58 protein-coding genes and 1 pseudogene (2 of these 59 only partly in view) are annotated in these 55,532 nt (G+C 68.6%); 42 read left to right on the forward strand and 17 right to left on the reverse strand.

Features of this window, described 5'->3' with window-relative positions; genetic code table 11:
• Window positions 1-307: the 5' portion of an NUDIX hydrolase gene (locus AC5Y36_RS08505; RefSeq protein WP_500040431.1), read on the reverse strand. The gene continues 434 nt to the left of window position 1, outside the view; only the first 307 of its 741 coding nucleotides appear in the window; its start codon is at window positions 305-307; its stop codon lies beyond the left edge, outside the window.
• A gap of 46 nt (window positions 308-353) precedes the next feature.
• On the opposite strand from AC5Y36_RS08505, the gene nadA reads away from it, so the two are divergent.
• Genes nadA through nadC form a run of 3 tightly spaced genes read left to right on the forward strand, consistent with a single transcriptional unit; the run spans window position 354 to window position 3,813 of the window.
• Entirely contained in the window at window positions 354-1,391 is a 1,038-nt protein-coding gene (gene nadA, locus AC5Y36_RS08510; protein ID WP_500040432.1) for a quinolinate synthase NadA, read from the forward strand.
• A complete protein-coding gene (locus AC5Y36_RS08515; protein ID WP_500040433.1) occupies window positions 1,388-2,959 on the forward strand; it encodes an L-aspartate oxidase in 1,572 nt (523 codons plus the stop codon). Before nadA ends, AC5Y36_RS08515 begins: the two co-directional genes overlap by 4 nt.
• Entirely contained in the window at window positions 2,956-3,813 is an 858-nt protein-coding gene (nadC, locus tag AC5Y36_RS08520) for a carboxylating nicotinate-nucleotide diphosphorylase (protein WP_500040434.1), read from the forward strand. The genes AC5Y36_RS08515 and nadC overlap by 4 nt, the downstream gene beginning before the upstream one ends.
• Before the next feature lie 63 nt (window positions 3,814-3,876).
• Here nadC and AC5Y36_RS08525 read toward each other — a convergent pair whose 3' ends face one another.
• Window positions 3,877-4,272 (reverse strand): nitroreductase family deazaflavin-dependent oxidoreductase, encoded by a 396-nt coding sequence (locus AC5Y36_RS08525; protein WP_500040435.1) that lies wholly within the window; start codon window positions 4,270-4,272, stop codon window positions 3,877-3,879.
• Window positions 4,273-4,361: 89 nt separating this feature from the next.
• Between AC5Y36_RS08525 and hisD the strand changes: the two genes are divergently transcribed.
• The 8 genes from hisD to hisI all read left to right on the forward strand — a co-directional run bounded on the left by hisD (window position 4,362) and on the right by hisI (window position 10,904).
• Window positions 4,362-5,690 (forward strand): histidinol dehydrogenase, encoded by a 1,329-nt coding sequence (hisD, locus tag AC5Y36_RS08530; RefSeq protein ID WP_500040528.1) that lies wholly within the window; start codon window positions 4,362-4,364, stop codon window positions 5,688-5,690.
• Window positions 5,690-6,886: a histidinol-phosphate transaminase gene (locus AC5Y36_RS08535; protein ID WP_500040529.1), complete on the forward strand. Its 1,197-nt coding sequence runs from the start codon at window positions 5,690-5,692 to the stop codon at window positions 6,884-6,886. The genes hisD and AC5Y36_RS08535 overlap by 1 nt, the downstream gene beginning before the upstream one ends.
• Window positions 6,883-7,491, forward strand: coding sequence for an imidazoleglycerol-phosphate dehydratase HisB (gene hisB, locus AC5Y36_RS08540; RefSeq protein WP_500040436.1), 609 nt, complete (start codon window positions 6,883-6,885; stop codon window positions 7,489-7,491). Before AC5Y36_RS08535 ends, hisB begins: the two co-directional genes overlap by 4 nt.
• Window positions 7,488-8,105, forward strand: a complete 618-nt coding sequence (gene hisH / locus AC5Y36_RS08545) for an imidazole glycerol phosphate synthase subunit HisH (RefSeq protein WP_500040437.1) — start codon at window positions 7,488-7,490, stop codon at window positions 8,103-8,105. Before hisB ends, hisH begins: the two co-directional genes overlap by 4 nt.
• A gap of 16 nt (window positions 8,106-8,121) precedes the next feature.
• Window positions 8,122-8,856 (forward strand): bifunctional 1-(5-phosphoribosyl)-5-((5-phosphoribosylamino)methylideneamino)imidazole-4-carboxamide isomerase/phosphoribosylanthranilate isomerase PriA, encoded by a 735-nt coding sequence (gene priA / locus AC5Y36_RS08550; RefSeq protein WP_500040438.1) that lies wholly within the window; start codon window positions 8,122-8,124, stop codon window positions 8,854-8,856.
• A 9-nt stretch (window positions 8,857-8,865) separates the two neighbouring features.
• A complete protein-coding gene (locus tag AC5Y36_RS08555) occupies window positions 8,866-9,681 on the forward strand; it encodes an inositol monophosphatase family protein (RefSeq protein ID WP_500040439.1) in 816 nt (271 codons plus the stop codon).
• Window position 9,682: 1 nt separating this feature from the next.
• A complete protein-coding gene (gene hisF / locus AC5Y36_RS08560; RefSeq protein ID WP_500040440.1) occupies window positions 9,683-10,468 on the forward strand; it encodes an imidazole glycerol phosphate synthase subunit HisF in 786 nt (261 codons plus the stop codon).
• A gap of 88 nt (window positions 10,469-10,556) precedes the next feature.
• Window positions 10,557-10,904 (forward strand): phosphoribosyl-AMP cyclohydrolase, encoded by a 348-nt coding sequence (hisI, locus tag AC5Y36_RS08565; RefSeq protein WP_500040441.1) that lies wholly within the window; start codon window positions 10,557-10,559, stop codon window positions 10,902-10,904.
• Between the two features lie 11 nt (window positions 10,905-10,915).
• Here hisI and AC5Y36_RS08570 read toward each other — a convergent pair whose 3' ends face one another.
• The gene (locus AC5Y36_RS08570; protein ID WP_500040442.1) at window positions 10,916-13,039 is read right to left on the reverse strand and encodes a protein kinase domain-containing protein; all 2,124 of its coding nucleotides are present in this window, start codon (window positions 13,037-13,039) and stop codon (window positions 10,916-10,918) included.
• Window positions 13,040-13,198: 159 nt separating this feature from the next.
• Here AC5Y36_RS08570 and pafA point away from each other — a divergent pair, with 159 nt between their 5' ends.
• The 7 genes from pafA to AC5Y36_RS08605 all read left to right on the forward strand — a co-directional run bounded on the left by pafA (window position 13,199) and on the right by AC5Y36_RS08605 (window position 21,447).
• A complete protein-coding gene (pafA, locus tag AC5Y36_RS08575; protein WP_500040443.1) occupies window positions 13,199-14,557 on the forward strand; it encodes a Pup--protein ligase in 1,359 nt (452 codons plus the stop codon).
• A gap of 17 nt (window positions 14,558-14,574) precedes the next feature.
• The gene (locus tag AC5Y36_RS08580) at window positions 14,575-15,570 is read left to right on the forward strand and encodes a helix-turn-helix transcriptional regulator (protein ID WP_500040444.1); all 996 of its coding nucleotides are present in this window, start codon (window positions 14,575-14,577) and stop codon (window positions 15,568-15,570) included.
• The gene (locus AC5Y36_RS08585) at window positions 15,567-16,508 is read left to right on the forward strand and encodes a helix-turn-helix transcriptional regulator (RefSeq protein WP_500040445.1); all 942 of its coding nucleotides are present in this window, start codon (window positions 15,567-15,569) and stop codon (window positions 16,506-16,508) included. The genes AC5Y36_RS08580 and AC5Y36_RS08585 overlap by 4 nt, the downstream gene beginning before the upstream one ends.
• 94 nt (window positions 16,509-16,602) lie before the next feature.
• Window positions 16,603-16,830 carry a Sec-independent protein translocase subunit TatA gene (gene tatA, locus AC5Y36_RS08590; protein ID WP_500040446.1) on the forward strand — a complete coding sequence of 76 codons (228 nt, stop codon included), beginning with the start codon at window positions 16,603-16,605 and terminating at the stop codon, window positions 16,828-16,830.
• Window positions 16,831-16,866: 36 nt separating this feature from the next.
• Window positions 16,867-17,775 (forward strand): twin-arginine translocase subunit TatC, encoded by a 909-nt coding sequence (gene tatC / locus AC5Y36_RS08595; RefSeq protein ID WP_500040447.1) that lies wholly within the window; start codon window positions 16,867-16,869, stop codon window positions 17,773-17,775.
• Window positions 17,776-17,862: 87 nt separating this feature from the next.
• Complete coding sequence (locus tag AC5Y36_RS08600) at window positions 17,863-20,640, forward strand: DEAD/DEAH box helicase (protein ID WP_500040448.1); 2,778 nt, start codon at window positions 17,863-17,865, stop codon at window positions 20,638-20,640.
• A 75-nt stretch (window positions 20,641-20,715) separates the two neighbouring features.
• On the forward strand, window positions 20,716-21,447 hold the full coding sequence (locus AC5Y36_RS08605; RefSeq protein WP_500040449.1) for a DUF4333 domain-containing protein: 732 nt from the start codon (window positions 20,716-20,718) through the stop codon (window positions 21,445-21,447).
• On the opposite strand, the gene AC5Y36_RS08610 is transcribed toward AC5Y36_RS08605, so the two are convergent.
• The gene (locus AC5Y36_RS08610; protein ID WP_500040450.1) at window positions 21,440-22,390 is read right to left on the reverse strand and encodes a 5'-3' exonuclease; all 951 of its coding nucleotides are present in this window, start codon (window positions 22,388-22,390) and stop codon (window positions 21,440-21,442) included. The two genes, AC5Y36_RS08605 and AC5Y36_RS08610, sit on opposite strands and share 8 nt — an antisense overlap.
• Before the next feature lie 108 nt (window positions 22,391-22,498).
• Here AC5Y36_RS08610 and AC5Y36_RS08615 point away from each other — a divergent pair, with 108 nt between their 5' ends.
• From AC5Y36_RS08615 to AC5Y36_RS08625, 3 genes are all read left to right on the forward strand, one after another.
• Window positions 22,499-23,623 carry a M24 family metallopeptidase gene (locus AC5Y36_RS08615; protein ID WP_500040451.1) on the forward strand — a complete coding sequence of 375 codons (1,125 nt, stop codon included), beginning with the start codon at window positions 22,499-22,501 and terminating at the stop codon, window positions 23,621-23,623.
• A gap of 88 nt (window positions 23,624-23,711) precedes the next feature.
• Window positions 23,712-24,005, forward strand: a complete 294-nt coding sequence (locus tag AC5Y36_RS08620) for a hypothetical protein (protein WP_500040452.1) — start codon at window positions 23,712-23,714, stop codon at window positions 24,003-24,005.
• A 3-nt stretch (window positions 24,006-24,008) separates the two neighbouring features.
• Window positions 24,009-25,829 carry an alpha/beta hydrolase gene (locus tag AC5Y36_RS08625; RefSeq protein WP_500040453.1) on the forward strand — a complete coding sequence of 607 codons (1,821 nt, stop codon included), beginning with the start codon at window positions 24,009-24,011 and terminating at the stop codon, window positions 25,827-25,829.
• 8 nt (window positions 25,830-25,837) lie between these two features.
• On the opposite strand, the gene AC5Y36_RS08630 is transcribed toward AC5Y36_RS08625, so the two are convergent.
• On the reverse strand, window positions 25,838-26,251 hold the full coding sequence (locus AC5Y36_RS08630) for a F420-dependent biliverdin reductase (protein ID WP_500040454.1): 414 nt from the start codon (window positions 26,249-26,251) through the stop codon (window positions 25,838-25,840).
• A 35-nt stretch (window positions 26,252-26,286) separates the two neighbouring features.
• On the opposite strand from AC5Y36_RS08630, the gene AC5Y36_RS08635 reads away from it, so the two are divergent.
• Entirely contained in the window at window positions 26,287-27,036 is a 750-nt protein-coding gene (locus AC5Y36_RS08635; protein WP_500040455.1) for an SDR family NAD(P)-dependent oxidoreductase, read from the forward strand.
• Window positions 27,037-27,344: 308 nt separating this feature from the next.
• Window positions 27,345-30,005 carry a LuxR C-terminal-related transcriptional regulator gene (locus tag AC5Y36_RS08640; RefSeq protein WP_500040456.1) on the forward strand — a complete coding sequence of 887 codons (2,661 nt, stop codon included), beginning with the start codon at window positions 27,345-27,347 and terminating at the stop codon, window positions 30,003-30,005.
• A gap of 163 nt (window positions 30,006-30,168) precedes the next feature.
• Here AC5Y36_RS08640 and AC5Y36_RS08645 read toward each other — a convergent pair whose 3' ends face one another.
• On the reverse strand, window positions 30,169-30,405 hold the full coding sequence (locus AC5Y36_RS08645; protein ID WP_500040457.1) for a hypothetical protein: 237 nt from the start codon (window positions 30,403-30,405) through the stop codon (window positions 30,169-30,171).
• 226 nt (window positions 30,406-30,631) lie between these two features.
• Here AC5Y36_RS08645 and AC5Y36_RS08650 point away from each other — a divergent pair, with 226 nt between their 5' ends.
• From AC5Y36_RS08650 to ric, 4 genes are all read left to right on the forward strand, one after another.
• Window positions 30,632-31,018, forward strand: coding sequence for a nuclear transport factor 2 family protein (locus AC5Y36_RS08650; protein ID WP_500040458.1), 387 nt, complete (start codon window positions 30,632-30,634; stop codon window positions 31,016-31,018).
• Between the two features lie 152 nt (window positions 31,019-31,170).
• A complete protein-coding gene (locus AC5Y36_RS08655) occupies window positions 31,171-32,622 on the forward strand; it encodes a flavin-containing monooxygenase (protein WP_500040459.1) in 1,452 nt (483 codons plus the stop codon).
• 47 nt (window positions 32,623-32,669) lie between these two features.
• Window positions 32,670-33,053 (forward strand): PPOX class F420-dependent oxidoreductase, encoded by a 384-nt coding sequence (locus AC5Y36_RS08660; RefSeq protein WP_500040460.1) that lies wholly within the window; start codon window positions 32,670-32,672, stop codon window positions 33,051-33,053.
• An 86-nt stretch (window positions 33,054-33,139) separates the two neighbouring features.
• The gene (ric, locus tag AC5Y36_RS08665) at window positions 33,140-33,823 is read left to right on the forward strand and encodes an iron-sulfur cluster repair di-iron protein (protein WP_500040461.1); all 684 of its coding nucleotides are present in this window, start codon (window positions 33,140-33,142) and stop codon (window positions 33,821-33,823) included.
• A 17-nt stretch (window positions 33,824-33,840) separates the two neighbouring features.
• On the opposite strand, the gene AC5Y36_RS08670 is transcribed toward ric, so the two are convergent.
• Entirely contained in the window at window positions 33,841-34,533 is a 693-nt protein-coding gene (locus AC5Y36_RS08670; RefSeq protein ID WP_500040462.1) for a dienelactone hydrolase family protein, read from the reverse strand.
• Between the two features lie 69 nt (window positions 34,534-34,602).
• On the opposite strand from AC5Y36_RS08670, the gene AC5Y36_RS08675 reads away from it, so the two are divergent.
• The 5 genes from AC5Y36_RS08675 (at window position 34,603) to AC5Y36_RS08695 (ending at window position 40,505) form a co-directional block, all read left to right on the forward strand.
• Window positions 34,603-35,082 (forward strand): FxsA family protein, encoded by a 480-nt coding sequence (locus AC5Y36_RS08675; protein WP_500040463.1) that lies wholly within the window; start codon window positions 34,603-34,605, stop codon window positions 35,080-35,082.
• A gap of 9 nt (window positions 35,083-35,091) precedes the next feature.
• The gene (locus tag AC5Y36_RS08680; RefSeq protein ID WP_500040464.1) at window positions 35,092-36,666 is read left to right on the forward strand and encodes an amidohydrolase; all 1,575 of its coding nucleotides are present in this window, start codon (window positions 35,092-35,094) and stop codon (window positions 36,664-36,666) included.
• Window positions 36,659-38,434, forward strand: coding sequence for an apolipoprotein N-acyltransferase (gene lnt, locus AC5Y36_RS08685; RefSeq protein ID WP_500040465.1), 1,776 nt, complete (start codon window positions 36,659-36,661; stop codon window positions 38,432-38,434). The genes AC5Y36_RS08680 and lnt overlap by 8 nt, the downstream gene beginning before the upstream one ends.
• The gene (locus AC5Y36_RS08690) at window positions 38,431-39,216 is read left to right on the forward strand and encodes a polyprenol monophosphomannose synthase (protein ID WP_500040466.1); all 786 of its coding nucleotides are present in this window, start codon (window positions 38,431-38,433) and stop codon (window positions 39,214-39,216) included. The genes lnt and AC5Y36_RS08690 overlap by 4 nt, the downstream gene beginning before the upstream one ends.
• Window positions 39,217-39,308: 92 nt before the next feature.
• Window positions 39,309-40,505, forward strand: a complete 1,197-nt coding sequence (locus AC5Y36_RS08695; RefSeq protein WP_500040467.1) for a hypothetical protein — start codon at window positions 39,309-39,311, stop codon at window positions 40,503-40,505.
• A 30-nt stretch (window positions 40,506-40,535) separates the two neighbouring features.
• Here AC5Y36_RS08695 and AC5Y36_RS08700 read toward each other — a convergent pair whose 3' ends face one another.
• Window positions 40,536-40,871, reverse strand: coding sequence for an RNA polymerase-binding protein RbpA (locus tag AC5Y36_RS08700; protein WP_500040468.1), 336 nt, complete (start codon window positions 40,869-40,871; stop codon window positions 40,536-40,538).
• A 139-nt stretch (window positions 40,872-41,010) separates the two neighbouring features.
• Here AC5Y36_RS08700 and AC5Y36_RS08705 point away from each other — a divergent pair, with 139 nt between their 5' ends.
• Window positions 41,011-41,349, forward strand: a complete 339-nt coding sequence (locus AC5Y36_RS08705; RefSeq protein WP_500040469.1) for a hypothetical protein — start codon at window positions 41,011-41,013, stop codon at window positions 41,347-41,349.
• Between the two features lie 5 nt (window positions 41,350-41,354).
• Here AC5Y36_RS08705 and AC5Y36_RS08710 read toward each other — a convergent pair whose 3' ends face one another.
• A complete protein-coding gene (locus AC5Y36_RS08710; RefSeq protein ID WP_500040470.1) occupies window positions 41,355-42,008 on the reverse strand; it encodes a hypothetical protein in 654 nt (217 codons plus the stop codon).
• Window positions 42,009-42,040: 32 nt separating this feature from the next.
• Here AC5Y36_RS08710 and AC5Y36_RS08715 point away from each other — a divergent pair, with 32 nt between their 5' ends.
• From AC5Y36_RS08715 to AC5Y36_RS08725, 3 genes are all read left to right on the forward strand, one after another.
• Window positions 42,041-43,546 (forward strand): carboxylesterase/lipase family protein, encoded by a 1,506-nt coding sequence (locus AC5Y36_RS08715; RefSeq protein WP_500040471.1) that lies wholly within the window; start codon window positions 42,041-42,043, stop codon window positions 43,544-43,546.
• Window positions 43,547-43,639: 93 nt separating this feature from the next.
• On the forward strand, window positions 43,640-45,622 hold the full coding sequence (locus tag AC5Y36_RS08720; protein ID WP_500040472.1) for a DUF7064 domain-containing protein: 1,983 nt from the start codon (window positions 43,640-43,642) through the stop codon (window positions 45,620-45,622).
• A 46-nt stretch (window positions 45,623-45,668) separates the two neighbouring features.
• Window positions 45,669-46,136 carry a gluconokinase gene (locus AC5Y36_RS08725; protein ID WP_500040530.1) on the forward strand — a complete coding sequence of 156 codons (468 nt, stop codon included), beginning with the start codon at window positions 45,669-45,671 and terminating at the stop codon, window positions 46,134-46,136.
• A 5-nt stretch (window positions 46,137-46,141) separates the two neighbouring features.
• Here AC5Y36_RS08725 and AC5Y36_RS08730 read toward each other — a convergent pair whose 3' ends face one another.
• Entirely contained in the window at window positions 46,142-46,612 is a 471-nt protein-coding gene (locus AC5Y36_RS08730) for an RDD family protein (RefSeq protein ID WP_500040473.1), read from the reverse strand.
• Window positions 46,613-46,720: 108 nt separating this feature from the next.
• Here AC5Y36_RS08730 and AC5Y36_RS08735 point away from each other — a divergent pair, with 108 nt between their 5' ends.
• Complete coding sequence (locus AC5Y36_RS08735; protein ID WP_500040474.1) at window positions 46,721-47,092, forward strand: DUF2784 domain-containing protein; 372 nt, start codon at window positions 46,721-46,723, stop codon at window positions 47,090-47,092.
• A 6-nt stretch (window positions 47,093-47,098) separates the two neighbouring features.
• On the opposite strand, the pseudogene AC5Y36_RS08740 reads toward AC5Y36_RS08735, so the two are convergent.
• The 3 genes and pseudogenes from AC5Y36_RS08740 to AC5Y36_RS08750 form a co-directional block, all read right to left on the reverse strand.
• Window positions 47,099-47,770 (reverse strand): annotated as a pseudogene (locus tag AC5Y36_RS08740) (DoxX family protein); the annotation flags it as partial.
• A gap of 43 nt (window positions 47,771-47,813) precedes the next feature.
• Window positions 47,814-48,329 carry a DUF6328 family protein gene (locus AC5Y36_RS08745; RefSeq protein ID WP_500040475.1) on the reverse strand — a complete coding sequence of 172 codons (516 nt, stop codon included), beginning with the start codon at window positions 48,327-48,329 and terminating at the stop codon, window positions 47,814-47,816.
• 41 nt (window positions 48,330-48,370) lie between these two features.
• The gene (locus AC5Y36_RS08750) at window positions 48,371-48,949 is read right to left on the reverse strand and encodes a TetR/AcrR family transcriptional regulator (RefSeq protein WP_500040476.1); all 579 of its coding nucleotides are present in this window, start codon (window positions 48,947-48,949) and stop codon (window positions 48,371-48,373) included.
• A 27-nt stretch (window positions 48,950-48,976) separates the two neighbouring features.
• On the opposite strand from AC5Y36_RS08750, the gene AC5Y36_RS08755 reads away from it, so the two are divergent.
• Window positions 48,977-49,630: a class I SAM-dependent methyltransferase gene (locus AC5Y36_RS08755; RefSeq protein ID WP_500040477.1), complete on the forward strand. Its 654-nt coding sequence runs from the start codon at window positions 48,977-48,979 to the stop codon at window positions 49,628-49,630.
• Between the two features lie 22 nt (window positions 49,631-49,652).
• Here the strand turns inward: AC5Y36_RS08755 and mmpH are convergent, their stop codons facing one another.
• Genes mmpH through manT form a run of 3 tightly spaced genes read right to left on the reverse strand, consistent with a single transcriptional unit; the run spans window position 49,653 to window position 52,697 of the window.
• Entirely contained in the window at window positions 49,653-50,702 is a 1,050-nt protein-coding gene (mmpH, locus tag AC5Y36_RS08760) for an MMP endo-(1,4)-3-O-methyl-alpha-D-mannosidase (RefSeq protein WP_500040478.1), read from the reverse strand.
• Window positions 50,703-50,709: 7 nt separating this feature from the next.
• Window positions 50,710-51,459: a class I SAM-dependent methyltransferase gene (locus AC5Y36_RS08765; protein ID WP_500040479.1), complete on the reverse strand. Its 750-nt coding sequence runs from the start codon at window positions 51,457-51,459 to the stop codon at window positions 50,710-50,712.
• Window positions 51,453-52,697 carry an MMP alpha-(1->4)-mannosyltransferase gene (gene manT / locus AC5Y36_RS08770; protein WP_500040531.1) on the reverse strand — a complete coding sequence of 415 codons (1,245 nt, stop codon included), beginning with the start codon at window positions 52,695-52,697 and terminating at the stop codon, window positions 51,453-51,455. The genes AC5Y36_RS08765 and manT overlap by 7 nt, the downstream gene beginning before the upstream one ends.
• 79 nt (window positions 52,698-52,776) lie before the next feature.
• Here manT and AC5Y36_RS08775 point away from each other — a divergent pair, with 79 nt between their 5' ends.
• The 3 genes from AC5Y36_RS08775 to AC5Y36_RS08785 are packed head-to-tail and all read left to right on the forward strand — an operon-like array spanning window position 52,777 to window position 54,601.
• Complete coding sequence (locus tag AC5Y36_RS08775; protein ID WP_500040480.1) at window positions 52,777-53,337, forward strand: nicotinamidase; 561 nt, start codon at window positions 52,777-52,779, stop codon at window positions 53,335-53,337.
• Entirely contained in the window at window positions 53,334-54,131 is a 798-nt protein-coding gene (locus AC5Y36_RS08780) for a ketosteroid isomerase family protein (RefSeq protein WP_500040532.1), read from the forward strand. The genes AC5Y36_RS08775 and AC5Y36_RS08780 overlap by 4 nt, the downstream gene beginning before the upstream one ends.
• A 26-nt stretch (window positions 54,132-54,157) precedes the next feature.
• The gene (locus AC5Y36_RS08785; RefSeq protein WP_500040481.1) at window positions 54,158-54,601 is read left to right on the forward strand and encodes a TOBE domain-containing protein; all 444 of its coding nucleotides are present in this window, start codon (window positions 54,158-54,160) and stop codon (window positions 54,599-54,601) included.
• 5 nt (window positions 54,602-54,606) lie between these two features.
• Here the strand turns inward: AC5Y36_RS08785 and AC5Y36_RS08790 are convergent, their stop codons facing one another.
• Window positions 54,607-54,963, reverse strand: a complete 357-nt coding sequence (locus AC5Y36_RS08790; protein WP_500040482.1) for a DoxX family protein — start codon at window positions 54,961-54,963, stop codon at window positions 54,607-54,609.
• Between the two features lie 71 nt (window positions 54,964-55,034).
• Between AC5Y36_RS08790 and AC5Y36_RS08795 the strand changes: the two genes are divergently transcribed.
• Window positions 55,035-55,532: the 5' portion of a sigma-70 family RNA polymerase sigma factor gene (locus AC5Y36_RS08795; protein WP_500040483.1), read on the forward strand. It continues 396 nt past the right edge of the window; the window shows 498 of its 894 coding nt (coding positions 1-498); the start codon lies at window positions 55,035-55,037; its stop codon lies beyond the right edge, outside the window.

Consider the following 55,532-nt stretch of genomic DNA (forward strand, 5'->3'; position numbering starts at 1 on the left):
GATCGGGATCGGAGAACACCGCGAGCTGCTCGAGGTGGGCGATTTCGCGCAGGTCGACCTTCTCGGCCAGCTGCCGGCGAACCGAGCTCGTCATGTCCTCGTCGTCGCGTAGACGCCCACCCGGTAACGACCACGCGCCGCGCTGCGGATCTCGTGCCCGCTCCCACAACAGCACGCTGAGCTGCGGTTTCGCGGCATCGGCGGGGGTCGCGCGGCTGGTTTCCGAACCGCCTTCGGGGCTGGACTCCATACCCCGAACCTGGAACACGACGGCGAGCACTTCGTGGCCGGTGCTACCATATGGCATGTTTTCGATTATAAGTCGAAAACCTGTCCGGCGAGAGGAAACCGCCATGACCGGAGTTTTGTCGGCGGCGGGCCTGGCGGCCCGCATTGTGGACACGCCCACCGGCTATGGCGGCGTGGACGCCGATGAGCACTGGGCGGCCGAGATCCGTCGGCTGGCCAAGGCGCGCAACGCCACGATCCTGGCGCACAACTACCAGCTGCCCGCCATTCAGGACATCGCGGATCACGTGGGGGATTCGCTGGCGTTGTCCCGGATCGCCGCGGAAGCACCCGAGGGCACCATCGTGTTCTGCGGGGTGCACTTCATGGCCGAGACCGCCAAGATCCTCAGCCCCGAGAAGACCGTGCTGATCCCCGACCAGCGAGCCGGCTGCTCACTGGCCGACTCGATCACCGCCGAGGACCTGCAGGCGTGGAAGGACGACCACCCCGGGGCCGCCGTCGTCTCCTACGTCAACACCACCGCCGCGGTCAAAGCCCTCACCGACGTCTGCTGCACCTCGTCCAACGCCGTCGACGTCGTCGCCTCCATCGACCCCGACCGCGAGGTGCTGTTCTGCCCCGACCAGTTCCTCGGGGCCTATGTGCGCCGGGTGACCGGTCGCCAGAACATGCACGTGTGGGCGGGTGAATGCCACGTGCATGCCGGGATCAACGGCGACGAACTCGCCGATCAGGCCCGCGCCCACCCCGACGCCGAGCTGTTCGTGCACCCTGAGTGCGGCTGTGCCACCTCGGCGCTGTACCTGGCCGGCGAGGGGGCCGTCCCGCCGGAGCGGGTGAAGATCCTGTCCACCGGCGGCATGCTGGACGCGGCCCGCGACACCGCGGCACGCCAGGTGCTGGTGGCCACCGAGGTAGGCATGCTCTACCAGCTGCGTCGGGCCGCGCCCGAGGTGGATTTCCAGGCCGTCAATGACCGTGCGGCCTGCAAGTTCATGAAGATGATCACCCCGGCGGCGTTGCTGCGCAGCCTGGTCGAAGGCGCCGACGAGGTGCACGTCGACCCCGATACCGCGGCAGCGGCACGGCGCAGCGTGCAGGAGATGATCAAGATCGGGCAGCCCGGCGGCGGCGAATGACTCGCGCCGCCGCCTGGGAACGCCGAGCCGATGTCGTCGTCATCGGCACCGGCGTCGCCGGGCTGGCGGCCGGGTTGGCCGCCCACCGTGCCGGGCGTGAGGTCGTGGTGCTGAGCAAGGCCGACCGGCCGGGGGCGACCGCCACGCATTACGCGCAGGGCGGCATCGCTGTCGTGCTGCCCGACACCGACGACTCCGTCGATGCTCACGTCTCGGACACCCTGGCCGCCGGCGCCGGGCTCTGCGACCCCGAGGCGGTCGCCTCGATCGTGGCCGACGGGTACCGCGCTGTGACCGAATTGGTCGGCTACGGCGCACAATTCGACGAAGCCGCGGCCGGCGGATGGGCGCTGACCCGGGAGGGCGGACACACCCGGCGGCGCATCATCCACGCCGGCGGCGACGCCACCGGGGCTGAGGTGCAGCGGGCTCTGGACCGGGCGGCCGACACCCTGGACGTCCGGGCGCGGCACACCGCGCTGCAGGTGCTGCACGATGACGCGGCGGTGACCGGGGTGCTGGTGGCCGGCCCGGACGGGCTCGGCATCCTGCACAGCCCGGCGGTGATCCTGGCGACCGGCGGCCTGGGACACCTGTACCGGGCGACCACCAATCCGAACGGCTCCACCGGCGACGGCATCGCGCTGGCCCTGTGGGCCGGGGTGCCGGTCAGCGATCTGGAATTCATCCAGTTCCACCCCACCATGCTGTTCGACGGGCGCGCGGGGGGCCGGCGGCCGCTGGTCACCGAAGCCATCCGCGGCGAAGGGGCGGTACTTGTTGATGCCCAAGGGAATTCGGTGATGGCAGGGCTGCATCCGATGGGTGATCTGGCGCCGCGGGATGTGGTCGCCGCGGCGATCGACGCGCGGCTGAGGGCAACCGGCGACGACTGCGCGTACCTGGACGCCCGCGGCATCGACGACTTCGAGCGCCGGTTCCCGACGGTGACCGCCGCCTGCCGCGACGCTGGCGTCGACCCGGTCCGGCAACCCATCCCGGTGGTTCCGGGGGCGCACTACAGCTGCGGTGGCGTGGTCACCGATGTCGACGGCCGCACCGAGTTGCCGGGGCTGTTCGCGGCCGGGGAGGTGGCCCGTACCGGGATGCACGGTGCCAACCGGTTGGCGTCCAACAGTCTGCTGGAGGGTCTGGTGGTCGGTGGCCGTGCCGGCCGCGGTGCGGCCGCGCACGCCGCATCCAACGGGGCGTCGCGGGCGGTGCTGCCGGAGCCGGCGCATCGAGGCGCACTACGCCGTCGCACGCTGCAACAGGCGATGACCCGCGACGCCTCGGTGGTGCGTGATGCGACCGGGCTGACCCGGCTCGCCACCACCCTGGCCACCGCACCGACCCGCGCGGTGTCCAGCGCAGCCGCCTTCGAAGACTCCGCACTGACGGTGACCGCCCGCGCGGTGGCGGCGGCGGCGAGCGTGCGAACCGAAAGCCGCGGCTGTCACCACCGGGGCGATTACACCGGCCCCGATCCGGCCCGGGCCGTCGGCATCCTGGTCCGCGTGAACGGCGACGCGGTCGATGTCGATGCGCCGGTGGCGGTGTGCGGATGAAGCCCGCCGACAGCGACCTGGCCGATGCCCGCGCGGTCATCACCCGGGCGCTCAACGAGGATCTGCGCTACGGCCCGGACATCACCACCCTGGCGACCGTGCCGGGCGGGGCGCTGACCACCGCCGCGCTGGTGACCCGGGAGCCGGGGGTGATCGCCGGCGTCGACGTCGCGCTGCTGGTGCTCGACGAGGTGCTCGGCGCCGACGGCTATCGGGTGCTCGAGCGCGTCGAGGACAGTACCGAACTGGCCGCCGGTGCGACCCTGCTGGCGGTCGAGGCCGTGACGCTGGGCCTGCTGACCGCCGAGCGGACCATGCTGAATCTGATCTGCCACCTGTCCGGAATCGCCACCGCCACCGCCGAGTGGGTGCACGCCGTGCGGGACACCTCGGCGCAGATCCGCGATACCCGCAAGACGTTGCCCGGGATGCGGGCGCTGCAGAAATACGCGGTCCGCGTCGGGGGCGGGGTCAACCACCGGATGGGGCTCGGCGATGCCGCGTTGATCAAGGACAACCACGTCGCGGCGGCCGGCTCGGTGGTGGGCGCGCTGCGGGCGGTGCGGGCCGCGGCACCCGACCTGCCGTGCGAAGTGGAGGTCGACTCGCTCGAGCAACTCGACGAGGTGCTCGGCGACCACCCCGAACTGGTGCTATTGGACAACTTCCCGGTCTGGCAGACCCAGATCGCGGTGCAGCGCCGCGACGCGCAGGCGCCGGAGACCAAACTCGAATCCTCCGGCGGGCTGTCGCTGGAGACCGCGGCAGCCTACGCCGGCACCGGGGTCGATTACCTGGCCGTTGGTGCGCTCACCCATTCGGTGCGGGTGCTCGACATCGGCCTGGACATGTGAGCAGGTCGACGCCGAGCAGTCCCCGCAAGCGGGCACGTTTGCGTCTGCTCGCCGGGCTTGCGCTCAGGCGATGTCGGCGACCAGCACCGCCACCTGACGTCCCTGCATGCGCGCCAGCCAGGGCAGACCCTCCGCCGCACCCTTGGGCGGGACGATCCGCGGGTTGGTGATGTGGATCTCGCGCCGGAACAGTCGCACGTCGGCCTCGCCCGCCGCCAGGACATTCTTGACCCAATCCGTCTTGCCGTGGCCCAGCGCGATCGCCAACACCGGGCCCTTGCGGTAGGTGGTGACGACGGTCTCGTACGGCTTACCGGACTTGCGACCTTGGTGTTTGATGATCGAGGCGCCCGGCATGTAGCGGGACAGCGACTTCATCACCGGATTCATGTATTTGATCTGCAACTGGTCGGTCCAGTGCGGAAATACTCGCGGCAGCTCTTGTTCCTGTGCGGCCATGGCGGCTCCATTCGACGAGGTGTGACCCCACTGTAACGACGCGCCGCGAAATCCGGTTGAGCTGCTCTGGGAGAATGGTCGATGTGAACGTGATGGCCCGCATCGATCTGCGCGGCAGCGCCCTGTCCGCCGCCGGGCTGCGGGCGGCTCTGCCGCGCGGCGGTGTCGACGTCGAGGCGGTGCTGCCCAGGGTCCGCCCGATCGTGGAGGCGGTGGCCGAACGCGGTGCGCAGGCCGCACTGGACTACGGGGAATCGTTCGACGGGGTGCGGCCGGCGGCCGTGCGGGTGCCCGCCGACGAGCTGGTCAGAGCCCTTGATGAGCTTGACGCGGCGGTGCGGACGGCGCTGCAGGTCGCCATCGAGCGGGCCCGCGCCGTGCACGCCGATCAGCGGCGCACCGACACCACCACCCTGCTGGGGCCCGGCGCGACCGTCACCGAGCGCTGGGTCCCCGTCGAGCGTGTCGGGCTGTACGTGCCCGGCGGCAATGCGGTGTACCCGTCGAGCGTGGTGATGAACGTCGTTCCGGCTCAAACCGCGGGCGTGGACTCTCTGGTGGTGGCCAGCCCGCCGCAGGCCGACGTGCAGGGCCGGTTTCACGGCTTGCCGCACCCGACGATCCTGGCGGCCGCCGCGCTGCTGGGCGTCGACGAGGTGTGGGCGGTCGGCGGTGCGCAGGCGGTGGCGCTGCTGGCCTACGGCGGCGTCGACACCGATCAGGCCGAGCTGGTGCCCGTCGACATGATCACCGGGCCCGGCAACATCTACGTCACCGCCGCCAAGCGGCTGTGCCGTTCGCAGGTCGGCATCGACGCCGAGGCCGGGCCCACCGAGATCGCTATCCTCGCCGACCACACCGCCGACCCGGCGCACCTGGCCGCCGACCTGATCAGCCAGGCCGAGCACGACGAAATGGCCGCCAGCGTGCTGGTCACCGCCAGCGCCGAGCTGGCCGATGCCACCGACCGCGAGGTGGCGGCCCAGCTGCAGACCACGGTGCACCGCCAGCGGGTGACCGCCGCGCTGAGCGGACGGCAATCGGCGATCGTGCTCGTCGACGACCTCGACGCCGGCATCCGCGCGGTCAACGCCTACGCCGCCGAACATTTGGAGATCCAGACCACCGATGCGGCCGCGGTGGCGGCCCGCATCCGTTCGGCCGGGGCGATCTTCGTCGGCCCGTATGCGCCGGTCAGCCTCGGCGACTACTGCGCGGGCTCCAACCACGTACTGCCCACCGCGGGCAGCGCACGGCACTCCAGCGGGTTGTCGGTGCAGACGTTCCTGCGTGGCATCCACGTCGTGGACTACACCGAGGCCGCCCTGAAAGACGTTGCCGGGCACGCGATCACCCTCGCCAAGGCCGAAGACCTGCCCGCACACGGAGAAGCGGTACGTCGGAGGTTCGAACCGTGATCGCCAGCGAGCAGGCGCCGGGTCAGGAGATCACCCTGGCGGATCTGCCGTTGCGCGAGGACCTGCGCGGCAAATCGCCCTACGGCGCCCCGCAGTTGGTGGTTCCGGTGCGGCTGAACACCAATGAGAACCCGCACCCGCCCACGCCGGCCCTCATCGAGGACGTCGCACGCTCGGTGCGTGACGCCGCTACCGAGCTGCACCGCTACCCCGACCGGGACGCGGTGGCGCTGCGCAGCGATCTGGCCCGCTACCTCAGCGTGCAAACCGGTGTCACGGTCACCGTCGACAACGTATGGGCGGCCAACGGATCCAACGAGATCCTGCAGCAGCTCCTGCAGGCGTTCGGCGGTCCCGGCCGCTCGGCGATCGGATTCGTTCCGTCGTATTCGATGCACCCGATCATCGCCGACGGCACTCAGACCCAATGGCTGGAGGCGAGCCGCGCCGACGACTTCGGATTGGACACCGCGGTCGCGGTCGCCGCCGTCGCCGACCGGAAACCCGACGTGGTGTTCGTCGCAAGCCCGAACAATCCGTCTGGGCAGAGCATTTCACTCGACGATCTGCGCAGTCTGCTCGATGTCGCTCCCGGGATCGTGATCGTCGACGAAGCCTACGGCGAATTCTCCTCACAGCCCAGCGCGATCGCACTGATCGCCGACTACCCGAGGAAACTGATCGTCACCCGCACGATGAGCAAGGCTTTCGCGTTCGCCGGCGGCCGGCTCGGGTACTTGATCGCCGCGCCGGCGGTGATCGACGCGATGCTGCTGGTGCGGCTGCCCTATCACCTGTCGGCGGTCACCCAGGCAGCGGCGTGCGCCGCGCTGCGGCACGCCGATGACACCCTGGGCAGCGTCGCAAAGCTCATCGCCGAGCGCGACAGGGTCTCAACGACGCTGACCGACATGGGATTTCGGGTGATCCCCAGCGACGCTAATTTCGTGCTGTTCGGCCGGTTCACCGATGCGCCCGCAACCTGGCAGCGCTACCTGGATGCCGGCATCCTGATCCGCGATGTGGGCATCCCCGGGTACCTGCGGGCCACCACCGGATTGCCCGAGGAGAACGACGCGCTGCTCGCCGCGAGTGAACGGCTCGCGGCCACCGAACTCGACCAATCACCCGTGGGGATCGCACGCGCGGCGCAGCCGGGCCCAGCAGGTCCCCACCAACAACGAGGAGCCCCATGACCCGCCGCGCCCGGGTGGAACGCACCACCCGTGAATCCGAGATCGTGGTCGAACTCGACCTCGACGGCACCGGTGTCGTCGACATCGAAACCGGGGTCCCGTTCTACGACCACATGCTCACCGCGCTGGGGAGCCACGCCAGCTTCGACCTGACCGTGCGGGCCCGCGGCGACGTCGAGATCGAGGCGCACCACACCATCGAGGACACCGCGATCGTGCTCGGCCAGGCGCTGGGCGAGGCGCTCGGCGACAAAAAGGGCATCCGCCGGTTCGGCGACGCCTTCATTCCGATGGACGAGACGCTGGCGCACGCCGTCGTGGACGTCTCCGGACGTGCCTATTGTGTGCACACCGGGGAGCCGGACCACTTGCAGCACACCACGATCGCCGGTTCCCAGGTGCCGTACCACACCGTCATCAACCGGCACGTGTTCGAGACACTGGCCGCCAACGCCCGTATCGCGTTGCACGTGCGGGTGCTCTACGGTCGCGACCCGCACCACATCACCGAGGCCCAGTACAAGGCGGTGGCACGGGCGCTGCGGCACGCCGTCGAGCCCGATCCGCGGGTGTCCGGGGTGCCGTCCACCAAAGGCGCCTTGTGACGGCGAAAGTCGTTGTGCTCGACTATGGTTCGGGAAACCTGAGGTCGGCGCAACGTGCGCTCGAGCGGGTCGGTGCGGATACCGAGGTAACCTCCGACGCCCACGCGGCCATGCACGCCGACGGGCTGATGGTACCGGGCGTCGGCGCCTTTGCGGCCTGCATGGCCGGTCTGCGGGCCATCGGCGGTGAGCAGATCATCGCCGAGCGGATCGCGCACCGGCGGCCTGTGCTCGGCGTGTGTGTCGGCATGCAGATCCTGTTCGCGCACGGCATCGAATTCGGCGTCGACGCCGCCGGATGTGGGCAGTGGCCGGGCGCGGTGACCCGGCTGGACGCCCCGGTGATCCCGCACATGGGCTGGAATGTCGTGGCCGCCGCGCCGGGCAGCGCCCTGTTCGACGGCCTGGACCCGGCCACCCGGTTCTATTTCGTGCACTCCTACGCCGCGCAACGATGGGACGGCGTCTCCGACGCACAGCTGACCTGGGCGACGCACCACGTGCCGTTTCTGGCCGCGGTCGAGGACGGGCCGCTGGCCGCCACCCAATTCCATCCCGAGAAAAGCGGGGATGCCGGAGCAACACTGCTGGACAACTGGGTCCGCGGTCTGTGAGTTAGGGTCTGTCTACGTGTCATTGATACTTCTTCCCGCCGTCGACGTGGTCGACGGCCGTGCGGTCCGCCTGGTCCAGGGCAAGGCGGGCAGCGAGACCGAATACGGCTCCGCGCTGGAAGCCGCCCTGGGCTGGCAGCGCGACGGTGCCGAATGGATCCATCTGGTCGACCTGGACGCCGCCTTCGGCCGCGGGTCGAACCGGGATTTGCTGGCCGAGGTGGTCGGACAGCTCGACGTGCAGGTCGAACTGTCCGGAGGGATCCGCGACGACGACTCGCTGGCCGCAGCGCTGGGGACCGGGTGCCGGCGAGTGAACCTGGGCACCGCGGCCTTGGAGAACCCGCAGTGGTGTGCCCGCGCGATCGCCGAGCACGGCGACAAGGTTGCGGTCGGTCTGGACGTGCAGATCATCGACGGCGAGCACCGGTTGCGCGGCCGCGGCTGGGAAACCGACGGCGGCGACCTGTGGCCTGTGTTGGAACGCCTTGATGCAGAAGGGTGTTCGCGGTTCGTGGTGACCGACGTGACCAAGGACGGCACCCTGGGCGGCCCCAACCTGGATCTGCTGGGCCAGGTGGCCGAGTGCACCGACGCCCCGGTGATCGCCTCGGGCGGGGTGTCCAGTCTCGATGATCTGCGCGCCATCGCCACCCTGCTGGACGCCGGGGTGGAGGGCGCCATCGTCGGCAAGGCGCTCTACGCCGGGCGCTTCACGCTGCCGCAGGCCCTGGCCGCGGTGCGGGAGTAAGGGACGGCCGTGGCGCTGGACTCGGCGGACCTGGCGGGACTGGTCGCAGAAGCATCGGTGATCCTGGACACCGCCGCCGCGCCGTTCCTGGCCGGGCACCGCGCCGAGTCTGCGGTCGCCAAGTTGGGCAACGACTTCGCTACCGCGGTCGACCTGGCCATCGAGCGACAGGTCGTCGACGCCCTGGTGGCCGCGACCGGGATCGGTGTGCACGGCGAGGAATTCGGCGGCCCTCCGGTGGATTCGCCGCTGGTGTGGGTGCTCGACCCGATCGACGGAACGGTCAACTACGCGGCGGGATCGCGGGTCGCGGCGATCCTGTTGGGTCTGCTGCGCGACGGTGAACCGGTGGCCGGCCTGACCTGGATGCCGTTCACCGGCCAGCGCTACACCGCGGTCGCGGGCGGGCCGCTGATGTGCAACGGGGTGCCGCGCTCCGCGCTGGAGCCCACCGTGCTGGGCGAATCCATCGTCGGCTTCGGCACATTCAACGTGGAGTGGCGGGGACGTTTTCCCGGTCGCTGGCGGTTGGCGGTGCTGGAGAACCTGAGCCGGGTGTCGTCGCGAATCCGGATGCACGGCGCTATCGGCGTCGACCTGGCCTACGTCGCCGACGGAATCCTGGGTGGGGCGATCAGTTTCGGCGACCATATCTGGGACCACGCGGCCGGGGTGGCACTGGTGCAAGCCGCCGGAGGCGTCGTCACCGACCTGTCCGGCGCGCCATGGACCACCGCGTCGCGTTCCGCGTTGGCCGCCGCACCCGGCGTCCACACCCAGCTGCTCGAGATCCTGCACAGCACCGGTGAACCGGAGGACTACTGAGATGAAAACCGCGAGCGACGTTGCGGTCCGGGTGATCCCATGCCTGGATGTGGACGCCGGCCGGGTGGTCAAGGGCGTCAACTTCGAGAACCTGCGCGACGCCGGCGACCCGGTCGAGTTGGCCGCCGCCTACGACGCCGAAGGCGCCGACGAGCTGACGTTCCTCGACGTGACCGCGTCCTCGTCGGGACGCGACACCATGCTCGAAGTGGTCCGCCAGACCGCCGAGCAGGTGTTCATCCCGCTCACCGTCGGCGGCGGGGTGCGCGCGGTCGAGGACGTCGACGTGCTGCTGCGCGCCGGGGCGGACAAGGTCTCGGTGAACACCGCCGCGATCGCCCGGCCCGAGCTGCTGGAGGAGATGGCCCGCCAATTCGGCTCGCAGTGCATCGTCTTATCGGTGGACGCCCGCACGGTGCCGGCCGGGTCATCACCCACCCCGTCCGGCTGGGAGGTCACCACCCACGGGGGGCGCCGCGGCACCGGCATCGACGCGGTGGAATGGGCGGTGCGCGGCGCCGAGCTCGGGGTGGGCGAGATCCTGCTGAACTCGATGGACGCCGACGGCACCAAGGCCGGCTTCGACCTGCCGATGCTGCGCGCGGTCCGGGCCGCCGTCAGCGTGCCGGTGATCGCGAGCGGCGGTGCGGGGGCCACCGATCATTTCGCCCCGGCGGTGCACGCCGGCGCCGACGCGGTGTTGGCGGCCAGCGTGTTCCACTTCCGGGAACTGACCATCGGGCAGGTCAAAGCGGCGATGGCCGCCGAGGGGATCGTGGTCCGATGAGCACCCTTGGCTCACCCAACGTGCACTCAGTGCGAAATATCAGGGGATATCTCGACCTGAATGCACGTTCGGCGCGGAGTGTGGTCCGATGACACTGGATCCCGATATCGCGGCACGGCTCAAGCGCAACACCGACGGACTGTTCACCGCGGTGGTGCAGGAGCGGGGCAGCGGCGACGTGCTGATGGTTGCCTGGATGGACGATGCGGCCCTGGCCCGCACGCTGGAAACCCGTGAGGCAACCTATTTTTCGCGATCCCGCGGCGAGCAGTGGGTCAAGGGCGCGACCTCGGGGCACACCCAGTACGTGCATTCGGTGCGACTGGACTGCGACGGTGACGCGGTATTGCTGGAGGTCGACCAGGTCGGGGGAGCCTGCCACACCGGCGATCACAGCTGCTTCGATGCCGACGTGCTGTTGGGGCCGGTGGACTGACCCGCCGCGGGCTAGGACGGCCAGGGGACCCGGGTCGGGGCCAAGTGCGGTTCGCCGCGGGGACCGGGCAGGCGGCCCCAGCAGTCGGTCTGCGCAGCACTGACCGCGCAGGCGAATGGGCCACCCACCGCGATCTGCGACACCCCGGTCAAACCCGGGACGGTAACCGCCGCGGGATGCGGAGTGGTGGTGCCATCCCCGAGCTGCCCCGAACTGTTGTCGCCGACGCAGACCGCGCTGCCGGCCGTGATGCCACAGACCACCGCCTTGCTCAGCATGCGCTGGCCGTCGACGTGCGTCGCGTTGCCGCCCAGTGCCATCGCGTCAACCCGGCCGAAGCCGGGAACCGCGACCGGCGCCGGATGCGGCACGGGAGGATCGGGGTTCTCGCCGAGCAGGCCGGACGAGTTTCCCCAGCAGTACAAGGTGTCGTCACTGATCGCACAGGTGCTCGTGGAGGTGGTCTGCACCGCGGTCACCCGGCCGAGCCCGGGCACCGCGGCCGGGGTGCCGCGACGTTCCGTCGTGCCGTCGCCGAGCTGACCGTAGCGGTTGTTGCCCCAGCACCACGCAGAGCCATCGGCGACCGCGCACACCGTTCCGAGACCAACCGAGACCGCGGTCGCTGCCGGCACCCCGGGAACCTTCACCGGTCGGCTGCTGGCGTCGGTGCTGCCGTTGCCCAGCTGCCCTACCTGGTTATTGCCCCAGCAGTAGATCTCGCCGGAGCTGACCGCACAGACCGTGCCCCAATCGACGGCGGCGGCCGTGACGCTGACCAGCCCTTCGACCTTCTGCGGATCTTGGACGCTGGATGTGCCGGTGCTGCCGTTGCCCAGCGCACCGTCGTCGTTGCCGCCCCAGCAGTACAGCTCCCCGCGGCTGACCGCGCAGCTGGTCAGGCCATCGGTGGCGACGGAGTCGACGCTGGTCAGCCCCGGGATCGCGGTCGGCTGCTCGCTGCCCGCGGTGCCCCAGCAGTAGGCGGTGCCGCTGTCACCGGCGGCGCACACCGCACCGGTTCCGGCGCTGAGACCACGGACCTGCACTTTTGCCGGCTGCGCGGCCGACGAAACCGCGCCGGGCGGGTGGACCGGCGGGTCGCGATGAACAAGGCGGTATCCGACGACGGCCGCCAGTGCCAGCGCCACCACCGCCACGGCTGCGATGAGTGCGACAGGCACCCGTCGGGCTCGGGCATCGACCGGAGGCGCGAAGTTCTGTGACACCGGCACCTCGGGGGAGGCAGGATACCCGTGGTCTTGTCGAGCCACGGTCTGCGCGAGGTGGATGTCGCCCGGGGCGGGCCGGGATCCCGACACCGCGCTGCGCAGGGCCGCTGCGAAGTCGCGGGTGGTGGCAAACCGCTGCTCGGGTGCCTTCGCCAGCGCGCGCGACAAGGCTGTGTCCAGGGGTGCGAGCACGGTAGAGACGTCCCGCAGCAACGGGATTGGGCCGTTGATGTGCTGCATCATCACCGCGCCGGGGCTGTCGGCGGAAAACGGTGGTCGCCCGGTGAGCAGCTGATAGGCGGTGCACGCCAGTGCGTACTGGTCGGATTGCGGGACCGCCCCGTTCCCGGTCAGGGTCTCCGGCGGGGCGTAGGACAGGGTGCCGATGAAGGCGTTGGTTGCGGTCAGTTGGGTGCCGTCCAACAGGCGGGCAATCCCGAAATCGAGCACCGTGACCCGCCCGAGAGCGCCGTCGGGGGTGCGGGCGGCCACCACGTTGGCCGGCTTGATATCCCGGTGGATCACCCCGCGGCTGTGTGCGTAGTCGAGGGCGTCGGCGACCTGCTCCACGATGACGGCCACTTCATCAGCGGGCAGCGCACCGCATTTGGTGAGATCCTGACCTTCGAGGTAGTTCATGGTGAACCACGGTGTGCCGTCGGTGATGCCGTAGCCGTACACCGTGACGATGCCGGGATGGTCCAGCGCCGCGGCGGTCCGTGCCTCGTTGGTGAACCGTCGGGCGAATTCGCTGTCGGCCGCGTGGATCGACACCATCTTGAGCGCTTCCAGGCGCCCGAGCAGGAGGTGTTCGGCGAGCCACACCTGGCCCATACCGCCTTCGCCGAGCTTCCTGAGGATGCGATAGCCCGCGAACTCATCCCCGGCGCTGAGCGTGGCCACCGCTGCCCTCCCGTTGCGCCGGCACCGCCGGCCGGATCAGGTCGAGTGTATTTGTCCGGGTGCGCGGTTCGGCGCGCCTTTCACACCGGTTGCCGATCACGCGCATCAACCGGTGCGTCTCCGCCCCCGAGACGGCCTCGTAACCAGTACGCTCGAATCGTGCAGCGTCGAATCATGGGGATCGAGACAGAGTTCGGTGTCACCTGCACCTTCCATGGGCACCGCCGGCTGTCCCCGGACGAGGTGGCCCGCTATCTGTTCCGCCGGGTGGTGTCGTGGGGTCGCAGTTCCAACGTCTTCCTGCGTAATGGCGCTCGGTTGTACCTCGACGTGGGTTCCCACCCCGAGTACGCCACCGCCGAATGCGACAGCCTGGTCCAGCTGGTCACCCACGACCGGGCCGGGGAGCGGGTGCTGGAGGACCTGCTGGTCGACGCCGAGCAGCGGCTCACCGATGAGGGCATCGGCGGCGACATCTACCTGTTCAAGAACAACACCGACTCGGCGGGCAACTCCTACGGCTGCCACGAGAATTACCTGATCGTGCGGGCCGGGGAGTTCTCCCGCATCTCCGACGTGCTGCTGCCGTTCCTGGTCACCCGCCAGCTGATCTGCGGTGCCGGCAAGGTGCTGCAGACCCCCAAGGCCGCGACGTTCTGCCTGAGCCAGCGCGCCGAGCACATTTGGGAAGGGGTCTCGTCGGCCACCACCCGATCCCGCCCGATCATCAACACCCGCGACGAACCGCACGCAGACGCCGAGAAGTATCGCCGTCTGCACGTGATCGTCGGCGACTCCAACATGTCCGAGACCACCACCATGCTCAAGGTGGGGACCGCGGCCCTGGTGTTGGAGATGATCGAATCCGGTGTGGCGTTCCGCGACTTCTCGCTGGACAACCCGATCCGCGCGATTCGTGAGGTCAGCCACGATCTGACCGGCCGCCGCCCGGTCCGGCTGGCCGGCGGCCGGCAGGCCAGCGCCCTGGACATCCAGCGCGAGTACTACAGCCGCGCCGTCGAACACCTGCAGACCCGGGAATCCAACCCGCAGCTCGAAGCGGTCGTCGACCTGTGGGGCCGCCAGCTCGACGCGGTGGAAAGCCAGGACTTCGCCAAGGTGGACACCGAGATCGACTGGGTGATCAAACGCAAGCTGTTCCAGCGCTACCAGGACCGCTACAACATGGAGCTGTCCGACCCCAAGATCGCCCAGCTCGACCTGGCGTACCACGACATCAAACGCGGCCGCGGGGTGTTCGACCTGTTGCAGCGCAAGGGCCTGGCGGCCCGTGTCACCACCGACGAGGACGTCGACGCCGCCGTGGACACCCCGCCGCAGACCACCCGGGCCAAGCTGCGCGGCGAGTTCATCAGCGCCGCGCAGGACGCCGGCCGCGACTTCACCGTCGACTGGGTGCATCTCAAGCTCAACGATCAGGCGCAGCGCACGGTGCTGTGCAAAGACCCGTTCCGGTCGGTGGATGAGCGGGTCAAACGGCTGATCGCCAGCATGTAGCGCCTATCCTGCTTCCCGTGGCGACGTCGAAGATCGAACGGCTGATGAACCTGGTCATCGCCTTGCTGTCCACCCGCAGCTACCTCAGCGCCGAGAAGATCCGGGCCACCGTGGTCGGATACGGCGACAAATCCTCCGACGATGCCTTCTCGCGGATGTTCGAACGGGATAAGAGCGAACTGCGCGACCTCGGCGTACCGCTGGAGACCGGGAAGGTATCGGCGTTCGACACCCTCGAGGGTTACCGCATCAATCCGGAGGCCTACGCGCTGCCTCCGGTTGACCTCAGCCGCGACGAGGCGGCCGCGGTGGCTGTCGCCGTGCAGCTGTGGCAGTCGCCGGAGCTGCGCGCCAACACCCAGGGTGCGGTGGCCAAACTGCAGGCCGCCGGCGTCGATGTGGATCCCGACCGTGCCGAGGTGCTGGTGGCCCCACCGGCGGCGCTACCCGGCTTCCATCAGGCCGAGCCGGCGCTGGGTGCGCTCATGGATGCCATCCAGACAGGGCAGGCCGTGCAATTCGGCCACCGCCCGTCGCCGGTCCAGCCCTACCTCACCCGCACCGTCGAGCCGTGGGGAGTCGTCACCCACGGCGGCCGGTGGTATCTGGTCGGCCATGACCGCGACCGCGACGCGGTACGCACCTTCCGGCTGCTGCGCATCGCCGACGACGTCACGCCGATCGGGCCGCCGGGAGTGGTCAGCCGCCCCGAGACCGCGGACCTGCGGCAGATCGTCGCCGATGCGGTCGGTGAGTCCCCGAGCGGGGCCCAGGCTCGGATCTGGGTCGCCGATGGCCGTGCGGTGGCGCTGCGCCGGACCGGCACCGTGGTGTCGCGCGACATCGTCGCCGGCCGTGACGGGGACGTCCTCGCCGTCGACATCGGCACGGTGGACCGGTTGGCGCGCGAAATCGCCGGTTACGCGGCCGATGCCGTCGTTCTGGACCCGCCGTCGCTGCGCGACGCGGTGATGGCTCGGTTCGCCGCGCAGATCGGACCGGTGTCGGCATGACTCAACTTCAGAATCGGCTGGTCCGGCTGCTGAACATGGTGCCGTACCTGTTGGCTCGTCCCGGCATCACCAAGGAGCAGGCCGCCGCCGAACTCGGGGTGAGCCTGGCCCAGCTGCAGGCCGATCTGGAGCAGTTGGCGGTGTGCGGATTGCCCGGCTACGGGCCCGGCGACCTGATCGACGTGACGTTCTACGAAGACCGCATCGACGTCTACGAGTCCGCGGGGGTGGATCGGCCGCTGCGGCTGACCTCGCCGGAGGCGACGGCGATGCTGATGGCGCTGCGCGCGTTGGTGGCCATGCCCGGGATCGTCGACCCGCAGGCCGCCCGCAGTGCGATCGCCAAGATCGAGGACGCCGCCGGCACGGCGGCGCACGCAGCGACGGTATCGGTGACGAGCGAAAACCCCGCTGCGGAGGCGGTCCGCGACGCGGTGAAACGACACCGCGCGCTGCGCATCGACTACTACTCCGCCTCGCGGGACACCTTGTCGCACCGGGTGGTCGACCCGATCCGGGTGGTGCTGATCGGCAACCACAGCTACCTGGAGGCCTGGAGTCGGGAATCCGACGGCATGCGGTTGTTCCGGTTCGATCGCATCGACGGTGCCGAGATACTCGACGAGCCGTCGGCGCCGCCGCAACCTGCGTCGACGGAACCGGACACCTCGCTGTTCGACGCCGACCCGTCGCTGCCGGTCGCCACCCTACGGCTGGCGCCGTCTGCCGCCTGGATGTTCGAGTACTACCCGATGCGGCTGGTCAGCGAGCTGCCGGACGGCTATCGGCAGGCCGAGATGACCTACGCCTCAGACGACTGGATGACGCGACTCCTGCTGGGCCTGGGCGCCGAGGCGCAGGTGCTCGCGCCGGAGTCGCTGGCCGCGCGGGTGCGTGCCGCCGCGGCCGCCGCGCTGACCGTCTACCAGGCCCAATAGCCGCCGGCCCGATCGCCCACGCCGCAAGCGCACGTTCGGTGAAGGTCCGATACGGCTGCGGTAGCATCGAAAGCAACGTCTGGAGGTATCCGAAGTGGGCAGTCTGAGTCCGTGGCACTGGGCGATCCTGCTGGTCGTGGTGGTCGTGCTGTTCGGCGCAAAGAGGCTTCCCGATGCGGCGCGCTCGCTCGGCAAGTCGTTGCGAATCTTCAAGTCCGAGGTCCGTGAACTGCAGAGCGAAGGCAAACCGGATTCATCCGCGGCGCCCACCGCAGTACAGTCCGAGCGCGTCGACCCGCCCGCCGACCCGCGGTCGGTCTAGTCTGTCGTCACCACAGCGCCCGAGCGCCAGCTGATCGTGCGCACCACCAGCGTTTTCAAGCGGCTCGACCCTCGCCAACGGCGCAGCCGCACCAATCCCGACGGGACGATGTCCCTCGTCGATCACCTGCGTGAACTACGCACCCGCCTGCTGATCTCGCTGGCCGCGATCGCGCTGACCACCATCTTCGGGTTCACCTGGTACTCGCACGGTTTCCTGGGGGTGGAAAGCCTCGGGGAGTGGCTGCGCCACCCGTACTGCAGCCTGCCGGATTCGGCGCGCGCCCAAATCGGCGCCGACGGCCAATGCCGACTGCTGGCCACCGGGCCGTTCGACCAGTTCATGCTGCGGCTCAAGGTCGGTTTGACCGCCGGCGTGGTGCTGGCCTGCCCGATGTGGTTCTACCAGCTGTGGGCCTTCATCACGCCGGGGCTGTACCGCAAGGAGCGCCGGTTCGCGGTGGTGTTCGTGGTGGCCGCCGCGTTCCTGTTCGTGGCCGGGGCGGTGATGGCCTACCTGGTGCTGTCCAAGGCCTTGGGGTTCCTGCTGACCGTCGGTAGCGATGTGCAGGTGACCGCGCTGTCCGGCGAACGGTATTTCGGATTCCTGATCAACCTGCTGCTGGTGTTCGGGATCAGCTTCGAGTTCCCGCTGCTGATCGTCATGCTCAACATGGTCGGGTTGCTCAGCTACGCCCGGCTCGCGGCGTGGCGGCGCGGACTGATCTTCGCGGTGTTCGCGTTCGCGGCGGTCGCCACGCCGGGATCCGACCCGTTCTCGATGACCGCGTTGGGGCTGGCGCTGACCCTGCTGCTCGAATTCGCCATCCAGGTCGCTCGGCTGCACGACAAGCGCAAAGCCAAACGGGAGGCCGCCGACGCCATTCCCGACGACCAAGCCTCCGTCATCACCCCACCGTCGCTGATAACCGACGATGTCACCTAGCCCCGTTTCCCGCGAGCGTGCGCAGTTGCACGCAAATTGCCGCCGTGAGCCGTACAACTGCGCACGCTCGCGCACCGGGGCACCCGCGTGAGCGATACCGAGCTGGCCCGCTTCGCCGCCGAGTTGCCATTCCGGCTGGACGACTTTCAACAGCGCGGGTGTGCGGCCCTGGAAGCCGGTCGTGGTGTGCTGGTCTGCGCGCCGACCGGCGCCGGCAAGACCGTCGTCGGTGAATTCGCGGTACATCTGGCGCTGGCCGGCGGTGGCAAGTGCTTCTACACCACCCCGATCAAGGCGCTGAGCAACCAGAAGCACACCGACTTGGTGGCCCGCTACGGGCGGGACCGTATCGGGTTGCTGACCGGTGATCAGTCGGTCAATGCCGGCGCGCCGGTGGTGGTGATGACCACCGAGGTGCTGCGCAACATGCTCTACGCGGATTCTCCTGCACTGCAAGGCCTTTCCCATGTGGTGATGGACGAGGTGCATTTCCTTGCCGACCGGATGCGGGGCGCGGTGTGGGAGGAAGTCATCCTGCATCTGCCCGACGAGGTGCGGCTGGTCAGCTTGTCGGCGACGGTCAGCAACGCCGAGGAGTTCGGCGGTTGGATCCAGACGGTGCGCGGTGACACCAGCGTCGTCGTCGACGAGCACCGCCCGGTTCCGCTGTGGCAGCACATGCTGGTGGGCAAGCGGCTGTTCGACCTGTTCGACTATGACGCCGCGGGGGCCGCAGGCGCGCCGGGCTCGAACCGCAAGCCGGTCGTCGATCATGCGCTGCTGCGCCACATCGCGCACCGCCGCGAGGCCGACCGGCTGACCAACTGGCAACCGCGCGCGAACTCCCGCCGCAACGACTACGGCCGGCCCCGCATGTACCGGCCGCCGTCCCGCCCGGATGTGCTGGCCACGCTGGATGCCGGCGGGTTGTTGCCGGCCATCACCTTCGTGTTCTCCCGCGCCGGCTGCGACGCTGCCGTCAAGCAGTGCCTGCGCTCGCCGCTGCGGCTGACTACCGAAGACGAACGTGCCCGCATCGCCGAGATCATCGACCACCGCTGCGGCGACCTCGCCGACGCCGACCTGGCGGTGCTGGACTACTACGAATGGCGCGAGGGCCTCTTGCGGGGGCTGGCCGCGCACCACGCCGGTCTGCTGCCCGTCTTCCGGCACACCGTGGAAGAGCTGTTCACCGCGGGCCTGGTCAAGGCGGTGTTCGCCACCGAGACCCTGGCGCTGGGCATCAACATGCCGGCGCGCACCGTGGTCCTGGAGCGCCTGGTGAAGTTCAACGGCGAGCAGCACGCCGCGCTGACGCCGGGGGAGTACACCCAGTTGACCGGTCGTGCCGGCCGGCGCGGCATCGATGTCGAGGGGCACGCGGTGGTGCTGTGGCATCCCAGCGATGCCACCACCGACCCGGCTGAGGTGGCCGGGCTGGCGTCGACCCGCACCTTCCCGCTGCGCAGCTCGTTCGCGCCGTCGTACAACATGACGATCAACCTGGTGCACCAGATGGGGCCGGAGCAGGCGCACCAGCTGCTGGAGCAGTCCTTCGCCCAGTACCAGGCCGATCAGTCGGTGGTCGGGCTGGTCCGCGGCGCCGAGCGTGGCGAGACGATGCTCGACGAGATCGCCGCCGAGCTGGGTGGCCGCGAGTCGCCGATCCTCGAATACGCCCGACTGCGCGCCGCCGTGTCGGAGATGGAACGCACGCAGGCCCGCGCATCGCGGCTGGAGCGTCGCCAGGCGGCCAACAACGCGCTGGCAGCGCTGCGTCGCGGCGACATCATCGACATCACCCACGGCCGCCACGGCGGGCTGGCGGTGGTGCTCGAATCCGCGCACGACAGCGCCGATCCGCGGCCGCTGGTGCTCACCGAACACCGTTGGGCCGGGCGGATCTCGTCGGCCGATTACCCCGGGTCCGCGGGGCCGGTCGGGTCGATGCAGCTGCCCAAACGGGTCGAGCACCGCCAGCCCAAGGTTCGCCGCGATGTGGCGTCGGCGCTGCGGTCCGCGTCGGCCGGTCTGACGATCCCGGACCGGCGGAGCCGCAAAGCCGCCAACCGAGACGACGACGCGGTCGCCCCCGAGTTGCTCGCGCTGCGTCACCAGCTGCGGGCCCATCCGGCCCACCACGCACCCGACCGCGATGCCCAGGTGCGGATCGCGGAACGCTATCTGCGCATCGAACGCGACAACGCCCAGCTCCGGAAGAAGGCGGCCGCCGCCACCAACTCGTTGGCCCGCACCTTCGACCGGATCATCGGACTGCTCACCGAACGCGGCTTCATCCGCCATGAGGCCGCCGGCGACGGCGACGTCACCGTGACACCCGACGGTCTGCTGCTGGCCCGGATCTACAGCGAGAGCGATCTTCTGGTCGCCGAATGCCTGCGGACCGGGGCGTGGGCGGGATTGGGTCACGCCGAACTGGCCGCGGTGACCTCGGCGGTGCTCTTCGAATCTCGGGGCGGGGAGGGACCCGGTGGGATGTATGCCGCCGAGGCGCCCACCGCACCGCTGCGCCGGGCACTGCATCAGACCCGCCGGCTCTCCGAGCAGCTGCGTGCCCAGGAACAGCGGCACCGGATCAGTCCCAGCCGTGCACCCGACGATGGATTCGTCGCCGCGGTGTACCGCTGGGCCTGTACCGGTGATCTCAGCGCCGCGCTGGCCGCCTCCGATGCGGCCGGCAACGGATCGCCGCTGTCCGCGGGGGACTTCGTGCGCTGGTGCCGCCAGGTGTTGGATCTGCTGGACCAGATACGGGTCGCGGGGCCGGACCCCGGCCTGCGCGGCACCGCAAAACGTGCCATCGACGCGATTCGGTGCGGGGTTGTGGCTGTTGATGCCGGGTAGGCTGAATCGGACACGCTACGGTATAGCCGGCAATAGCAGCCATGGCGCGCGCCCGAGAGGACTGAGGAGTAACCGATGAGCGGACCGCAGGGATACGACCCGACGCAGTCGTGGCAGCCTCCGCAGCCAGGGCAGGGCGAGCAGGGCAGCGAGCAGTACCCGCCGGCCTGGCAGCAGCCGGTCACTCCCGAACAGCCCACCATGCAGACTGGTGGTGGCTGGCAGCAGCCCGCCTACGGGGCCCCGACGCAGTACGGGCAGCAGCCCACCACCGCTTACCAGGCGCCGACGCAGCAGTACGGGCAGCAGGGCGCGGCCGGATATGGTCAGCCGGCGCAATACGGGCAGCCGACCCAGTACGGCCAGCCCGTGCAGTACGGGCAGCAGGGGCAGTACGGCCAGTACCCGCAGCCTGGCCAGCCTGCCCAGTACTCGCCCTACGGCCAGCCCACGCCGGACCAAGGCCAAAAGGGCGGCAACAAGATGCTCGGCACGATCCTCGGCGTGGTCGGTGCACTGGTGGTGCTGATCGTGCTGGTCACCGGGTTCTGGCTGCCGGGCTTCTTCGTGACCACCAAACTTGATGTCAGCAAGGCGCAAGAGGGTGTCCAGCAGATCCTGAGCGACCAGACCAACGGCTACGGCGCGAAGAACGTCAAGGACGTCAAGTGCAACGACGGTGGCGACCCGGAGGTCAAGAAGGGCGGCACCTTCGACTGCGAGGTGAGCATCGATGGCACCAAGCGCAAGGTGACCGTCACCTTCCAGGACGACAAGGGCACCTACGAGGTCGGTCGGCCTAAGTAGCGGCCAGCGCTTTGTGTAGCCGAGTGATCGAGGATCCCACCCCGAGCTGAGTTCCCAGTTCGGTGGTGCGCTCGGCATCGGCCGCTGCGGTCGGTAGCGCATCGGTTGGTGTGGACAGGGTGACCGGAGCGTCGGTGGCGACCCGCACCACCGGACCCGCCGCCTGGATGTAGTCGGCGGCCGCCGCAAGTTTGGCCCGAACCCCTTTGGCGACAGTCGATTCGGGATTCTCAGCGGCAGCCAGGATGGCGGCCAGCGAACCGTGCCGCGCCAGCAGGCCGGCAGCGGTCTTCTCGCCGATGCCCGGAACCCCGGGCAACCCGTCGGATGGGTCACCGCGCAACAGCGCCAACTCCGCATAGCCGGCTCCGGCGCGCTCGGCCGGCACACCGTAGCGCTCGGCGACCTCGGCAGGGCCGAACAGCGTCGCCTTGGCCAGGCCCTGCCCCAAGTAGAACACCCGTACCGGGACCGGCTCGTCGGTCACCACCTGCAGCAGGTCACGGTCGCCGCTGACGACGATCACCGGGTCACGCCGCTCGGCCGCGGCCAGCGTGCCCAGCACGTCGTCGGCTTCGAACCCCGGCGCGCCGCCGGTGGCGATGCCGAACGCGTCCAGAATCTCCATGATCATGTCGACCTGGGGGGTCAGCTCGTCGGGCACCTCCTCGAGGTCGGGGGTGCCGTCGGGGTTCGCCTGCTCCACCCGATGCGCCTTGTACGACGGAATGCGGTCCACCCGGAACTGGGGGCGCCAGTCGAGGTCCAAACACACCACCAGCCGGTGCGGGCGGTGCTGGGTGACCAGGGTGGCCACCGAGTCCAGGAAACCGCGCACCGCGTTGACCGGCCGCCCGTCTGGGGCGGTGATCGATGACGGGATCCCGAAATAAGAGCGAAACCACATGCTGGCGCCGTCGAGGAGCATCAGGGGTGCGGGCATGGCTGCCATCTTCGCGCATCGACTCTGCGCCTACGGTGCGGGCCACTCGCACTTCGCCGCCCTACGCGCAGCGTCAACGCATCGGGGCGGGCCGCTAACGTGTCCGGTGTGACCTCCAGCAGATTCGACGCCGATGTCTACGCCCGCCGCCTGGCTGCGGCTGCGGCCGCCACCGCTGACGCCGGCCTGGCCGGCTTGATCGTCACACCCGGCTACGACCTGCGCTACCTGATCGGGTCGCGGGCACAGACCTTCGAGCGGCTCACCGCACTGGTGGTGCCGGCAGCCGGCACCCCGACCGTGGTGGTACCGAGGCTGGAGTTGGCCTCCCTCGCCGAGTCCGCGGCGGGGGAGCTGGGGCTGGCCGTGCGCGACTGGGTCGACGGCGACGACCCGTACCGCCTGGTCGTCGAGGAGCTGGGCGCAGGTTCGGCAACCGCGGTCACCGACGCCATGCCGGCGCTGCACCTGTTGCCGCTGACCGAAGCGCTGGGTGCACTGCCGGTGCTGGCCACCGACCTGCTGCGTGAGCTACGGATGATCAAGGATCCCAGCGAGATGGACGCACTACGCGAAGCGGGCGCGGCGATCGACCGGGTACACGCCCGGGTGCCCGATTTTCTGAAACCGGGGCGCACCGAAGCCGAGGTCGCCGCTGACATCGCTGAAGCCATTGTCGTAGAGGGGCATTCGGAGGTCTCGTTCATCATCGTCGGCTCCGGGCCGCACGGCGCCGACCCCCACCATGAGCACTCCGAGCGTGTCCTGCAGGCCGGCGACGTGGTGGTGATCGACATCGGAGGCTCCGTCGAGCCCGGGTACCACTCGGACTGCACCCGCACCTACAGCCTGGGTGAGCCGGATCCCGAGGTGGCCCGGCAATACGCCACCCTGCAGCGGGCCCAGCAGGCGGCGGTGGCGGCGGTGCGCCCGGGCATCACCGCCGAACACGTCGACCGGGTGGCGCGCGACATCCTGGCCGACGCCGGGCTGGCCGAGGTGTTCGTGCACCGCACCGGTCACGGCATCGGGGTCTCCGTGCACGAGGAGCCCTACATCGTTGCCGGTAACCAGACGGAGCTGCGAGCCGGGATGGCGTTTTCGGTTGAGCCGGGAATCTACTTTCCCGGCCGGTGGGGCGCCCGCATCGAGGACATCGTCGTGGTGACCGCAGACGGCTCGGTGTCGGTCAACAACCGGCCGCATGACCTGATTGTGGTACCCGCGCGGTAGCAACCCGCCACTCACATGGCGGAATCGGGTGAATTGCGTTCCGCCGCAGCCTCCGTAGTGTTCCTGGTCAAAGCGATCGGAGGGCAGCGTGGCGGACGAGGCGCTGGCGGTGGAACCCGCGGGCCTGGCAGTGGCGGCACAGCAGCTCGCTGCCCAAGCCGCGGCGCTGTGCGCCCCAGCCATCGCCGGCGAATCCACCGGTGAGCGTTCGGGGCTGGCCGCGGCTGGACTCAGCCGTGCCCTCGATTGCTATTGCCGCGCTGTCGCACAGCGGCTGTGGGAGGCATCGGCCGCGCTGGCCCGGGCCGCGGGCGGCTATGCCGCCATGGAGGCCGACACTGCCGGTGCGCTGAACATTGTTGCGCCATCGGGGTATCGGTAGGAAATGGCGGACCCGCCGCCCACGCGCGCACGCATCGAGGCCTGGGATCAGACGGCAGCCGGCCTCGCCACTGCTGCCGGTGAATGGCGGTACCGTGCCGATCAACTCGAGCTGGCCGCCGATCTGTATCTACGCCACAGCGCGACACCTGGCGGCAGCGCATGGGCCGGCAGGGCGGCGCGATCCGCGGCTGCGGACGCGGGCATCGCCCGCACCACCATCTACCGGGATACCGAGCATGCACGCCGGCTGGCCGAATTCGCCGACCGCGCGGCGGCGGGTCTGCGCTGGGGCCGTCAACGCAGCCTGGCGGCGATCGCCGCAGCCGAACACGACGGCTTCGCGGTCACCGACGATCTGTCCATCGCCGAACACCGCTGGTGCACAGCCGACGTCGACGGCACCCGGCTACGGTCTGCGCGCGCCCATCGCGAACAGATCGTGCACAGCGCCACCAGCCTGCAGTCCGAAGACGACCGCATCGCCGCGCAACTTCGTGCCGGACTCGCCGCGTTCACCGGCGGCCGGCCCGTCGACCAGTTCGCAGCGGATCAACGCCCGACGATCCCGGCGGCGCAGACCAGTTCCGCTGACGTGCATGCGTGGTGGGTCTCGTTGACACCGCAGCAGCGAATGCTTCTGGTTGCCGAGCATCCGCCAGAATTGGGTAATCTCAACGGGATTCCAGCCGAAACCCGCAACCGGGTCAACCTGGCGGTAATGCAGGACGACATCAGCCGTGTCGAGAACGGCTCGCGGAGCATTACGGAGAGCGACACCGTCCGCTACCGCAACGCGACAAGGACACGCGCCGGTCTGGAATCCGCGAGGCAAGACCACTGTCAGGCCCTGCTGTGGGCGTACGAGCCGGCGGCCTTCCGCGGAAAGGGCAGGGCCGCCATCAGCATCGGCGACCCCGATGAAGCGCAGGACATCTCCATCGTGGTCCCGGGCGTCGGCAGCAGCGTGGCTAAGGGCTGGCTGGCAGAGCACCGGGACGCCGTCAACCTCTACCAACAGAGCCGGATCGCCGATCCGAACCGCAGTACCGCGGTCATCGCCTGGATGGGGTATGACGCGCCCGACGGATTCCTGGACACCCGGCTCACCGAGCCGGGAGCCGCCCGTGACGGTGGGCAGGTGCTGGCCCGAGATGTCAATGGCCTCTGGACAACTCACCAAGGACAGACGCCGCAACACGTCACCGTCATCGGGCACTCCTACGGAGCGACGACCGTCGCCGACGCGTTCGCCCACAGCCGGATGCACGCCAACGACGCCATCCTGTTGGGCTGCCCTGGCACCGACATCGCGCGCAACATCCTTGACTTTCGTCTCGATGGCGGGCGGCTCTATGTCGGAGCCGCATCAACCGATCCGGTCAGCTGGATCGGGCAGAGCGACGGCATTGCCGGTGAACTGGTCAAAAGCCGCATCAGGCAGCATGGAATTCCGCTGCCGTTCGATGCGGGATTGGGCCGTGATCCAGCCGGACAGGGCTACGGCGCGGTCCGCTTCCACGCCGAGGTTCCCGGCGCGCAGCTGCCCAGCCTGACCGACCATGTGCGCTACTACCAGCTCGGCAGTGAGGCCCTGCGCAGCATGACCGACATCGTCACCGGCCACGCCGAGCGGTTGATGACCGACGGGCTGCTGGCGGAGGGGAGGCGCCAGCCGCACGTCGGGGTGCCGTCATCGGTTCAGCTTCCGGGCCTGCCACCGATCCCGTTACCGCACGTCGACATGCGAATCCCCGGAATCCCCGCCTACATCGACCCCGAAGGCGACCGGCATCAGGTCCGGGCCGACCACGCCTATTCGTGAGGCGGCGGTCAGCCCGCGCCGCGGTCCAGCAGATCCGAGGAGCCGAGCACCCGCTCGATCTGCACCTCGATAACCACCCGGCGCGGATTGACCCGCGGCGTGCGGTAGCGCTGGGCGTACCGCAATTCGGCGTCACGGACGGCATCGCCGTCGGTGTTCACGCCGGCCCGGCCCTCCAGCGACAGCCAGCGGGCGCCGTCAACCTGGCTGAGCACCGCGACCCCGCCGCGCTGGGCATTCAATGCCTTCTGGGAACCGCCGGTGGTGATCACCCGGGCGATATGCGTCTTGGGATCGAAGGTGAAACCGACCGCCACCACGTGCGGGGACCCGTCGTTGCGCAATGTGGTCAACATGGCCAAGTGGCGTTCGGTGAGGAACGCCAGCGCGTCGTTGGTCAGCCGGGTCGTCGCATTCGCCATCACCGCTCACGCTAGCGCAGGTCATAATCGCATCCGTGAACGACACGGGCAGCGGACCGATCGTGATTTTCGGTGGGCGCAGTGAGATCGGCGCCGAACTCGCCTGCCGCTTGGCCCGCGGCGCGACGGTGGTACTGGCCGCCCGCGGCGCCGACCGGCTCGACGAGCAGGTGCGCGCGGTGCGTGCGGCCGGCGCCGTAGCGGTGTACACGGTCGAGTTCGATGCCGACGCCCTCGACACACACGGCCCACTGGTCGCCGAATTGATCGCCGAGCATGGACCGATCGGAACCGCGGTGCTGGCGTTCGGGATTCTGGGCGATCAGGGCCGCGCCGAGGCCGATGCCGCCCATGCCGTGGCGGTGGTGCATACCGACTACGTCGCTCAGGTCAGTCTGCTCACTCACCTCGCCACGGCGATGCGCGCCGCCGGGCGCGGGTCGCTGGTCGTGTTCTCGTCGATCGCCGGGGTGCGGGTGCGGCGGGCCAACTACGTCTACGGCTCGGCCAAAGCCGGCCTCGACGGCTTCGCCAACGGGTTGGCCGACGCGCTGCACGGCAGCGGGGTGCGACTGCTGTTGGTGCGACCGGGTTTCGTCATCGGCCGGATGACCGCGGGGATGAAGCCGGCACCGCCGGCGAGCACCCCGGCCCAGGTGGCGACCGCGACCGCCCGCGCGCTCGTCCGCGGTCGCCGCACCGTCGCGGTTCCGTGGATGTTGCGGCCGATGTTCTTCGTGATGAAGCTGGTGCCGCAGTCCATCTGGCGCCGGATGCCGCGGTAACCGCGCGCTCGGCCAAAACGGGTAGCGCACTACCCGTGCGCGCCAGGACGTGGGGCCCATAGAGTGCGCCCCACTATGACCGCCGCGTTGGACTTCCTCACCGGTGTACTGCTGTCGGTGATCACGATCGCGATCTACCAGCTGCAGACCTGGCTCGAACGCTGAGTCCGGGTACCCCACCTGGTGGTTCAACCGCGAAACAGCACCTCACATGGCCATCGGGCGGCGTGTGAGAAGCACTGTTTCCTGGACAGCGCATACCGACTCGGGCGTAATATCCCACCCACATACGCGCCGTCCAGGAGGTTATGGGTCCGGTGCACAGGGATGCCGGGTCCGGATGGCCGATCGTGGCCCGCGACGACGAGTTCCGTCAGGCGCTGACGGCGCTCGACGAGACGGCGCATGTGCAGGGTGTGGTGCTGCTGGGTGCCAGCGGGGTCGGGAAATCGACCATGGCCCGAAACCTGGCCGCCGCCGTCAAATCACGGGGTCACACGGTGCGGTTCGTGCTGGGCACCGAAACCGGCCGCGAGGTGCCGTTGGGAGCCTTCTCACGCGCGGTCACCGTCGACGGCGAGGTGGCCAACGAACCCGTCGCGATGCTCGCCGCCGCCCACGCCACCCTGGATCGCGAGGAGAACCTGGTGGTTGTCGTCGACGACGCCCAACTCCTGGACCCGATCTCGGCCACCCTGGTGCATCAATTGGCCGACAGCGGAAGTGCGCGGCTCATCATGACCATCGACCGGGCAGACCCGGTACCCGACGCGGTCACCGCGCTGGTGAAGGAACGGCGGCTGCGCATCGTGCACATCGAGCCGTTCAACCGCGAGCAGACCGGAGAGCTGGCACGGGCCGTGCTCGGTGGCTCCGTCGAAGCCCGGCTGATCGATGAGCTGTTCCGCCGGACCGCGGGCAATCTCCTGCTGCTGCGCGGCTTGCTCAGCGCCGGCCGGGAAAGCGAAGTCCTGGTTCATACCGAACGCGGTTGGCAACTTCGCGGTCCGCTGCATCCCGACCGGGTCCTGTTCGACCTCCTCGCGTTCCGGTTACGCTCGCTTGCCCCAAAGGAACTGGAGGCCATCGAGATCCTGGCCGTCGGCGAGTTGCTGGATTGGGAGCTGCTGCGGGGCCTGTGTGACCCCGAGGCGGTGTCGGCGCTCGAACGCCGCGGGCTCATTCAACTGGTGGCGGACGGATCGGAGATGCTGGCCCGGCTGAACCACCCCGTCATCGGCGAGGCGGCGATCAGGCTGGCCGGGATCGTCAGGACGCGGGCACTCAACGGCATTCTGGCGCAGGCGCTTCAACGCCACCTGCAGGCAGGTGGCCGGCGCTCGCGCCTGCCCGACATTCGCGGCCAGATCCGCCTGGCGCAGTTGATGATGCACAGCGACTTGACCACGGACCTCGAGGTGATCGTCCGCGCCGCGACGAGTGCCATGGCCATGTCCGCACCCGGATACGGAGAAGAGCTGGCACGGTTCGCCTTCGACCGCGGCGGTGGGCTGCCCGCCGCGCTGGCACTCGCCGACGCGCTGAGCTGGCAGGGACGCGGAGCGGAGGCCGAGACGATCCTGACCGACGTCTGTACCGATGGTGTCGACCTGCTGCAGCTGGTGCGGTGGGGGTGTCTCCGCTCGGCGAACCTGTTCTGGGTCTGCGGCGAGGTCGCGCGTGCTCAACACGTCCTCGCCGACCTGAAGGCGCGGGTTGACTCCGGGCCGGGCGTCGCCCTGGTGACGGCGCTGGAGCTGTCGTTCTCGTATTTTGCCGGTGACGTCGCGGCGGCCCTGGAAATCGGCCCGCATCTGTGTGCACCGGATGTGCTGCCGATCGCGACGGTGTGGGCGGCGGTACCAACCGCTTGTGCGTTTGCGCTCGCCGGACGGTTCGACGACGTCGACCAGATCGCCGAGGCTGGGTTGAGGGCTGCGGCACTGAGTGATCCGGGGCCGCAGCGGTTCGCTATCGGGGTTGCGGAAGTGCTGGCGGCAACCGCCGGTGGCGATCAGCAGGCCGCCGAGCAGATCTGCGAACGCTATGCCGCGATGGCGGCCGGCGCGCCGGATGCAGACGCCATGGTCAACACGATCCGCGGATTGACGTACCTGGCGCACGGCGCACTCGGGTCAGCAAGTACCGCGTTCCATGACTCGATATCGAGTTTGTCGCAGGGATTTCCCTCACCATGGACGATGCTGGTCGCGGCCTGGTGCGCGCAGGCCGAAGGTGCGCGCGGAGACGCTGCCGCCGCCGCGGCTGCACTGCGCGCCTCCGAGGAAAGCTACGGGCCGCAAGTCGCGGTGTTCCTTCCCGAACTTGAGCTCGCCCGGGCCTGGGAACGGGCGTCGATCGGCGAAACCACCGCCGCCCGCCTGTACGCGACGCGCGCCGCGGGTACCGCACGGCGATCCGGGATGGCCGCCGTCGAATTGCGGGCTCTGCATTCGGGGGTCCGGTTCGGCGACCGCTCCCACGCCCCGCGACTCACCGAACTTGCAAACCAGCTGAACACCCCGTTGGCGCACGCTATCGCGCTGCATGCACGTGGATTGGCCGGCCACGACGGGGGATCGCTGGACGCCGCGGCCGATCGGTTCGCCGACCTCGGGTCGCTGGCGCTGGCCGCCGACGCCGCCGCACAGGCCGCGCGCGAGCATGCGCGCGCGAACGCCCGCGCAAAGCAGGTCGCCTCATCGAATCGCGCGCATCAGTTGGCAATGCAGGGTGAGGTACGAACTCCGGCAATCGTTGCGATGGCGCGGCCGCTGCCGATCTCCGATCGTGAGCGCGAGATCGCGATGCTGGTGGCCGCTGGACTGTCCAACCGGCAGATCGCCGACCGGCTGTCGGTGTCGGTGCGAACCGTAGACGGGCACCTCTATCGCATTTTCACCAAGCTCGATATCGCGCACCGCGATCAACTCGTCCGCCTGCTCACCGCGGATCGCCCGGGCGCGTAGGGCCGCTCATACGAGCGGGTAGCTGCCTACCCGATTTCGTCGGAGTCGCTCAATCTCATTCGTATGGATGAGGAATTGGCCGCGTCCGGATGATTTTGTGAACCCTGTCAGTCAACAGCGACCCGGAAGGCCCAGGCACATGTCTCATGCGTTAGCGCCACCTTCATCGCGATCGCGGCTTGGGGAACCGCTTACCGTCGGCCACCAGCCTCGACCGGATCCCGATGCCGCGACCGAACAGCAAAGCGCTGCCAGCGCAGCGTCGGGCGTCCCACCGCACATGCAGGTGCATCACCACGTCTGGTTGCTGTCGACGATCGTCTCGGCACTCCATGACGCCCTCGAACAGCACCCCATGCCGCACCCGCACCTTCCGCACCCACACCCGCCCTGCCCGCACTTGGAGTCTCCCTGCTTTGAGGCGGCGCGGATGTCACGGGAGATGAAGCATCTATGACGGCAGCGGCCGACCGGTCGTCGCCTGCGTTCTCGACGCGAGTCCGCCACCGAATTCAGGTAGTCGCCTACCCTAGGTGCTCGCAGTGCCGCGCCGGAGACTGTCCGCAGGCGGATCGTGAATCCGCCCATTCGACTAAGCGTTACAACAAGGTAGAGAAGGCGTTCTGATGTCCGATGCGAATATTGAGGCAACCAAGAAGGGCTACGCGGCGTTCAACGCCGGCGACCTGGAGACAGCGTTGAGTATGTTCAGCGACTCGGTGGAGTGGACCATCGGCGGCGAGAGCATGATCAGTGGGACCTACCGCGGTAAAGACGAATTGACCGGCCTGTTGGGTCAGCTCGCAGCGAAGTCGACTGCGGTAGAGGCCAAGAGGTTTTTGGCCGACGGAGACGTGGTGGTCGTGGTGACCGAAGTCACCGACGCCGGGGAAACCTCACAGGAAGCCGATGTCTACACCTTCCGCGACGGCAAAATCGTCAGCGCGCAATCGTTCCCGGATACCGCTATGCAGGAACGCATCTTCGGCTCCAAACGCGTAGCCGCCGGTTAGCCCCGTCGCACCGTCAACGGATGGCCTCGATTCGATGACACAGACCATGTGCCGCTCCGGACTCGACGAGATCAACGACGCTTTCGCGGATCCACGCGAAGGCAAGAACATCCGGGGTATCGTCGAGTTTCCTGCCTGAGGCGGTGGTCGGGATGGCGCAGCAACGCCCAGTTCACATCGCGATCATCGGCGCGGGTATGTCGGGCCTGTGCATGGCGGTCAAGCTGCAAGACGCCGGCATCCACTCGTTCACCATCTTCGAGAAGGCCGATGAGGTTGGCGGGACCTGGCGCGACAATACCTATCCCGGGCTGACCTGCGACGTGCCATCGCGCTACTACTCGTATTCGTTTCGGCCCAACCCGGACTGGTCGCATCTACTGCCGCCCGGCCCGGAGATCCAGGCCTACTTCCGGCAGGTAGCCGACGAACGGGGCATCCGCCCGCACATCCACTTCGGCACCGACGTCACCTCGGCGCGCTACGACGACGGACGCTGGTGGCTGACCACCTCCTCAGGTCAGATGTCATTCGATGTGCTCATCACCGCCACCGGCGTGTTGCGGGTGCCCCGCTACCCCGACATTCCGGGGCGGGACAGCTTCGCCGGACCGGTGTTCCACTCGTCGCGCTGGGACCACTCCGTGTCGTTGCCGGACAAGCGGATCGGTCTGATCGGCACCGGGTCCACCGGCATCCAGATCACCGCGGACCTCGGCGGAAAAGTGCGTGGGCTGACGGTCTTCCAGCGCACCGCGCAATGGGTGTATCCGATGCCCAACCCGCGCTACTCGTCGCTGACACGAGCGGCGCTGCGACGCTGGCCGAAATTGAACGGGATCGGATACCGGTTCTGGGGCTGGTTTATCCGGCAGTCATTCGGTCGCGCCACCATCCAGCCCGGCCTGCGGCGCAGGTTGATCCAGGCGCTGTGCCGATGGAACCTGCGGCTCTCGGTGCGCGATCGCGTGTTGCGGGCCAAACTCACGCCCGCCTATCAGCCGATGTGTAAGCGGCAGGTGATGGCCGGGCACTTCTATCGATCCGTGCAGCAACCGGGTGTCGAGGTGGTCACCGAGGCGATCGACCGCATCGAGCCCGGGGGTGTGGTCACCGCTGACGGCATCCTGCACGAACTCGATGTGTTGGTGTTCGCGACCGGGTTCGATGCGCGGGCATATGTGCGCCCGATGGAGGTGATCGGCGAGCACGGTGTCTCGCTCGACGACGTGTGGGTCGACGGGCCGCACGCATACCGGTCGGTGGCGGTCCCCGGATTCCCGAACCTTTTCATGCTGATGGGTCCGCACTCACCGATCGGCAACCAATCGCTGATCCCGATCGCCGAGGACCAGGCCGATTACGCGATGTGGTGGATCAACCGGATCCGCGACGGGCGGGTGGCCGCCGCCGCCCCCACCGAAACGGCGACCAAGGACTACAACGAGGCCATGAAAGCCGCTATGCCGCAGACTATCTGGGTCACAGGATGCAGCAGCTGGTACCTGGGTAAGGACGGCCTGCCCGAATTGTTCCCGTGGACTCCGGAGCGGCACCGTGATCTGTTGCGGCAACCTCAGCTCGCCGATTTCGACGTGCGCTGATCGCGGCAAACCGGCCGGCGCCGGTGTGTGTCGGTAAGTTGGACGCCATGTCTCCCACCTTCGCTGACCTCGCGAAATCCGATTACCTGCTGCTGACCACCTTCACCAAGGACGGCAGGCCCAAGCCGACCGCGATCTGGGCGGCAGCCGACGGTGAGCGTCTGCTGGTGATCACCGAGGAGAAGTCCTGGAAGGTCAAGCGGATTCGCAATACCCCGCGGGTCACACTGGCTGCCTGCGATATGCGCGGCAACCCCAAGAGCGAGGCCGTGGAGGCGACCGCCAGGGTCCTGGACAAGGCGGACAACGGTGCCGTCTACGACGCGATCGGCCGGCGGTACCCGATCGTCGGTCGGGTGTTCAACTTCTTCAGCAAGCTACGCGGCGGCATGCACAACAACGTCGGGCTGGAGTTGCGTCTGGCGGCCTGACGGGGGGTACCCCGGATATAAATAGTGGACTATGCTCATCTAAATTGGGCGGTACGAGATCGCGCAGCGCACACCGAGGAGCTCCGATGGCCACTTACACCTCCGAGACCTTGGTCGGCGACGTCGTCACGGCGGACCCGACCCGCACCCGCATTCTGGAGCGTTTCGGCATCGACTACTGCTGCAACGGGCGGCGATCCATCGCGCAGGCGTGTGCCGCGGCCTCGGTCGACGTTGCGGAACTTCTGTCCGCACTCGGCGAACAGCCCGGCCGGCAGGCCGAATGGGCCGACCTCGACGACATCGCGCTGATCGAGCACATCATCGGCAGCCACCACCAGTTCCTGTGGGACGAGTTTCCGCGGCTGTCCGGGATCGTCGACAAGGTGGCCCGGGTGCACGGCCCCAACCACGCCGAACTCACCCGGGTCCGGGATGCCTTCGAAGAGTTGCGTGCCTCCATCGAGCCGCATCTGCGCAATGAGGAAACCGCGCTGTTCCCCGAGGTCGTGGCGCTTGCCCGGGCAACCCAGCCGGTGCTGAGCGACGAATTGCGGGCGGCCTTGCAGGACACCATCACCGAACACGACCACGCGGGGGAGTTGCTCGCCGAGTTGCGCCAGCTCACCGACGGCTATCGGGTTCCCGACGACGCCTGCCCCACCTACACCGCGATGCTGGCGGGCCTGGCCGAGATCGAATCAGATCTGCACATGCACGTGCACAAGGAGAACAACGTGCTGTTTCCCCGGGTGTTGGCCGGCGCCTGAATCCGGTGCGCAGCGGGTCAGGTGAGGTGCTCGCTGAAGAATGAGAACACCCGGGCCCAGGCGTCGTTGGTCGCGGCCTCGTCGTAGCCGAACCCGGCCACCCGGATCAGCGGCTGGGCCGGCAGATTGTTGGCGAAGCTGTGCCCGACCCGGGGATAGACCTTGATATCGGCGGGGATGCCTTTCTGCTGAACGACTCTGCGCAGCCGGGCGGGTGCGCCGATCCCGAGCGGGTCGCGGCCACCGAAACTGGCCACGATCGGGCACGCGCCGTTCAGCGTCTCGTCGAGGTGGCGTGGCAGGGGGACACCGTAGAACGGTGCGGCGGCATCAAAACCCCTGGGCGACATGACCAACGCGAACTGGCCGCCCATGCAGAAGCCGGCGATGCCGACCGAGCCCGAGCACTCCGGCATCGACAGCAAATGGCTGCGGGCGGCCAGAATGTCGTCGAGGGCGCGGCCGCGCTGGGTCAACAGCTCCCGCATGACCCGTGTGATGCAGCGCGCCCGGCCGCCACGGGCATACATGTTCGGGGTGAGTGCGAGATATCCGGCGGCGGCGATGTGCTCCGAAGTCGCCTCGTTGTCCGGCCCGTAACCGATCGCGTCGTGGATGACCACGACCCCGGGCCAGGGCCCGGTACCGGACGGGACGCTGAGCAGGCCGTCGATGGGGCCGTCGGGTGTCGAGATCTCGATAGTCGCCATGGGCCCAATCTATGCGCCGGTCGACCGCTACCCAAGGAACCGTTGGGTGCTCGCCAACGTTGGTTGGACATGTTGACGCGATTATTTCTCGTCTATGTGCTCATCGAGCTGGCCGTGCTGGTCGCGCTCGTCTCGACGATCGGGTTCAGCTGGACGCTGCTGCTGGTGTTGGGCACCTTCGTCGTGGGTTTGGGCTTGGCCGGCGCCCAGGCCAGCCGCCAGCTGGCCCGGCTGCAGTCCGGGCTGCGGTCCGGGCTGACCGACCCGGCCGGCACCGTCACCGACGGGGCGCTGGTCGCGGCGGGCAGCCTGCTGATCGTGGTTCCCGGCTTGGTCACCACCGTGGCCGGGCTGCTGCTGTTGGTGCCGCCGACCCGGGCGATCGCGCGCCCCGCGCTCACCGCGCTGGCTGTTCGGGGTATCGGCCGGCGTACCCCGCTGGTCACGGTGCACCACGATGCGGGCGGGCGAGGCGACTACATCGACGGCGAGGTCATCGATGTGATCGACGGGGAACCAGCCGACCTCCCGGACAGGGCCACGTCGTAGTTTTGGCGGATGACCACACTGCTGATCGGTGGCCGGGTGCACAGCCCGACAAATCCGGATGCCACCGCGATGGCGGTACGCGACGGGGTGGTCGCCTGGCTCGGCAGCGACGCCGTCGGGCGTGACCAGTTCCCCGACGCCGAGGTGGTCGACCTCGACGGCGCCTTCGTGGCGCCGGCGTTCGTGGACAGCCACGTCCACGTCACGGCCACCGGACTCACCCTGTCCGGCCTGGATCTGCGGGCCGCGACCTCGCGGCAGCACTGCCTGCGGCTGATCGCCGAGTACACCGCCAGCCATCCCGACCAGCCGATATGGGGCCACGGCTGGGATGAGACCGACTGGCCGGACAAAACCGCCCCGAACATTGCCGAACTGGACGCGGTGGTCGGCAACCGGCCCGCCTACCTGGCCCGCGTCGACGTGCATTCGGCCCTGGCCTCGACCGCGCTGCTGCGCCAGATCCCCGATCTGGCGGCGACCGCGCCGCTGTCCGAACGGGACCACCACCGCGTGCGGGCGGCCGCCCGCGATCTGTTGACCGCCGAACAGCGCGCCGAGGCCCGTACCGCAGCGCTGACCGCCGCCGCCGCCCACGGCATCGTCGCCGTCCACGAGTGCGCCGGACCCGACATCGGCGGGCTGGATGATTGGCGCGAACTGCGTGCCCTTCAACACCCCGTGGAAGTGATCGGCTACTGGGGTGAGGCGGTGACCAGCACCGCACAGGCACGCGAGTTGCTGGAGCACACCGGCGCGCACGGGCTGGCCGGAGACCTGTTCGTCGACGGTGCCCTGGGATCGCACACCGCCTGGCTGCACCAGCCGTATGCCGACGACCCGACCTGTACCGGCTACCGCAACCTCGATGCCGACGCCGTCACCGCCCATCTGTGGGCGTGCACGCAGGCCGGCATCACGGCCGGCTTCCACGTGATCGGCGATGCCGCCGTGACGGCAGCGGTCATCGCGTTCGAGCGGGTTGTCGACCAGTTCGGGGTGGCTGCGGTCGCCGGTTGCGGGCACCGGCTGGAGCATCTGGAGATGGTGACCGCCGAGCAGTCCGCCAAGCTCGGCGCGTGGGGCGTCATCGCCAGCATGCAGCCCAATTTCGATGCGCTGTGGGGCGGACCGGCCGGGATGTACGCGCAACGCCTCGGCGTCGAACGCGCCAGCAAACTCAACCCGTTTTCCCTGCTAGCATCCCATGGCGTGCCTCTCGCGTTCGGTTCCGACGCTCCGGTCACCGGGCTCAACCCCTGGGCCACCGTGCGTGCCGCGGCCAGCCACCAGACCCCCGGCAGTGCCGTGTCGATGCGGGCCGCGTTCGCCGCGGCAACCCGCGGCGGCTGGCGTGCCAGCGGCGTGCGGGACGCAATGACGGGCACCCTGGTGCCGGGCGCGCCGGCCAGCTACGCCATTTGGGACACCGCAGAACTCAGCGTGAGCGCGCCGCACGACGGGACGGAGCGGTGGTCGACCGACCCGAGGTCGCGGGTGCCGGCGCTGCCCCGCCTCGACGCCGGCGATGCCCTGCCACGCTGCCGACGGACCGTGCACCGGGGCGCGGTCCTACATGGCTGACGACGTGCTGCCGGGGGACGACAGCGCCCCGGTAGCCACCGACACGGACGATCCCGAGTTCGCGCAGACCGCCGGCGCGTCGCCGCCGGACCTGCTGACCCGGCTGCGTGCAGCGCTGGCGCGGCGGCTGCGTGTGCTCGGTGCCGCGACGGCCGATCGGCTACCGCAACTGAGCACCACGATCATCGCCGGTTTGCTGCTGTGTGCCAGTTTCCCGCCGTTGGATTGGTGGTGGGCGGCGGTGGTTGCGTTCGTGCTGTTGGCGGCGGTACTGACCCGTTCAGCGACCAGCGCTGCCGGCGGCTTCGGATACGGCTTCCTGTTCGGTCTCGCGTTCTATCTGCCGCTGCTGCCCTGGGTCAGCGAGCTCGTCGGAATCCCGCCCTGGCTGGTGCTTGCGGTGATGTGCGCGCTGTTTCCGGCCCTGTTCGGGCTGTTGGCCGTCGTGGTCCGGGGCCTGCCCGGCTGGCCGCTGTGGTTCGCGCTGCTGTGGGTCGCCCAGGAGTGGGCGAAATCGACCGTCCCGTTCGGTGGATTCCCCTGGGGCGTGGTGGGCTTCGGCCAAACGGGCGGGCCATTGCTGCCGTTGGTGGCCGTCGGCGGGGTGGCCCTGTTGTCGGCGGCGACGGTGCTGGTCGGCTGCGCGGTGACCGCGCTCGGCCTGGAGATCATCCGATGGCTGCGACGCGAGCGCAGCGCGGTGCCCGACGAGCACGGCGCACCTCCGGCGGTGCTGATGCCGGGTCTGTGTATCTGCCTGGTGCTGTTCGGCGCCGTCCTGGTGTGGCCCGGGGTTCGGCACTCCGGGATGGCGGCCGGCAACGAGCCCGCCATCGCCGTCGCCGCCGTGCAGGGCAACGTGCCCCGGCTCGGGCTGGACTTCAATGCGCAACGCCGGGAGGTGCTCGAGTACCACGTCCGGGAGACCCTGCGGCTCGCCGAGGACGTCCACGCCGGACGCGCCCCCCAGCCCCAATTCGTCGTCTGGCCGGAGAACTCCTCAGACATCGATCCGCTGGTCAACATCGATGCCGGGCAGCTCGTCGCACGTGCCGCCCAGGCCATCGGCGCCCCCATCCTGGTGGGCACCGTGCGCGCCGGCCCGGACTGGACGCCGGACAACCCGCAGTCCAGCAACACCGTGGTGGTGTGGGATCCGGTGACCGGCCCCGCCGACCACCACGACAAACGCATCGTCCAGCCGTTCGGCGAGTACCTGCCCTGGCGCGGCTTCTTCCGGCACCTGTCGTCCTACGCCGACCGGGCCGGCTATTTCGTGCCCGGCGACGGCGACGGCGTCGTGCACGCCGCCGGCGTCCCGGTCGGGGTGACCACCTGCTGGGAGGTGATCTTCGATCGTGCGCCGCGCGAGTCGGTGCTCAACGGGGCACAACTGCTGGCGGTTCCCACCAACAACGCCACTTTCGACCAGGCGATGAGCCAGCAGCAGTTGGCGTTCGCCAAGGCGCGGGCCGTCGAGCACGATCGCTACGTCGTGGTCGCCGGCACCACCGGCATCAGTGCGGTGATCGCCCCCGATGGCCACGAATTGGGCCGCACCGAGTTCTTCGAGCCCGCGTACCTCGACGTTGCGGTGCGGCTCAAGACGCACCTCACGCCCGCCACCCGCTGGGGCCCGATGGTGCAATGGCTGCTGGTCGGGGCGGGGGGAGCGGCTGTGATCGCCGCGATCCTGCACAATAGATTGTTCACGCGGCGTCGCCGGTCGGCGGACGACGCAGGCCCGCCACACAGAGGAGCCACATGACCCCCGCCGGTGACGAGGGACAGCAACGCCCCAGCGAGCGCACCCTGGTGGTGATTCCCACCTATAACGAGCTGGAGAATCTCCCGCTGATCCTCGGCCGAGTCCGCACGGCGCGCCCCGATGTGCACGTCCTGATCGTCGACGACGGCAGCCCGGACGGCACCGGGCAGCTGGCCGACGAACTGGCCGCCGCGGCACCCGACGAGGTGCATGTCATGCACCGCACCGCCAAGGACGGCTTGGGGGCGGCGTACCTGGCGAGTTTCGCCTGGGGCCTGGCCCGGGGGTACGCGGTGCTGGTGGAGATGGACGCCGACGGCAGCCACGCGCCCGAGCAGCTGCACCGGCTGCTCGACGCCGTCGACGCCGGGGCCGATCTGGCGATCGGCTCGCGCTACGTCAAGGGCGGAACGGTGCGCAACTGGCCGTGGCGGCGCCTGGCGCTGTCCAAGACCGCCAACACCTATTCGCGGCTGCTGCTCGGGGTCGGTATTCACGACATCACCGCCGGCTATCGCGCGTATCGCCGCGAGGTGCTGGAGAAGATCGACCTGTCCGCGGTGGACTCCAAGGGCTACTGCTTCCAGATCGACTTGACCTGGCGGACCGTCAACAACGGATTCACCGTCGTCGAGGTGCCGATCACCTTCACCGAACGCGAGCTCGGCGTCTCCAAAATGAGCGGATCGAACATCCGTGAAGCGTTGGTCAAGGTCGCACGCTGGGGAATCAGCGGACGGATGCATCGGTCCCGGGCCGTCCCGGTCAGCGACGCACGCTAACTGAGCGTATCCCTAGACGAAGCTGAGTCGATCCCGTAGCCTCCTTGCGAATGGGGTCGGTGGGGGGCCGACCCACCAGGGGAAAGGTCGGCATGAACCGCATCACCACATCCGTCACTTTGGTCTCCGGCGGCTTCGCGGCGGCGATGTCATTGGCGATGGGGGTGGCCGCCGCCGCCGGCCCGAACGCCGCTGCCGTCTCGTTCACGGATAATCCGTTCGGCATCAGCTACAACGGTGACCCGACGTTCCTCTACCAGACCGACAACGCGAATCAAGCGATTGCCTACGGTCATCAATCGGTAAACCTCGATTCGAGCGACTTTCATCAGGCCCTCGACCATTTTTTTACCGCCAGCGGTGTGACATTCCACGGCGAGCCGTTGTCAGACAGCAATGCGCTGATCGCAGATGATCTGCCGGCCACCATCATCAATAAGACGATGTCCTACGGCTATCAGGAACAGCAGATTTTGCTGCCGAGCATCCCCGGCAGCAACATCGACGGCGGCGTGATCGACCTGCACAACTTCGGCGCCGGCTACGGATATCTCTACATCGACCTCGTCGGGCCCGGCGTCACCCATCTGAACAGTGATGGTGTACAGCATGCCGTCGGCGTCTTGTTGGTGACCCCGAACGGCACCTATGACGTGTCCTCGTGGGAAAACGGCGGGGACTACGGCGACATGGCGTACATGGAAAGCCAGCTGTTCGATCTCACCCTCCCGGCCAACATGATGGCCAATCCGTTTGGCTTCGACCTGGTGGGTGATCCCACGGTCAACTACCAGACCGGCGACGTCCTCGGAAGTACCGCATACGGCACCTGGACGCTCAACTTCGATTCGAACAACATCGCGTCGTATGCGCAGGAATTTTTTGAGAACAACGTGACGGTGAACGGCCAACCGTTCGACTCCGCCGACCATTTCTCTGTCGATGGTGTACACGCCAACTTCATCGACCACCTGGTGTACAACGGAGCATTCAACGGGATCTCCGAACAGCAAATTCTGCTGCCGGAAATTGCGCACACCAACATCGACCACGGCGTGATCGACCTCTACAACTTTGGCGGCGGCTTCGGCTACAACTACATCGACCTGGTCGGGCCTGGCGATGACGGCGGCGACGCCGTCGGAGCCTGGTTGGTGACGCCGTGGGAAACCTACGACGTGTCGTCGTGGGCGGCCCTGGAGTCCCAGCTGTTCGACCCCTCGGCCTTCGACCCCAGCGTCTTTTTCCCAGGCGACGGCCTGGAGCCGCCGTTCAATTTCTGGTTCTGACCGCTGCCCGCCCGCGAACGGGTGGGTCAGCTAGCCGCGACGGCGCGACTTGATCAAATCGAGACGCTCCTTGAGCAGCTCATCGAGCTCCTCGACGGAGCGACGCTCCAACAGCATGTCCCAGTGGGTGCGCGGCGGCTTGACCTTCTTGGGCTCGGGCAGGTCACCCTCGATCAAGGTGCCTTCCATGCCGTTGCGGCAGATCCAGGTGCCGGGAATCTCGGCGTCGTCGGCGAACGGGACCTCGAACTCTTCGCCGTTCTCCGTGCGGTACCGCGCCACTTGACGTGGCGCCAGGTCGTGGTTGCGGTCGGTCTCGTAGCTCACAGCGCCGAGGCGACTGCCCCGCAGTACCCGATCAGCCATCGTCACACTCCTCTTGCAAGATTTCTCCGGGCCCACAACGCAGCAGCGATCGGAGTAGTTCCCGGATTCACCCGACGCGACCATCCATGATACCGGGGTTCCCGGGCTCGCGGCGCCAGGCGGACTACAGTCGTCAGCCGTGAGACGCCGTGGCAACCCGCAACCGTGCCGCTGGTGTGGCCGTGACGTGGCCGACAGCGGGACGGGTCGGCGCCGGCAGTACTGTCGCCAGTCCTGCCGCCAGCGTGCCTACGAACAACGTGCCCAGCTCAACGGTGGGCTGGCCGCTGCGTTGCCACCCGATGCGGTGGTGCTGTCCGCCGACGAGGCAGCCTCGCTGTCCGACCGCGTCTATCAGGTGCGGTGTGCGGCCGAGGACGTCGCCACCGCCCTGGAAGAGGGGGCTGAGCCGGCCGAATTGCGGAACCTGTGCGACAGCCTGCTGCGAGCGGCTCGCGCCGCGGACGGCTGGCGCTGAGCGTTCTAGCAGGCAAACCGCTTGCCCGCGTCTGCCGGCGCAGGTACCACCGGATGCAGGCAGCCGAACGCCTCGACACCGGGTGCGGCCATCCGCACCGCCGCGCGGTGCGCATAATTCACGCACACCAGGGCGACCTGCCCGGCACGGCAGCGGAAGTCCCCGAACGCCAGGGTCTGGCCGTCGGGCAGCGGCTGACCGTCGCCGGCCAAGAATGGCCCAGGGTCGCCATGCGCGGATCCGACCTGCAGGCTGGGCCCGTCGAAGTCGACCCAGTTTCCCTTCCATTCCCCATAGACGTCCGGTGGGCGGGGCGGCGGGGACGTCAGATCGACCATGCAGGACAGCGTCTTTGTGTGCTGTGTGACGCACCGGATGTCGCCGGCGGTGAAGGCGACGTCCTCACCGAGGTCGGTGGTGGTGCCGGCCAGCGTCGCGCCGTGATATCCGGCGGCGTCGGCAGGGCGGCCGGCCTGAACCCAGGCCATCACATCGGCGATCGGGGCGCCCGCGCCCGGAGCAACCGATGGCTGCGCGGTCGACGTGGTCGGGTGCGACGACGCGGACGTGCTGGTCACCGATGGTTCCGGCGCCCGGGTGGTGGCGTGCGAGCAGCCGGCGAAAAGCACCGACACTCCGACAAGCACCGCAACCCGCATTCCGCCAGAGTAGCGGTTGCTACCGTCAGCGCATGCACGCAGACACCGTCCGCGTATCCACGGCCACCGGCATCGTCGAAGGGTTCACCCGCGACGGTGTGCACCGGTGGCGCTCCATTCCGTACGCCCGCCCACCGGTCGGGCGGCTGCGGTTGCGGGCGCCACAACCCGCCGAGCCGTGGTCGGGGGTGCGGCACTGCCACGGCTACACCAACTGCCCACCCCAACAGCGCATGTACACCATGCTCAGTCCGGGCAGATACCAGCCGATGGGGGAGGACTGCCTGACCCTCAACGTGGTGGTGCCCGAGGTCGCCGAGCCGGGACCGCTGCCGGTCATGGTGTTCATCTATGGCGGCGGCTACATCCTGGGCAGTTCGGCCACACCGCTTTACGACGGTGCGGCGCTGGCCCGGCGGGGTTGCGTGTACGTGTCGGTCAACTACCGGCTGGGTGCGCTGGGCTGCCTCGACCTGTCGTCGCTGTCCACGCCGGACACCACCTTTGACAGCAACCTGTTTCTGCGCGACGTGGTCCTGGCGCTGGGCTGGGTGCGCGACAACATCGGCGCCTTCGGCGGCGACCCCGACAACGTCACCATCTTCGGTGAGAGCGCCGGGGCGCACATCGTGTCCACCCTGCTGGCCGTGCCGTCCGCCCAAGGGCTGTTCAGCCGGGTGATCGCGGAGAGTCCGGCCTCGGGCATGGTGCGTTCCACCGAGTTGGCCGGTGAGTTCGCCCGGAAATTCGCGGCCCTGCTCGGTGCCCGCGGCGGCAACGCCGCTGAGGCGCTGATGGCGGCATCGCCCACCGAACTCGTTGACGCCCAGGACCGGTTGATCGACGACGGCGTGGACGACATGCTGGGCGCCTTCCCGCTCGGTCCGTCGTGCGGTGACGACTTCCTGCCGCTGGATCCGGTCGAGGCCATGCGGCGCGGCGAAGCTCATCGGGTACCGCTGATCGTCGGAACCAACGCCGAGGAGGGCCGGCTCTTCACCCGGTTCCTGCAGATGCTGCCCACCACCGAACCGATGGTGGAGGCGCTGCTGGCCGAAGTGGAACCGGCTGTGCGCGAACGGATCACGGCCGCCTACCCGGACTATCCCCGGCGCGCCGCCTGCATCCGCCTCGGTGGCGACTTCGCCTTCGGCTCGGCCGCCTGGGATATCGCCGAAGCGCACGGCGCGCACGCGCCCACCTACCTGTACCGCTACGACTACGCCCCGCGCCTGCTGCGGTGGGCGGGACTGGGTGCCACCCACGCCACCGAGCTGTTCGCGGTCTTCGACCTGTATCGGACACGGTTCGGCGGCCTGTTGACCGCCGCAGCCGACCGCCGGGCCGCGTTGAAGGTCAGCAGCCAGGTGCAGCGGCGCTGGCTGGCGTTCGGCCGCGACGGGGTGCCGGGGGACGACTGGCCGGTCTACACCGAGGCCGACCGCGCGGTGCTGGTCTTCGACCGCAAATGCCGGGTCGAATACGACCCCCACCCGGAACGCCGCAAGGCCTGGCAGGGCTTCACCCTGGTCCGCTGAGACCCCCACCCTCTCCGGCGAGCAGACGCAAATGTGCCCCAAATCCACTGAAAAAGGGCACTTTTGCGTCTGCTCGCGCATAGGTTGAGGCGTGTGCCCCTCACTGCCCTGATCGAAACCCCGGCCGACCTGACTGCTGACTGGCTCACCGCCGTCCTACGCAGCGGACCCGTCACCAGTTTTGAGACCGAACGCATCGGAACCGGTCAGATGAGCGAGTGCTATCGCGTGCACCTCAGCTACACCGAGAATTCCGGCGGCCCGCGCTCAGTGGTGCTCAAGGTCGCGGCCAGCGACCCCACCAGTCGGCAGACCGGTCTGGCGTTGGGTCTCTACGAGCGTGAGGTCTGTTTCTACTCCGACATCGCACCGCGGCTGAACGGCCCGGTCGCCCCCTGCTACCACGCCGGCTTCGACCCGGCGACCGGCGCTTTCGATCTGCTGCTCGGTGATGCCGCACCCGCGGTCGTCGGCGACGAGATTCTCGGCGCCACAGTCGAACAGGCCCGCCTCGCCGTCGAAGAACTGGCCCGGATACAGGCGCCGCTGCTGGCGGACGCCGCGTTGGCCGAGGCCGCCTGGCTCAACCGTGCGGCGCCGTTGAACCAGGCGCTGATCACCCAGCTCTATGCCGGTTTCGCCGACCGCTACGGCGACGCGATGACGCCAGATCAGCGCATGGTGTGTGATCGGTTGGTGGCGAGCTTCGACGGCCACCTCGCCGCAGAGGTCGACCAGCCACAAGGCCTGATTCACGGCGACTACCGGCTGGACAACATGCTCTTCGGCGCAACCGGTGCCGATCGCGCGCTGACGGTGGTGGACTGGCAGACCGTCACCTGGGGGCCGGCGTTGACCGATCTGGCGTACCTCCTCGGCGGTGCGCTCTCGGTCGAGGACCGCCGCGGCCATTACGACACGCTGCTGCGCGGCTACCACGCTGCGCTGGGCCCCGATCCCGCGCTGAGCCTCGACGACGTCCGCGCCGGTGTACGCCGTCAGAGCTTCTTCGGGGTGATGATGGCGATCGTGTCCTCGATGCTGGTACAACGTACCGAGCGTGGCGACCAGATGTTTCTGACGATGCTGACCCGGCACACCCAACACGTGCTGGACACCGATGCATTGGCCGTCCTGCCCGACGCGGCCGCCGTCGAACCGCTGCGGCCGGAGCCGAGCGATGAGGCCGCGCATCCGGCCGGTGCCGAGCCGTTGTGGAACGAAAGCTGGTACTTCGACTTCGCCGCCCCCGGGCAGGGTATCGGCGGCTGGGTGCGCCTGGGTTTGTATCCCAACATGAATACCGCGTGGATCAACGCATTGCTGTGCGGTCCGGGCATGCCCACCATCGCCCTCAACGACTTCAAGGCCGCACTGCCGCAGAACCTCGCCGAAATCCGCGGCGGCGACATCACTCTGGCCCTCCACGAGGTGGCGCCGCTGACCGGCTACCGGGTGAGCGTTCAGGGCAGCGGGGAGGCCTTTGAAGATCCGGCCGGATTGCTGCGCGGTGACACCGGGCGTGCGGTGAGGGTCTCGATGGACCTGCTGTGGACCACCGTCGGCGCCCCCTACCTGTACCGGTTGACGCCACGCTACGAGATCCCGTGCACCGTGTCGGGCAGCATCACCGTCGACGGCAGCACCTACCAGATCAGCGAGGTGCCCGGGCAGCGCGACCATTCCTGGGGTGTACGCGACTGGTGGGGTATGGACTGGGTGTGGAGCGCGCTGCACCTCGACGACGGCACCCACCTGCACGGGGTGGACATCCGGATTCCCGGCGCCGGCCCGATCGGCGTGGGCTACCAGCAGAGTCCGGGCGAGCGACTCGTCGAGCTGGAGTCCGTCAGCGCTCGGGAATCGTTCGCCGACAACGGCTTACCGGTCAACACGGTGCTCTCGCTGCGGCCTGGAGATGTCACGGTGACCGCTGACGTCGTCGCACACGCGCCGGTCCGACTGGTCGCCGAGGACGGCCGGGTAAGCCACTTCCCGCGGGCCTGGGTCGACGTCAGCACCGCCGACGGCCGCACCGGGGTGGGCTGGGTGGAGTGGAACCGCAACATCGGCTGACCGCCGATTGCGTGGCAGGCTCGGTGGTGTGCGACCGATTGTGGTGATGGGCGTCTCCGGCACCGGCAAATCGTCGGTGGGTGCGGCGTTGGCTCGGCGACTGCAGGTCGGCTTCGCCGACGGCGACGATATGCATTCCGCGGCGAACATCGCCAAGATGGCCGCCGGCACACCGCTGAACGACGAGGACCGCCTGCCGTGGTTGAACGCCGTCGGAGCATGGTTGGCGCAGCACCGCGACGGCGGCGTCATCGCCTGCTCGGCGCTGAAACGCAGCTACCGCGACATCCTGCGCCGGCATTGCCCACAGGTCACGTTCCTTCATCTGAGCGGCTCGTCGCAGCTGATCGCGGAGCGACTCAACCGCCGGTCCGGGCATTTCATGCCGGCCGAACTACTCCGGTCGCAATTCGACATCCTGGAGTCGTTGGCCCCCGACGAAGGCGGGCTGGTGATCGACGTCGATCAAGACATCGACACGATCGTCGAGGTCTACCTGCAGCGACGGAACTGAGCTGCTCAGTTCTTGACCACCCGCGTACCGCCGGCCCACTCGTCGTGTTTGCCCTGCCTGGTGGGGCTGCCGCTGATCGTCAGCGCGATGACCACGTAGGCGGCGAACGCAAGCAGGCTGCCCAGGTAGGGGATGATCGCCAGCAACGTGAAGGCGTTACGAACCGCGGATTGCCGGACGTCGGGGTGGTGCGCGCCTCCGGGCCCGCGCACCGTCAATCCCAGCACCCGCTTGCCCAACGTCGCGCCGTTGCTGGACTCCAGCAGCACGAAGTAGCCGAACATCAGCACACCGGAGAACAGGCCGGTGGTCAGGAACCAGTAGTCACGGTCGAACGCGAAGAGCGCAAGCAGGAACGCCACGATATTCACCAGAACTCCGTCGAGGAGCCGAGCCAGAAACCGTCGGGTCAGGCCACCTGGCTTCAGCGCGAACGTCGGCTGTTGCGGGTAGGGGGCGGAGAACGGGGATGTCATGGGTGCATTCACTCCTGTGGTCGTGTCCTCCAAGGTACCTGCCGATTCGAGGTGTGCACCTGGAGCGCAGGTGCCCGCCGGTGCCGCTGGTTAGCATGGCAACCGTCGATGTATCAGATCCTGGTTGCGCTAACGGTGTTCGCGCATTTCCTTTTCGTGGGCTACCTGGTGGTGGGTGGCTTTCTGGCGCTGCGCTGGCCGCGCGGTTTCTGGCTGCACGTACCAGCGGTGCTGTGGGGTGTCGCCATCACCGCCGCGCACCTGGACTGCCCGTTGACCTGGCTGGAACGCTGGGCCCGTAGCCGGGCCGGGATGCCGCCGCTGGGCCCGGAGGGTTTCGTCGCGCACTACCTCACCGGGGTGCTGTATCCCGCCGCGTGGGTGGCGGCGGTGCAGGTTGCGGTGTTCGCACTGGTAGCCACGTCGTGGCTGCTGTTCGCCCGGCAGCAGTGGACGCGCTCAGCCCGACGATCTCGGTAGCGCGTGCGCCAGCTCGGTCCCGCGCTCCCAGGCCATTTCGGCGAGCTCGCCTCCGCGCCGACGCGCCGCCTCGACCAGGGGTGCACTCTTCTCGCTGGCTGTGCCGATCAATTCACGGCCGCGTTCGGCTCCGACCTGCAGGCCGTGGCTCAGTTTCTCGGCGAACTCGGAGTCGGCCAGCGACGACTCGGCAGCGCCGATCGGCAGTGCCGCTGACACCGTCTCCGAGAGCCGTTGTGCCGCCTTCCGACCGCGCCACCCCAGCGACGGCTTGCCGGCGGTGTCGGCCGCCGCGATCAGCAGTCCGCCCAGCAAGCTCACGTCTGTCAAGAAGTCACGCCTCTTGCGTGCCTTGCTTTCGGGATCGGTCTCATTCCAAAACATATGCGCGCCAAGGTTGCCGGGGATTATCGTCGCCGTCAGCGCGGCGGCCGCCAGCCGCGGCAGTCTGCCGCTGGCGAGCAGGATGCCGCCCCCGATCTGCACGGACGCGTTGATGGCGGCGATGCGCTCGGCATTGCCTGCCGGCTGACGCCCCAGGGCGGTGGGCAGCCGTTGCAGTCCTTCCGCGGTTGGCTGGGCGGCTTCGGCGGCGGCACGTGGATTGCGTAACGCATCGATGCCTTGGCCGATGAACACCGACGACAACAATGGACGGGCGATTCTGCGCAGTAGCATGCGGGTCGGGTTCCCCCGGGCGTCGTGCCCCAAACCGTGTGAGTCAGCGGGGCCGGAGCCGGACCCCGGTCATCCGCATCCACAGTGGCAGGCCTACCCACAACGTGATCAGGGCCAGCAGGGCGGCAATGCCGGCGACGATCGCGGCGGAATGGCCGGCCACCGCGTCGAACACCACCACGGTCACGCCGGTCAACGCCAGCCCCAGCAGCAGCAAGCCGGCATAGGCGAGACGATGCGCGGCCGACACCACCAATTGCAGTCGGTGGCGCCGAAATAACAACCGGTGCATCCCAACCGGGGCGACCAGCAACACTGTGGCCCCGATCGAGCAGGCGACCGTCGCCAGGTAGACCGCGCGCATCGCCGCGTCCAGGGTGTCGAAACGCTGCTGGAACGGCAAGGTGAGCAGAAACCCGGTGAGCAATTGGACACCGGTCTGGACCACCCGCAACTCCTGCAACAAGCCGGCCCAGTTGCGGTCCAGTCGCTGCGTTTCGCTCTCCGATCGCGCAGCGTCGTCCCAGCGTTGGTCGCGTTCAGGATGATCGACATCCATACCCGCGATCATGCCAGGGTCAGCGGCGGACGCACCCAATCTCAGGCCAACAGCATCCGTGCAGCGCTTTCCAACCGGTCGGCGATCTGCGGATACGAGGAATAGCCCATGCCGGCCCGCACCAGCGCACCGGCGTAGAGCAACTCAAGTGTTTCGATCGTTTCCGGGTCGTCACGGCCATCGAGAGCCGCGGTCAACCGGTCCCGGATCTCCTGCCCGATCCGCAACCGCAGATGCTCGACGTCGGGATCCTTGCCCAGCAGCGCGCTGGTGACCGCACCGGCCAGTTCGGGCTCATCGACGACCAGCAATGCGACGTGCCGCAGCACGGCGACCACCCGGGTGACCGCATCGGGGGAGTCGTCGGCCGCGATAGGGCCCGGCGTCGATGCCAGGCGCCGCCAGAAAACTTCGGCGACGAGGTGCTCCTTGGAGGAGAAGTAGGTATAGGCGGTCGCCGCCCCGACGCCCGCCTCGGCGGCAACCAGACGAATGGTCAGTCCGGCGAAGCCTTCCCGTGCCAACACCTCGAGGGCGGCCTTGCCCAACCGTTCCACCGTGTCGGCCTGTTTGGCCGTCAGCCGGCGCCGAGTCGCCTCCCGAGCTACCGGTTCGGACACATGTCCGGACGCTACTACAATCCAGCTATGCCGTCCACCGACACTGATCGACTGTTCGCCCTGGCTGAGCGGGTCACGGGATTCATGCCCGCCGACGAGGGTCGGGTGCTGCACGACACGGCCACCCGCTACCTCAACGCGGGGGTCGGTGTCGAGATCGGTACCTACTGCGGCAAATCCACCGTGCTGCTCGGCGCGGCCGCACAAGCACGGCGCAGCGTGCTCTACACGGTTGATCACCACCATGGATCCGAAGAGCACCAGCCCGGGTGGGAGTACCACGACACCACCCTGGTCAACGAAGCGAGCGGCCGGTTCGACACGCTGCCCACCTTCCGCCGCACGCTCAACGAAGCCGGCCTCGACGATCACATCGTCGCGGTCGTCGGCAAATCCGCGGTGGTGGCCCGCGGTTGGCGCACCCCACTGCAGCTGCTGTTCATCGACGGCGGGCACACCGAGGCCGCCGCGCACCAGGACTTCGACGGCTGGGCCAGGTGGGTGGCGATCGGTGGTGCGCTGATCATCCACGACGTGTTTCCCGACCCGGCCGATGGAGGTCAGGCGCCCTATCTGATCTATCGCCGGGCGATGGACAGCGGACAGTTCACCGAAGTCGCCGAGCTCGGGTCGATGCGGATACTGGAGCGGGTATCCGGCGTCGTCGGAGAACAGATCTGACCCGCTGCACCCGGCTACGGCGCTAGCGACGCTGACCCGAGACGCACTCGCAGTCGTAGTCACCCTCCAGCCCGCGGGGCAGCTCGACGCCCCGGAAGATGCCGCTTGCGGCGGTGGTCTGTGACAGCGCATCGGCGGCCAGGATTACCGCCGCTCCGGTCCAGGTGGTGCGTTCCACCGGCCAGCGCTTGCCGTCCGCGTACACCAGCCCGGTCCAGTACGAACCGTCGTTCTCGCGCAGATGCTGCATGGCCGCGAACTGTCGCAGCGCGGATTCCCGTTCACCCAAGGCGTCCAATGCCAACACCAGCTCGCAGGTTTCAGCGCCGGTGACCCACGGCCGCTCATCGACGCAGCGGATGCCGAGGCCGTCGACCACGAACTCGTCCCACCGCTCGGCCAGCCGGGTTCGGGCGGCCTCGCCGCGCAGCGCACCGCCCAGAATCGGGTAGTACCAATCCATCGAGTGGTGCGGCTTCTCGGTGAAAGCCTCCGGATGTGCACGGATCGCGTGACCCAGGCGGCCCAGCGCGACCTCCCATTCCGGTTGCGGGTCTTCGAGATGGTTGGCCAAAGCCACCGCACATCGAAGGCTGTGATAGATGCTGGCACATCCGGTCAACAACGCCTCGGGCACTGGCCCGGACGGTCCCTGCGCCCAGCAGATTTCGCCGCCACCGAGTTGCAGGCCCAGCACGAAGTCGATTGCCCTGAACACCGTCGGCCACATCGCGACGGCGAAGGAGCGGTCCTCGGTGACCAGCAGATGATGCCAGACCCCGGCCGCGATATAGGCACAGAAGTTGCTGTCGCTGTTGGCGTCTTCGACGGTGCCGGCCCGGATCTGCAGGGGCCAGGAACCATCGTGGCGCTGTTGTACCCGGCTCCATTCGAAGGCCGCACGGGCCGGTTCGATCAGCCCGGCCGCGGTCAGCGCCATCGCGCACTCGATGTGGTCCCACGGGTCGGTGTGGCCCGTCGTCGACCACGGGATCGCACCCGATGACTCCTGCACGCCGGCAATGGACTCCGCGGTCCGCAGGCACTGCTGCGCCGTGAGCACCCCCGGCACGGCCGGACTACACGGCCGCAACGCTCACCGCCGGTTTCTTGAACGCCGCTGGCTTTTCGAAATACAGGGCGACACTCTTACCGATAACCGGATCCAGCATCGCCTCGGCCGTGCGTGTTATCCAGGGCTGTTCCATCATGTCCCACACCAGCATCCGGTGGTACGCCGAAACCGCGGGATGCTCTGCCTTCGACACCCCGACAAGGCATTTCAGCCACCAGAACGGCGCGTGCAGGGCGTGCGCATGATGCCGATGGGTGAAGCGCATTCCGCGGGCGCTGATCTTGTGCTGCAGTGCGCTGGCCTGATAGATGCGCACGTGGCCGCCCTCGTTGCTGTGGTATTCCTGCGACAGCATCCAGCAGATCTGTTCGGGCAGCCATCGGGGTACGGTGACGGCGAGGGTGCCGCCGACCTTGAGAACCCGGACGAGTTCGACGATCGCGGCATCGTCGGCGGGAACGTGTTCGAGGATCTCCGAGGCGATCACGCAGTCGAAGGTTCCGTCGGGGTAGGGCAGGGCCAGCGCGTTGCCGACGACGGCGCGCGCCGTGGCCCCCGGTGGCGCTTCGCCGGCGGCCGCCATGGCCTCGAACATGGTGGCGACCCCGCGAATCTCGTCGGCGTCCTGATCGAAGGCGATGACGTCGGCACCGCGGCGATACGCCTCGAAGCTGTGCCGTCCTGCGCCGCACCCGACGTCGATCACCGTCGTACCGGGGCTGATCTGCAGCCGATCGAAATCGACGGTCAGCATGCCGCTGCCGCCATTCGCGAGATCGCCCGCTGGTAGACCTGCACGGTCTGGGCGGCAACCGATTCCCAGCTGTAGACATCGAGTGCCCGGTCGCGGCCGGCCTGGCCCATGCGGCGCAGTCGATCCGGGTCGGCCAGTAGGCCGCCGAGCACCTGTCGCAGTTCGTCGACGTCGCCCGGGGTGACCAACTCGGCGCATCCGCTGTCCACACCGAGGACTTCCGGCAACGCGCCGGCCCGGCTGGCCACGATCGGTGTGCCGCTGGCCATCGCCTCCACGGCCGGCAGCGAAAAGCCCTCGTACAGTGAGGGAATGCACGCGATCTCCGCGGAAGCGAACAGACCCGCCAACTCGGCGTCGGACAGCCCGGTGGAAACGTGCACGATGTCGGCGATCCCGAGTTCTGCGATCAGCTTCTCGGTGGGCCCGTTGGACTCCAGCTTGGCGACCAGCTGCAGTTCGACGTCACGCTCGGTGCGCAGCTTGGCCACCGCCGCCAGCAGGTGCGCGATGCCCTTGAGCGGCACGTCGGCGCTGGCGATGGCGAAGATGCGTCCAGCTACCCGGGGCTGGCGCGACGGGGTGAACAGGTCGGTGTCGACACCCAGCGGGACCACCCGCAGCTGGTCGGGGCTGACGCCGAAATCCGTTGCGATGTCGGCCGCCGACGTGCTTGAGACGGTCAGCAGGTCGGGGATGTCTCGTGCCACCTGCTTTTGCATCTGCGCGAATCCGTACCAGCGATGGACCAGCGGCTTGCGCCACCAACGTGCCGCGGCCAGGTCCAGCACCCGGTCCCGGGTGATCGGGTGGTGCACGGTGGCCACCACCGGCAGCCCCGTCGCGGCGATGGTGCGCAAACCGGTACCCAGGCACTGATTGTCGTGCACCACGTCGAATTCGTTCCTGCGCTCCGCGAGCAGCCGGGCGGCCCGCAGGCTGAACGTCCGGGGCTCGGGGAAGCCGGCGGTCCACATCGTCGCCAGCTCCAGCAGGTCGATCCGGTCCCGAATCTCACTGGGGCGTGGTGTCCGAAACGGGTCGGGCTCACGGTAGAGGTCCAGGCTGGGTACCTCGCGCAGCACCACCCGCGGGTCGAGATCCTCCGGGTACGGCTGCCCGGAGAACACCTCGACGTGGTGTCCCAGCTCGACCAGCCCGCGGCTCAGGTGCCGTACGTAGACGCCCTGCCCGCCGCAGTGCGGCTTGCTGCGGTAGGACAACAATGCGATCCGCAGCATTCTGGACATGTGTCCGGACTATAGTTTGATCAGCTAGCTGATGCAAAGCGGTGCGGCAGGCCGATACGGTGGGCCTATGCGGGCGTTGATCATCGTTGACGTGCAAAACGATTTCTGCGAAGGCGGTGCGCTGCCGGTCAGCGGTGGCGAGGCGGTGGCCCGGGCGCTCACCGGCTATCTGCACACCGACCGGGGTTACCGCCATGTGGTGGCGACCCAGGACGCGCACGTCGACCCGGGCGGCCACTTCTCCGAGCATCCCGACTTCGTGTCGTCCTGGCCGCCGCACTGTCGCGCCGGCAGCCCGGGGGCGGAGTTTCATCCGGCTCTCGACACCGCGCCGATCGAGGAGGTGTTCCGCAAGGGGGCCTACGACGCCGGGTACAGCGGCTTCCTGGGTGTCGACCACGCTGAGGTCGGGTTGGCCGATTGGCTGCACCACCACCATGTCGACGCGGTCGACGTGGCCGGCATCGCCACCGACCACTGCGTCCGAGCCACCGCCGAGGATGCGGTACGCGCCGGTTTCACCACGCGGGTATTGCTGGACTTGACGGTCGGCGTGAACGCCGAGTCGACAGCATCGGCGATCGACGAGATGCGTTCTGCGGGTGTCGAATTGGTGGGGGCCCCCTGATGGCCCCCAAACAGCCCGACCTGCTGGCCGTCGTCGAACGCTCGCCGCAAGCCGCCGCCGCCCACGATCGCAGCGCCTGGGTGGGGTTGTTCAGCGCCGACGGGCGGGTCGAGGATCCGGTCGGTTCGCGTCCGCACGTGGGACTCACCCAGATCGGGCGGTTCTACGACACCTTCATCGGACCGCGCGACATCACCTTTCACCGTGACCTGGACATCGTCGGCGATTCGGTCGTCGTTCGCGACCTGGAACTCGAAGTGGCGATGGGTCCCAAAGTGACCATGCACATCCCCGCCTTCCTGCGCTACGACCTGACCGAGGTCGCCGGCGAATGGAAAGTCGCTGCGTTGCGCGCCTACTGGGACCTGCCGGCGATGATGGGGCAGTTCCTGCGCAACGGGATCAGCGCCGTCCCCGCAACCATTCAGCTGTCCAGGGGATTGCTCGGCAACCAGGGGCTGAGCGGAACGATGGGATTTGCGGCCGGATTCCGGCGGGTGCGTTCGCGTCACACCGCACTGCTGGGCAGGTTCCTGAACGCGGTGGCGCGACGCGACCGTGCCGCGGCAACGTGCGCATTGGCCGGCGGTGCGGTGATGACCAGTGGGGACACCGAGACGTTGAGCATCGACGAACTCGGCGATCGCCTCGACGGTGCCGACTGGTCGAAGATGATCGGGTCGGGCTACACCGCGGCGGTTGCGATCGACGCCGACGCCGGGCGCGGAGTGCTGTTCGCCGACCTCACCCGGCGCGGTGACGCCATCACCCGAATCCGGTACTTCCCACGCTGAGCACCGCACCGCAATAAGCTCAACGGGTGCCAACATTTCGAATCGCCGAAGTCGCCGAGTTGCTGGGGGTCAGCGACGACACCGTTCGCCGTTGGATCGACTCCGGTCGGCTTCCGGTTGCCCCGGGCAGCGGGCCACGCAGCGTCGACGGCGCGGCGCTGGCCCGGTTCGCCGAGGAGCGCGCCGTCACCGAGCCGCTGACCCGCAGTCCCGTGGTCGGGCAGTCCGCCCGCAACCGGTTGGTCGGGTTGGTGATCAACGTGGTGCGTGACACGGTGATGGCGCAGGTCGACATGCAAGTGGGACCGTTTCGGATGATGTCCCTGTTGAGCAGGCAGGCCGCCGACGAACTGAACCTCGAACCGGGCAGCCTGGTGGTCGCCTCGGTGAAAGCCACCAACGTCGTCGTCGAACTTCCCGGCCGCTCCACACCGGGTGGGCGCACCGATCCGCCCGCCGAGTTCGGCTGAACCGTTCAGCCCGACGCCCCACGCACGGCCAACGCCAGCGAGGCGGCGGACAGCAGCAGATAGCCGCCGGGGAACGCGATGTTGTACAGGACACCCGCCCGTAGGTGCGTGACGACGGCGCCGACGAAAAAGGCGACCAACCCGCCCGCCGCGGCGACCCCGATCTCCGCCGGGCCGAGTAGGCCGACGATCAGCCCGACGCCCCCAGCGAGTTTCAGTGTCCCGAGCATGGGCAGCCAGGACCGCGACACGCCGACTTCGGCGCTGTTGGCCAGGACGAACCCGGCCGGAACGAAATCAGCGACGGCGATTCCGATCGTCAGAAGTGCCGTGACCAGTGTGATGACGAGGGATAGGGTCATGATGGTCTCCATCGCTAGGTCGTACTGGATCTGTCATCCCTTCGACGACTCGGCGGCGTGAAAGGTGACCCATGGCCTCCCTCGACGAATTGGCCCGACAGTTCGAGGCAGACCGGCCGCACCTGCGATCGGTTGCCTTCCATCTGCTGGGTTCGTCTGCTGACGCGGAGGACGCCGTTCAGACGGCCTGGGTCAAGGCGAGCGGGGCCGACGCCGGGGCTGCCGAGGGCATTGAAAATCTGACCGGTTGGTTCACCACCATCACCGCCCGCGTTGCGATCGATCAGTTGCGGCAACGCCGCCGCCGGGCCGAGTTACCGCTGGCCGCCGCACACCTGGTCCCGCACGGTGCGGAGCCGGCCGTCGCTGCGGCCGCCGAGGACGTCGTATTGGCCGATGCGGTCGGCCGCGCGCTGCTGGTCGTGCTGGAACGGCTTTCGCCGGCGCAGCGGGTGGCCTACGTGCTGCATGACGTGTTCGGTCTGCCGTTCGAGGCGATCGCAGGCTTGTTGGACCGGTCAACCGACAGCGCCAAGAAGCTGGCCAGCCGAGCCCGCAGGCAGCTGCGC

The sequence above is a fragment of the Mycobacterium sp. NGS50 genome (assembly GCF_059812545.1).

What these genes read in the sequence shown, in the direction of transcription:
- nadA (WP_500040432.1), top strand. Translation starts at nt 354, where the DNA reads ATGACCGGAGTTTTGTCGGCGGCGGGCCTGGCGGCCCGCATTGTGGAC.
- AC5Y36_RS08515 (WP_500040433.1), top strand. Translation starts at nt 1,388, where the DNA reads ATGACTCGCGCCGCCGCCTGGGAACGCCGAGCCGATGTCGTCGTCATC.
- nadC (WP_500040434.1), top strand. Translation starts at nt 2,956, where the DNA reads ATGAAGCCCGCCGACAGCGACCTGGCCGATGCCCGCGCGGTCATCACC.
- AC5Y36_RS08525 (WP_500040435.1), bottom strand. Translation starts at nt 4,272, where the DNA reads ATGGCCGCACAGGAACAAGAGCTGCCGCGAGTATTTCCGCACTGGACC.
- hisB (WP_500040436.1), top strand. Translation starts at nt 6,883, where the DNA reads ATGACCCGCCGCGCCCGGGTGGAACGCACCACCCGTGAATCCGAGATC.
- hisF (WP_500040440.1), top strand. Translation starts at nt 9,683, where the DNA reads ATGAAAACCGCGAGCGACGTTGCGGTCCGGGTGATCCCATGCCTGGAT.
- hisI (WP_500040441.1), top strand. Translation starts at nt 10,557, where the DNA reads ATGACACTGGATCCCGATATCGCGGCACGGCTCAAGCGCAACACCGAC.
- AC5Y36_RS08585 (WP_500040445.1), top strand. Translation starts at nt 15,567, where the DNA reads ATGACTCAACTTCAGAATCGGCTGGTCCGGCTGCTGAACATGGTGCCG.
- AC5Y36_RS08605 (WP_500040449.1), top strand. Translation starts at nt 20,716, where the DNA reads ATGAGCGGACCGCAGGGATACGACCCGACGCAGTCGTGGCAGCCTCCG.
- AC5Y36_RS08610 (WP_500040450.1), bottom strand. Translation starts at nt 22,390, where the DNA reads ATGCCCGCACCCCTGATGCTCCTCGACGGCGCCAGCATGTGGTTTCGC.
- AC5Y36_RS08625 (WP_500040453.1), top strand. Translation starts at nt 24,009, where the DNA reads ATGGCGGACCCGCCGCCCACGCGCGCACGCATCGAGGCCTGGGATCAG.
- AC5Y36_RS08630 (WP_500040454.1), bottom strand. Translation starts at nt 26,251, where the DNA reads ATGGCGAATGCGACGACCCGGCTGACCAACGACGCGCTGGCGTTCCTC.
- AC5Y36_RS08640 (WP_500040456.1), top strand. Translation starts at nt 27,345, where the DNA reads ATGGGTCCGGTGCACAGGGATGCCGGGTCCGGATGGCCGATCGTGGCC.
- AC5Y36_RS08650 (WP_500040458.1), top strand. Translation starts at nt 30,632, where the DNA reads ATGTCCGATGCGAATATTGAGGCAACCAAGAAGGGCTACGCGGCGTTC.
- AC5Y36_RS08655 (WP_500040459.1), top strand. Translation starts at nt 31,171, where the DNA reads ATGGCGCAGCAACGCCCAGTTCACATCGCGATCATCGGCGCGGGTATG.
- AC5Y36_RS08660 (WP_500040460.1), top strand. Translation starts at nt 32,670, where the DNA reads ATGTCTCCCACCTTCGCTGACCTCGCGAAATCCGATTACCTGCTGCTG.
- ric (WP_500040461.1), top strand. Translation starts at nt 33,140, where the DNA reads ATGGCCACTTACACCTCCGAGACCTTGGTCGGCGACGTCGTCACGGCG.
- AC5Y36_RS08670 (WP_500040462.1), bottom strand. Translation starts at nt 34,533, where the DNA reads ATGGCGACTATCGAGATCTCGACACCCGACGGCCCCATCGACGGCCTG.
- AC5Y36_RS08675 (WP_500040463.1), top strand. Translation starts at nt 34,603, where the DNA reads ATGTTGACGCGATTATTTCTCGTCTATGTGCTCATCGAGCTGGCCGTG.
- AC5Y36_RS08680 (WP_500040464.1), top strand. Translation starts at nt 35,092, where the DNA reads ATGACCACACTGCTGATCGGTGGCCGGGTGCACAGCCCGACAAATCCG.
- lnt (WP_500040465.1), top strand. Translation starts at nt 36,659, where the DNA reads ATGGCTGACGACGTGCTGCCGGGGGACGACAGCGCCCCGGTAGCCACC.
- AC5Y36_RS08690 (WP_500040466.1), top strand. Translation starts at nt 38,431, where the DNA reads ATGACCCCCGCCGGTGACGAGGGACAGCAACGCCCCAGCGAGCGCACC.
- AC5Y36_RS08695 (WP_500040467.1), top strand. Translation starts at nt 39,309, where the DNA reads ATGAACCGCATCACCACATCCGTCACTTTGGTCTCCGGCGGCTTCGCG.
- AC5Y36_RS08700 (WP_500040468.1), bottom strand. Translation starts at nt 40,871, where the DNA reads ATGGCTGATCGGGTACTGCGGGGCAGTCGCCTCGGCGCTGTGAGCTAC.
- AC5Y36_RS08710 (WP_500040470.1), bottom strand. Translation starts at nt 42,008, where the DNA reads ATGCGGGTTGCGGTGCTTGTCGGAGTGTCGGTGCTTTTCGCCGGCTGC.
- AC5Y36_RS08715 (WP_500040471.1), top strand. Translation starts at nt 42,041, where the DNA reads ATGCACGCAGACACCGTCCGCGTATCCACGGCCACCGGCATCGTCGAA.
- AC5Y36_RS08725 (WP_500040530.1), top strand. Translation starts at nt 45,669, where the DNA reads ATGGGCGTCTCCGGCACCGGCAAATCGTCGGTGGGTGCGGCGTTGGCT.
- AC5Y36_RS08730 (WP_500040473.1), bottom strand. Translation starts at nt 46,612, where the DNA reads ATGACATCCCCGTTCTCCGCCCCCTACCCGCAACAGCCGACGTTCGCG.
- AC5Y36_RS08735 (WP_500040474.1), top strand. Translation starts at nt 46,721, where the DNA reads ATGTATCAGATCCTGGTTGCGCTAACGGTGTTCGCGCATTTCCTTTTC.
- AC5Y36_RS08745 (WP_500040475.1), bottom strand. Translation starts at nt 48,329, where the DNA reads ATGGATGTCGATCATCCTGAACGCGACCAACGCTGGGACGACGCTGCG.
- AC5Y36_RS08755 (WP_500040477.1), top strand. Translation starts at nt 48,977, where the DNA reads ATGCCGTCCACCGACACTGATCGACTGTTCGCCCTGGCTGAGCGGGTC.
- AC5Y36_RS08765 (WP_500040479.1), bottom strand. Translation starts at nt 51,459, where the DNA reads ATGCTGACCGTCGATTTCGATCGGCTGCAGATCAGCCCCGGTACGACG.
- AC5Y36_RS08775 (WP_500040480.1), top strand. Translation starts at nt 52,777, where the DNA reads ATGCGGGCGTTGATCATCGTTGACGTGCAAAACGATTTCTGCGAAGGC.
- AC5Y36_RS08790 (WP_500040482.1), bottom strand. Translation starts at nt 54,963, where the DNA reads ATGACCCTATCCCTCGTCATCACACTGGTCACGGCACTTCTGACGATC.